Source organism: Nocardia albiluteola, from assembly GCF_018860155.1.
Taxonomy (GTDB): domain Bacteria; phylum Actinomycetota; class Actinomycetes; order Mycobacteriales; family Mycobacteriaceae; genus Nocardia; species Nocardia albiluteola.
In genome coordinates this window covers 229,881-286,283 of record NZ_JAHKNI010000012.1, presented here as the reverse complement: position 1 = coordinate 286,283, position 56,403 = coordinate 229,881, and the positions used below count along the sequence as shown (strand labels likewise).

The 56,403-nt window shown below is 69.5% G+C and carries 57 protein-coding genes (2 of these 57 running past the window's edge); 29 read left to right on the top strand and 28 right to left on the bottom strand.

What is annotated here, in order from left to right; all coding sequences use genetic code 11:
- The 4 genes from KO481_RS31275 to KO481_RS31260 form a co-directional block, all read right to left on the bottom strand.
- Positions 1–1,321 carry the 5' portion of a hypothetical protein gene (locus KO481_RS31275; RefSeq protein WP_215922048.1) on the bottom strand. Its footprint begins 341 nt before the window's first position, so the window shows 1,321 of its 1,662 coding nt (coding positions 1–1,321); the start codon lies at positions 1,319–1,321; the stop codon falls past the left edge of the window.
- Positions 1,322–1,325: 4 nt separating this feature from the next.
- Positions 1,326–1,619: a WXG100 family type VII secretion target gene (locus KO481_RS31270; RefSeq protein ID WP_215922047.1), complete on the bottom strand. Its 294-nt coding sequence runs from the start codon at positions 1,617–1,619 to the stop codon at positions 1,326–1,328.
- Positions 1,616–1,951 carry a WXG100 family type VII secretion target gene (locus KO481_RS31265; protein ID WP_215922046.1) on the bottom strand — a complete coding sequence of 112 codons (336 nt, stop codon included), beginning with the start codon at positions 1,949–1,951 and terminating at the stop codon, positions 1,616–1,618. The genes KO481_RS31270 and KO481_RS31265 overlap by 4 nt, the downstream gene beginning before the upstream one ends.
- Positions 1,952–2,130: 179 nt before the next feature.
- Entirely contained in the window at positions 2,131–3,018 is an 888-nt protein-coding gene (locus tag KO481_RS31260; RefSeq protein WP_215922045.1) for a LysR family transcriptional regulator, read from the bottom strand.
- A gap of 152 nt (positions 3,019–3,170) precedes the next feature.
- On the opposite strand from KO481_RS31260, the gene KO481_RS31255 reads away from it, so the two are divergent.
- Positions 3,171–4,085 carry an MBL fold metallo-hydrolase gene (locus tag KO481_RS31255; protein ID WP_215922044.1) on the top strand — a complete coding sequence of 305 codons (915 nt, stop codon included), beginning with the start codon at positions 3,171–3,173 and terminating at the stop codon, positions 4,083–4,085.
- Entirely contained in the window at positions 4,082–4,573 is a 492-nt protein-coding gene (locus tag KO481_RS31250; RefSeq protein WP_215922043.1) for a carboxymuconolactone decarboxylase family protein, read from the top strand. The genes KO481_RS31255 and KO481_RS31250 overlap by 4 nt, the downstream gene beginning before the upstream one ends.
- Here the strand turns inward: KO481_RS31250 and KO481_RS31245 are convergent.
- Positions 4,515–5,282 carry an ArsR/SmtB family transcription factor gene (locus KO481_RS31245; RefSeq protein ID WP_215922042.1) on the bottom strand — a complete coding sequence of 256 codons (768 nt, stop codon included), beginning with the start codon at positions 5,280–5,282 and terminating at the stop codon, positions 4,515–4,517. The two genes, KO481_RS31250 and KO481_RS31245, sit on opposite strands and share 59 nt — an antisense overlap.
- A 361-nt stretch (positions 5,283–5,643) precedes the next feature.
- Here KO481_RS31245 and KO481_RS31240 point away from each other — a divergent pair, with 361 nt between their 5' ends.
- Together KO481_RS31240 and KO481_RS31235 are read left to right on the top strand one after the other, a co-directional pair.
- A complete protein-coding gene (locus tag KO481_RS31240) occupies positions 5,644–7,041 on the top strand; it encodes an MFS transporter (RefSeq protein ID WP_215922041.1) in 1,398 nt (465 codons plus the stop codon).
- 207 nt (positions 7,042–7,248) lie between these two features.
- Positions 7,249–8,448, top strand: a complete 1,200-nt coding sequence (locus KO481_RS31235) for a sigma-70 family RNA polymerase sigma factor (RefSeq protein WP_308166830.1) — start codon at positions 7,249–7,251, stop codon at positions 8,446–8,448.
- An 81-nt stretch (positions 8,449–8,529) separates the two neighbouring features.
- Here the strand turns inward: KO481_RS31235 and KO481_RS31230 are convergent, their stop codons facing one another.
- A complete protein-coding gene (locus KO481_RS31230) occupies positions 8,530–9,468 on the bottom strand; it encodes a hypothetical protein (protein ID WP_308166829.1) in 939 nt (312 codons plus the stop codon).
- 246 nt (positions 9,469–9,714) lie between these two features.
- On the opposite strand from KO481_RS31230, the gene KO481_RS31225 reads away from it, so the two are divergent.
- Both KO481_RS31225 and KO481_RS31220 read left to right on the top strand, forming a co-directional pair.
- Positions 9,715–10,920, top strand: coding sequence for an MFS transporter (locus KO481_RS31225; RefSeq protein WP_215922040.1), 1,206 nt, complete (start codon positions 9,715–9,717; stop codon positions 10,918–10,920).
- Positions 10,921–10,929: 9 nt separating this feature from the next.
- Complete coding sequence (locus KO481_RS31220; RefSeq protein ID WP_215922039.1) at positions 10,930–11,490, top strand: GNAT family N-acetyltransferase; 561 nt, start codon at positions 10,930–10,932, stop codon at positions 11,488–11,490.
- Positions 11,491–11,653: 163 nt separating this feature from the next.
- Here the strand turns inward: KO481_RS31220 and KO481_RS31215 are convergent, their stop codons facing one another.
- Together KO481_RS31215 and zapE are read right to left on the bottom strand one after the other, a co-directional pair.
- On the bottom strand, positions 11,654–12,472 hold the full coding sequence (locus KO481_RS31215; RefSeq protein ID WP_215922038.1) for a tyrosine-protein phosphatase: 819 nt from the start codon (positions 12,470–12,472) through the stop codon (positions 11,654–11,656).
- 143 nt (positions 12,473–12,615) lie between these two features.
- The gene (gene zapE, locus KO481_RS31210; RefSeq protein WP_215922037.1) at positions 12,616–13,635 is read right to left on the bottom strand and encodes a cell division protein ZapE; all 1,020 of its coding nucleotides are present in this window, start codon (positions 13,633–13,635) and stop codon (positions 12,616–12,618) included.
- Between the two features lie 35 nt (positions 13,636–13,670).
- Here zapE and KO481_RS31205 point away from each other — a divergent pair, with 35 nt between their 5' ends.
- The 5 genes from KO481_RS31205 (at position 13,671) to msrB (ending at position 18,598) form a co-directional block, all read left to right on the top strand.
- Entirely contained in the window at positions 13,671–14,444 is a 774-nt protein-coding gene (locus KO481_RS31205) for a pyrimidine reductase family protein (RefSeq protein WP_215922036.1), read from the top strand.
- 348 nt (positions 14,445–14,792) lie between these two features.
- Complete coding sequence (locus tag KO481_RS31200; protein WP_308166828.1) at positions 14,793–16,331, top strand: alpha/beta fold hydrolase; 1,539 nt, start codon at positions 14,793–14,795, stop codon at positions 16,329–16,331.
- An 81-nt stretch (positions 16,332–16,412) separates the two neighbouring features.
- Positions 16,413–17,738, top strand: a complete 1,326-nt coding sequence (locus KO481_RS31195; RefSeq protein WP_215922034.1) for a glycosyltransferase family 87 protein — start codon at positions 16,413–16,415, stop codon at positions 17,736–17,738.
- A 117-nt stretch (positions 17,739–17,855) separates the two neighbouring features.
- Positions 17,856–18,080: a hypothetical protein gene (locus KO481_RS31190; RefSeq protein WP_215922033.1), complete on the top strand. Its 225-nt coding sequence runs from the start codon at positions 17,856–17,858 to the stop codon at positions 18,078–18,080.
- Between the two features lie 80 nt (positions 18,081–18,160).
- The gene (gene msrB, locus KO481_RS31185; protein ID WP_215922032.1) at positions 18,161–18,598 is read left to right on the top strand and encodes a peptide-methionine (R)-S-oxide reductase MsrB; all 438 of its coding nucleotides are present in this window, start codon (positions 18,161–18,163) and stop codon (positions 18,596–18,598) included.
- A 96-nt stretch (positions 18,599–18,694) separates the two neighbouring features.
- Here msrB and hemQ read toward each other — a convergent pair whose 3' ends face one another.
- On the bottom strand, positions 18,695–19,390 hold the full coding sequence (hemQ, locus tag KO481_RS31180) for a hydrogen peroxide-dependent heme synthase (RefSeq protein ID WP_215922031.1): 696 nt from the start codon (positions 19,388–19,390) through the stop codon (positions 18,695–18,697).
- Positions 19,391–19,541: 151 nt separating this feature from the next.
- On the opposite strand from hemQ, the gene KO481_RS31175 reads away from it, so the two are divergent.
- Both KO481_RS31175 and KO481_RS31170 read left to right on the top strand, forming a co-directional pair.
- Entirely contained in the window at positions 19,542–20,405 is an 864-nt protein-coding gene (locus KO481_RS31175; RefSeq protein ID WP_215922030.1) for a hypothetical protein, read from the top strand.
- 30 nt (positions 20,406–20,435) lie between these two features.
- Positions 20,436–20,660, top strand: coding sequence for a DUF4351 domain-containing protein (locus KO481_RS31170; protein ID WP_215922029.1), 225 nt, complete (start codon positions 20,436–20,438; stop codon positions 20,658–20,660).
- Between the two features lie 150 nt (positions 20,661–20,810).
- Here the strand turns inward: KO481_RS31170 and KO481_RS31165 are convergent, their stop codons facing one another.
- Positions 20,811–22,160 (bottom strand): protoporphyrinogen oxidase, encoded by a 1,350-nt coding sequence (locus KO481_RS31165; protein ID WP_215922028.1) that lies wholly within the window; start codon positions 22,158–22,160, stop codon positions 20,811–20,813.
- Between the two features lie 286 nt (positions 22,161–22,446).
- Entirely contained in the window at positions 22,447–23,523 is a 1,077-nt protein-coding gene (hemE, locus tag KO481_RS31160; RefSeq protein ID WP_215922027.1) for a uroporphyrinogen decarboxylase, read from the bottom strand.
- 64 nt (positions 23,524–23,587) lie between these two features.
- Between hemE and KO481_RS31155 the strand changes: the two genes are divergently transcribed.
- Together KO481_RS31155 and KO481_RS31150 are read left to right on the top strand one after the other, a co-directional pair.
- Positions 23,588–24,226: a DUF3000 domain-containing protein gene (locus tag KO481_RS31155; protein ID WP_215922026.1), complete on the top strand. Its 639-nt coding sequence runs from the start codon at positions 23,588–23,590 to the stop codon at positions 24,224–24,226.
- Positions 24,227–24,248: 22 nt separating this feature from the next.
- Entirely contained in the window at positions 24,249–25,568 is a 1,320-nt protein-coding gene (locus KO481_RS31150) for an HRDC domain-containing protein (protein ID WP_215922025.1), read from the top strand.
- Between the two features lie 201 nt (positions 25,569–25,769).
- Here KO481_RS31150 and KO481_RS31145 read toward each other — a convergent pair whose 3' ends face one another.
- From KO481_RS31145 to KO481_RS43495, 3 genes are all read right to left on the bottom strand, one after another.
- Positions 25,770–26,573 (bottom strand): enoyl-CoA hydratase, encoded by an 804-nt coding sequence (locus tag KO481_RS31145; protein ID WP_215922024.1) that lies wholly within the window; start codon positions 26,571–26,573, stop codon positions 25,770–25,772.
- Positions 26,574–26,754: 181 nt separating this feature from the next.
- On the bottom strand, positions 26,755–28,644 hold the full coding sequence (gene dxs, locus KO481_RS31140; protein ID WP_215922023.1) for a 1-deoxy-D-xylulose-5-phosphate synthase: 1,890 nt from the start codon (positions 28,642–28,644) through the stop codon (positions 26,755–26,757).
- Between the two features lie 352 nt (positions 28,645–28,996).
- Positions 28,997–30,469, bottom strand: coding sequence for a class I SAM-dependent RNA methyltransferase (locus tag KO481_RS43495; RefSeq protein ID WP_308166827.1), 1,473 nt, complete (start codon positions 30,467–30,469; stop codon positions 28,997–28,999).
- Positions 30,470–31,042: 573 nt separating this feature from the next.
- Here KO481_RS43495 and KO481_RS31130 point away from each other — a divergent pair.
- Both KO481_RS31130 and KO481_RS31125 read left to right on the top strand, forming a co-directional pair.
- The gene (locus KO481_RS31130) at positions 31,043–31,714 is read left to right on the top strand and encodes a potassium channel family protein (protein WP_215922022.1); all 672 of its coding nucleotides are present in this window, start codon (positions 31,043–31,045) and stop codon (positions 31,712–31,714) included.
- Entirely contained in the window at positions 31,711–32,370 is a 660-nt protein-coding gene (locus KO481_RS31125) for a potassium channel family protein (protein WP_215922021.1), read from the top strand. The genes KO481_RS31130 and KO481_RS31125 overlap by 4 nt, the downstream gene beginning before the upstream one ends.
- Before the next feature lie 62 nt (positions 32,371–32,432).
- Here KO481_RS31125 and shbA read toward each other — a convergent pair whose 3' ends face one another.
- From shbA to KO481_RS31110, 3 genes are all read right to left on the bottom strand, one after another.
- Positions 32,433–33,086: an RNA polymerase sigma factor ShbA gene (shbA, locus tag KO481_RS31120; RefSeq protein ID WP_215922020.1), complete on the bottom strand. Its 654-nt coding sequence runs from the start codon at positions 33,084–33,086 to the stop codon at positions 32,433–32,435.
- A gap of 136 nt (positions 33,087–33,222) precedes the next feature.
- Entirely contained in the window at positions 33,223–33,810 is a 588-nt protein-coding gene (locus KO481_RS31115; protein ID WP_245401765.1) for a DUF3159 domain-containing protein, read from the bottom strand.
- 264 nt (positions 33,811–34,074) lie between these two features.
- A complete protein-coding gene (locus tag KO481_RS31110; protein ID WP_245401710.1) occupies positions 34,075–34,500 on the bottom strand; it encodes an OB-fold nucleic acid binding domain-containing protein in 426 nt (141 codons plus the stop codon).
- A 281-nt stretch (positions 34,501–34,781) separates the two neighbouring features.
- Between KO481_RS31110 and KO481_RS31105 the strand changes: the two genes are divergently transcribed.
- Positions 34,782–35,507: an alpha/beta fold hydrolase gene (locus KO481_RS31105; protein WP_215922019.1), complete on the top strand. Its 726-nt coding sequence runs from the start codon at positions 34,782–34,784 to the stop codon at positions 35,505–35,507.
- A 52-nt stretch (positions 35,508–35,559) separates the two neighbouring features.
- Here KO481_RS31105 and KO481_RS31100 read toward each other — a convergent pair whose 3' ends face one another.
- Positions 35,560–36,447, bottom strand: a complete 888-nt coding sequence (locus KO481_RS31100) for a DUF3710 domain-containing protein (protein WP_372452152.1) — start codon at positions 36,445–36,447, stop codon at positions 35,560–35,562.
- 2 nt (positions 36,448–36,449) lie between these two features.
- Positions 36,450–36,956 carry a dUTP diphosphatase gene (gene dut / locus KO481_RS31095; protein ID WP_215922017.1) on the bottom strand — a complete coding sequence of 169 codons (507 nt, stop codon included), beginning with the start codon at positions 36,954–36,956 and terminating at the stop codon, positions 36,450–36,452.
- Positions 36,957–37,035: 79 nt separating this feature from the next.
- Here dut and KO481_RS31090 point away from each other — a divergent pair, with 79 nt between their 5' ends.
- On the top strand, positions 37,036–37,524 hold the full coding sequence (locus KO481_RS31090) for a DUF3093 domain-containing protein (protein WP_215922096.1): 489 nt from the start codon (positions 37,036–37,038) through the stop codon (positions 37,522–37,524).
- Positions 37,525–37,735: 211 nt separating this feature from the next.
- Here the strand turns inward: KO481_RS31090 and KO481_RS31085 are convergent, their stop codons facing one another.
- Positions 37,736–38,038: a DUF4193 domain-containing protein gene (locus KO481_RS31085; RefSeq protein ID WP_033087954.1), complete on the bottom strand. Its 303-nt coding sequence runs from the start codon at positions 38,036–38,038 to the stop codon at positions 37,736–37,738.
- 465 nt (positions 38,039–38,503) lie between these two features.
- Between KO481_RS31085 and cei the strand changes: the two genes are divergently transcribed.
- Positions 38,504–39,181 carry an envelope integrity protein Cei gene (cei, locus tag KO481_RS31080; RefSeq protein WP_215922016.1) on the top strand — a complete coding sequence of 226 codons (678 nt, stop codon included), beginning with the start codon at positions 38,504–38,506 and terminating at the stop codon, positions 39,179–39,181.
- Positions 39,182–39,208: 27 nt separating this feature from the next.
- On the opposite strand, the gene KO481_RS31075 is transcribed toward cei, so the two are convergent.
- Positions 39,209–40,111 carry an inositol monophosphatase family protein gene (locus KO481_RS31075; RefSeq protein ID WP_215922015.1) on the bottom strand — a complete coding sequence of 301 codons (903 nt, stop codon included), beginning with the start codon at positions 40,109–40,111 and terminating at the stop codon, positions 39,209–39,211.
- A gap of 140 nt (positions 40,112–40,251) precedes the next feature.
- Here KO481_RS31075 and ppgK point away from each other — a divergent pair, with 140 nt between their 5' ends.
- On the top strand, positions 40,252–41,010 hold the full coding sequence (gene ppgK, locus KO481_RS31070; RefSeq protein ID WP_215922014.1) for a polyphosphate--glucose phosphotransferase: 759 nt from the start codon (positions 40,252–40,254) through the stop codon (positions 41,008–41,010).
- A gap of 151 nt (positions 41,011–41,161) precedes the next feature.
- Positions 41,162–42,613, top strand: coding sequence for an RNA polymerase sigma factor (locus KO481_RS31065; RefSeq protein WP_215922095.1), 1,452 nt, complete (start codon positions 41,162–41,164; stop codon positions 42,611–42,613).
- A gap of 56 nt (positions 42,614–42,669) precedes the next feature.
- On the opposite strand, the gene KO481_RS31060 is transcribed toward KO481_RS31065, so the two are convergent.
- Positions 42,670–42,831, bottom strand: a complete 162-nt coding sequence (locus tag KO481_RS31060) for a hypothetical protein (protein WP_215922013.1) — start codon at positions 42,829–42,831, stop codon at positions 42,670–42,672.
- Positions 42,832–42,979: 148 nt separating this feature from the next.
- Here KO481_RS31060 and KO481_RS31055 point away from each other — a divergent pair, with 148 nt between their 5' ends.
- The 3 genes from KO481_RS31055 (at position 42,980) to KO481_RS31045 (ending at position 46,589) form a co-directional block, all read left to right on the top strand.
- The gene (locus KO481_RS31055; protein ID WP_215922012.1) at positions 42,980–44,560 is read left to right on the top strand and encodes a Na+/H+ antiporter; all 1,581 of its coding nucleotides are present in this window, start codon (positions 42,980–42,982) and stop codon (positions 44,558–44,560) included.
- Positions 44,561–44,925: 365 nt separating this feature from the next.
- On the top strand, positions 44,926–45,699 hold the full coding sequence (locus KO481_RS31050; RefSeq protein ID WP_215922011.1) for an MHYT domain-containing protein: 774 nt from the start codon (positions 44,926–44,928) through the stop codon (positions 45,697–45,699).
- A gap of 62 nt (positions 45,700–45,761) precedes the next feature.
- Positions 45,762–46,589, top strand: coding sequence for a rhomboid-like protein (locus tag KO481_RS31045; protein ID WP_215922010.1), 828 nt, complete (start codon positions 45,762–45,764; stop codon positions 46,587–46,589).
- Here KO481_RS31045 and KO481_RS31040 read toward each other — a convergent pair.
- The gene (locus KO481_RS31040) at positions 46,528–46,923 is read right to left on the bottom strand and encodes a DUF952 domain-containing protein (RefSeq protein WP_215922009.1); all 396 of its coding nucleotides are present in this window, start codon (positions 46,921–46,923) and stop codon (positions 46,528–46,530) included. The genes KO481_RS31045 and KO481_RS31040 overlap by 62 nt on opposite strands.
- A 377-nt stretch (positions 46,924–47,300) precedes the next feature.
- On the opposite strand from KO481_RS31040, the gene KO481_RS43490 reads away from it, so the two are divergent.
- On the top strand, positions 47,301–47,495 hold the full coding sequence (locus tag KO481_RS43490; RefSeq protein ID WP_245401709.1) for a DUF7455 domain-containing protein: 195 nt from the start codon (positions 47,301–47,303) through the stop codon (positions 47,493–47,495).
- Between the two features lie 140 nt (positions 47,496–47,635).
- Here the strand turns inward: KO481_RS43490 and KO481_RS31035 are convergent, their stop codons facing one another.
- Both KO481_RS31035 and KO481_RS31030 read right to left on the bottom strand, forming a co-directional pair.
- Entirely contained in the window at positions 47,636–48,700 is a 1,065-nt protein-coding gene (locus tag KO481_RS31035) for an alpha/beta hydrolase (RefSeq protein ID WP_372452151.1), read from the bottom strand.
- A 272-nt stretch (positions 48,701–48,972) separates the two neighbouring features.
- Positions 48,973–49,683: a TetR/AcrR family transcriptional regulator C-terminal domain-containing protein gene (locus KO481_RS31030; RefSeq protein ID WP_215922093.1), complete on the bottom strand. Its 711-nt coding sequence runs from the start codon at positions 49,681–49,683 to the stop codon at positions 48,973–48,975.
- A 241-nt stretch (positions 49,684–49,924) separates the two neighbouring features.
- Here KO481_RS31030 and KO481_RS31025 point away from each other — a divergent pair, with 241 nt between their 5' ends.
- On the top strand, positions 49,925–51,766 hold the full coding sequence (locus KO481_RS31025; RefSeq protein ID WP_215922092.1) for a DEAD/DEAH box helicase: 1,842 nt from the start codon (positions 49,925–49,927) through the stop codon (positions 51,764–51,766).
- Between the two features lies 1 nt (position 51,767).
- Positions 51,768–52,325 (top strand): hypothetical protein, encoded by a 558-nt coding sequence (locus KO481_RS31020; protein ID WP_215922008.1) that lies wholly within the window; start codon positions 51,768–51,770, stop codon positions 52,323–52,325.
- A gap of 156 nt (positions 52,326–52,481) precedes the next feature.
- Here KO481_RS31020 and KO481_RS31015 read toward each other — a convergent pair whose 3' ends face one another.
- The gene (locus KO481_RS31015) at positions 52,482–53,222 is read right to left on the bottom strand and encodes an SDR family NAD(P)-dependent oxidoreductase (protein ID WP_215922007.1); all 741 of its coding nucleotides are present in this window, start codon (positions 53,220–53,222) and stop codon (positions 52,482–52,484) included.
- 105 nt (positions 53,223–53,327) lie between these two features.
- Between KO481_RS31015 and KO481_RS31010 the strand changes: the two genes are divergently transcribed.
- Complete coding sequence (locus tag KO481_RS31010) at positions 53,328–53,936, top strand: TetR/AcrR family transcriptional regulator (protein ID WP_215922006.1); 609 nt, start codon at positions 53,328–53,330, stop codon at positions 53,934–53,936.
- A gap of 4 nt (positions 53,937–53,940) precedes the next feature.
- Here the strand turns inward: KO481_RS31010 and KO481_RS44130 are convergent, their stop codons facing one another.
- Together KO481_RS44130 and KO481_RS31000 are read right to left on the bottom strand one after the other, a co-directional pair.
- Positions 53,941–55,689, bottom strand: coding sequence for a vWA domain-containing protein (locus KO481_RS44130; protein ID WP_215922005.1), 1,749 nt, complete (start codon positions 55,687–55,689; stop codon positions 53,941–53,943).
- A gap of 78 nt (positions 55,690–55,767) precedes the next feature.
- On the bottom strand, positions 55,768–56,403 hold the 3' portion of the coding sequence (locus KO481_RS31000; RefSeq protein ID WP_215922004.1) for an ATP-binding protein. Its footprint extends 423 nt past the window's final position; 636 of the gene's 1,059 nt are visible here — the last part of the coding sequence; its start codon lies off the right edge, out of view — the gene reads right to left on this strand; it ends in the stop codon at positions 55,768–55,770.

The following is a 56,403-nucleotide window of genomic DNA, read 5'->3' as shown; positions in this document are numbered from 1 at the left end:
TCACCCTGTTGAAGGTTGCCTCCTTCATATTGGTGAGCCCCAGCGAGTTGTTCCGGAGACCACTGGTGAGCCACCGGAAGTCGTCGTAGATTTCACCCGCGCCGGCCAGCGTGCGCGTGGCTCCCTCATTCAATACGATCGCCATCACCAGCCGCGGATCGATGCCCGCCGCATCTCCGTATTTGACCGCGGCCGCGATCCATGCCTTCAGGTGTGGGTCCGTACTGCCGAGCACGGCCAGATCGTCCGCGGTCAGTGTGGACGCGGGAGAATCCCAGGCGGCGAGCTTGTCGAGTTCACCGTCGAGGGTCTTGTTGTCGGCCGGGTTTCCGGACTCAGGCAGTATCGGCAACTGTGACAATGCCTTCAATTTCGGGAGGCTGTCGAACGTGTATGTAGCGAAGTCGGGATTGCTCAGCACGCTCGCCAGCGCACTGGCGTTGAAAGTGCTGTCGAAAGCTGTTGCCGCATTGCCGACATCACTGGCACTCAACGTACTACCCACCGAAACATCGACCGCGCCGTCGCCGATCGCGGTCGTAATGTTGTGCGCCTTGGGAAAGGCCGTGGATGCGGCGGAGGCGAGTTTCGTCCGGAGATCGACGAGATCGTCATGGTACGACTGCACCGCCGTGCCGAGTTGGCTGGCGGCACTGAAGATATCGGTGATTCCGTTCTGCAGAGCCCCCAGCGCCTCGGTGATATCGGGCACCTCCGGCGCCTGCACGGAGCCGAACGAATCGCTGAGCTGTTGCAGGGTGACGGGCGCCATCGAGACGGCTTCGTTGTTGATGAAGGAATTCCAGGCCGTGACGGCGTCGCCGAGCAGGTCTGTTCGCCCGTCGGGCGCCGTGGTCACGAGGTTCGACAGGGTGGGCGCCAGCAGCACGATTCCGGGACTGGTGCCCGAGGCCGAGCCGGGGGTCTGGGGAAGATCGAGTATGTACGACGATGCCCCCGCGTTCGGATCCGGTTTGACCGGCGGCGGACCCTTGCGGTGCTTCGGATCGACGCCGTTGTATTCGGCCATGTCCCAGTTGTATCCGGCGGCAGCGAGTACCCCACCGAAGTTGAGCAGCGCATCGCCGTAGAAAATGATTGCGGTCTGGATATTCGAGCTGAGCTCGTCGTACGCGGTGGCCCAACCGGCCGCCGCCGCGCATCCACCGGCCATGCCACCGGTCTTGCTCAGGCCGGGCGCCAGTATGTTGTCGACCGCGGACTGCAACTGTGTACGCAGGGTGGTCAACGACGTGGCGGCGTTGTGATACACCGAGGTATCGACGACCACTGCGGATTGTGATCCGTTCGAATTGCTCATCGGATCATCCCCGCAGCATTCGGCCGTTGACATCGATCACCCGGGTATACCGGCCGTGGGCCGATTGCGCGGCATCGCTCATGGCGGCCACACCCTCGGCGAATTCCCGGGCGTTGGGCTCCCATCGGCGATGCGCGTCGGTATAAGCCTGCGCCCCCGCGCTTTTCCAGATGCCCGGCAGGGATGCCACGCCGTCGTCGAGACCGTCCAGGTGCTCATGAATATATCCGGCGAGACCCTCGAGCCTGGTCACGATGTCATCGAGTCGATCGAGATCGACGGTCAACTCCGTACTCATCGCTCGATCCCCCGGATCCGATCACCGCTGCCGGCGTCATCGGTTCGATAGAAGTCCACGCTGACCCCGAGTTTCGCGGCCATATCGCACAGCGCGCTCAAAATCTGCTGCCCGCTCTCGTGGGTTTCGTTCCAGCCCGACGTGAATTCGGTCGCGGTGGGCCCCTTCCACCCGTTCTCCAGCAGATCGTCGACCTCGGTATGGACCGAATGCAATGCGGATTGCAATGTTTGGGCGATATCGGCAACCCTGTGGCCGTAAGCAAGGACTTTATCGGGAACGATATGAACTCCGAGATCCGATCCCGCAGTGTTCCCCCCTGTGGTATTCATTCACCGAGGATACGCCCCGGTGCATCACGCCGGAAGCGAATTTTTCGCGGTCTTGCGGGCCCGATCATGCTGCGCCACAGCATGACCCACACATCGGCCCGGGTTGATCATGACGGGATCGGGCCCAGCGACCGTACCGGGCCGGAAGATACGGCGAAAGGTTTTGCCGCGCACCGCGATCAAACGCGGCGGGAGGCCCGCCCCGCTGGGCGGTAGATCGCATCGGCGACGCGGATGAACGACCGGATCAGCGGATCGCTGTTGGCATCGCTCCAGGCGACGACCAGCGGGCTGCGTGGCATATCGGCCACCGGCACGGTGATCAGGCCCTCGGGGAGCGCGTGACCGAGGGGAGTCAGGCCGATTGTGCCGTTCCACAGGACGGCCTGCAAGCACTCCTGGACGGTGCGGACCTCGGGTCCGTCGCGGTACGGGCCCTCCGGCGTGGTCGCGTTCCAGAACGCCCGCCAGACAGGGTCGGTACCCTCCGGCAGCCGGAACCACGGCCGATCCGCGAGGTCGGCCACGCGCAGGACCTCCCGCCCGGCCAGCGGGTCGTCCACGCGCAACACCACACCGACCGAATCGTGGCGCAGCACATGGGTTCTGATACCGGAGTCCTCGAACGGCCCGCGAGTGAGCGCGACATCCACGCGCCCCGTTCGCAATCCGCAGGTCGGGTCGCCGAGATCGGCCTCCCGCACGCGGACCCGGACCATGGGGTGGTGTGCACGGAAGGCGGCCACCAGGCGCGGCCCGGCCTCTTCGGCGCTGTCGCCCAACGTCCCGACGGTCAGGGTGACGGTGCCCGCGACCGCCGCGACCCGGGCGGGGATCCGATCGGCGTGCTCCAGAATCGAGCGCGCCTCAGCGTAGAGGACCTCACCGGCGGCCGTGAGCGAGACGCCGCCGGGAGCCCGGCGCAATAGGACCGCACCGAGGTCCGCCTCCAGCGTCTTGATCGCGCGACTGAGCGGTGGCTGGCTCATGTGCAGTCGATCCGCGGCACGCCGGAAGTGGAGTTCCTCGGCGACGGCGACGAAGTAGCGGAGCAAACGCAGGTCCATTACGGGCGACGATACCCGTGCGGTATCGCCCGCACGCAACGGGTCTTGGACCGGGGCGAGGGACCGGTGCTGGACTGGAATCGACCGGTCCCGCCGCGGAGGTAAGCCCGCCGGGCACCGTCAACCCATACCTCTCCCGAAGGGATCGACCCATGCCCGAATACCCGTACCCGGACCCAGTCGTCGAGATCGAGGACGTGCGGGAGCTGGGCCACGACCTCGTCGTGGTGCCGAACCGCGGCGTCGATCTGGTGCCCAATATCGGGGTGATCGGCGGGATGCACTCCATACTGGTCGTGGACACCGGCATGGGGCCACGCAATGCCGAGAGGGTCCTGGCCTTCGCCGCCGAGCAGGCCAGGGGGCGGCGAATCTACCTGACCACCACGCACTTCCATCCCGAGCACGCGTTCGGCGCCCAGGTGTTCGCCGGCGAGGCGACCTATCTGATCAACCGGGCCCAAGCCGACGACCTCGCGCACAAGGGCGAGAGTTATCTGGCGATGTTCTCCCAGCTCGGCGAGCCGATCGCCCGGCAGCTCGAGGACGTCACGCTGACCACGCCGGACCAGGTGTACGAGGGCGCCTACGAGCTGGATCTGGGTGGACGGACCGTCGAGCTGCGCCCGACCGGCCGCGCGCACAGCAGGGGCGACCAGGTCGTCGCCGTCCCCGACGCCGGCGTGCTGTTCACCGGCGACCTCGCCGAGGCCGGGCAGTTCGCGATCTTTCCGTGGTTCCCGCCGTACGACACCGACGTCTCGGGGCTGCGCTGGATCTCGGTGATGGAACGGCTGGCCGCGGAGCCCGCGCGGGTGGTCGTGCCGGGGCACGGTGCGATCGGCGATGGCCGGCTGCTCGCGGATGTGCGCGACTACCTGTGCGAACTGCGCGACGAGACATGGCGGCGACGGGATTCGGCCATGAGCGAGGACGACATCGCCGAGGAGGTTCGTGCCCTGATGATCCAGCGGCACCCGGACTGGACGATGCGGGAATGGATCGAGCGCGGCGTCGGCTGCCTATGCGCCGAACACGCGGAACATGCCGCCGGAGGAGTGCGATGACCACCGCCGATGCGGACCTGACCGCCGAGAATTCCGCCGCGGCCAGGCGGGCGCGCGGCATCGCGGCGTACGCACGAATATTCGATGTCCCCGAGCAGGACGTCGAGGCGGCCATGACGGCGCGGGTCGGACCGGTATTCGCAGCGGAGGCTTTCGCTTCCGCAGGCGGTCCAGCCTGGTCGCACGGCGCGCTGACCGCCCGGGACCGGAGCGTCGCCATCATCACCGCGCTGACCGCCCAGGGCGTCACCGGCGACCGCCTCGACACCCACCTGCGATTGGCGAGCGCGAACGGGATCGGCCACGAGGGCCTCACCGCGCTGATGACGTTGCTGGCCAACTACATCGGTTACCCTCACGCGTCTGCCGCCATGGAGTCCGTCGAGCGCGCGGCCCGCTCCGGTCTGCTCGCCGCGGACGGCAACCCCGCTACGCCGCCAGCTCCACGCCCAGAATCCGATCCAGCGCCCGGGCGCCCGGGTCGGTGAGTTTCAGGGCACGCCGCGAGCTGTGGCGCTCCACCCAGCCCGCGGATTCCATGCGGGTCAGGACGGCCGCGCCCAGGGCGCCGCTGAGGTGGTGGCGTTGTTCGCTCCAGTCGACGCAGAAACGCAGGAGCGGGCGGCGTTCCAGGCGGACCGCGGGCAGGTCGACGCCCAGGGCGGCGAATACCGGTTCGGCGGCGGGGCCCAGCTCGTAGGGGTGGTCGTGCACGCGGGCCGAGAGGCGGTCGCCCTCGGCGCGGCAGAGTCCGGACAGGCCGTCGGTGCGGGTCAAGGCACCGTGGTCCAGCAGCGCCTCGGTGACGGCGACGCCGAGACGGCCGGCGAGATGGTCGTAGCAGCTGCGGGCGCGGCGCAGGGCCGCCGCGCGCGTGGACTCCCGCAGCGACCGCACCGGGCGGGTCGGCGCGAGCGCGGCCAGGGCCTCGAGCGCCGTCGCCACCTGCGGGTTCGCGATCGAGTAGTAGCGGTGGCGGCCCGAACGCTCGACCGTCAGCAGCCCACCCTCGACAAGGCGGGCAAGATGTTCGCTGGCGGTCGAGGCGGCGACCCCGGCCTCGGACGCCAACACCGAGGCGGGCAGCGCGCGACCGTCGGCCAGACAGATCATGATCCTGGCCCGCGTCGCATCGGCCAGCAGCGAGCCGATCTCCGCGACATCGGAATATCCATACAGGGGCCGCACATCCGTCATGCCCCCAGTCTGCCGCGTGAACACTTCGGCCGACGCCGAAATATGCACACCGAGTCCCCGCGGGCAGTCGTATCGGCATCGGTCCTCATCGCCCGGGCAGGACGGACACCGATCAGCGCGTTGTGCAGCTGGCCGGCCGGTTCCTTTGCCGCCGCTTCCGCAGTCCGCTTCAGCTGCCGCAGTCCAGTTCAACGGCGGAGCCCCGGGACCGGACACCTCCCTGACTCCGCTCCGCCCATTCTTCGGCCCACACCGAACTTTTCCCGGGAAACACTGTCCGTGTGAACGGAGCGAAGCGGAGTGAACCAACAGGCCAGCGCGCGATGCGCACGACGGAGCCGAGCGCCAGCGAGGTGGAGTCGTGAGCATTTCGAGTCTCACCATCCGAAACGAGGAAATACGCGAGATACAGCCCGGACGTGTGCTCGGCGTGATGTGCGCCGGCATGTTCCTGGTGCTGCTGGATGTCACGATCGTCAACGTCGCCCTGCCCGATATCGGGCACGGCCTGCGGTCGGACGTGTCGATGCTGCAGTGGGTGGTCGACGGATACGTGGTGGCGATCGCCGGCCTGCTGCTGGCGGGCGGAACCATCGGCGACCGGATCGGTCATCGCCGGGTGCTGATCGCCGGGTTCGCGATATTCGGGGTGGCATCGCTGATCTGCGCGACGGCGCCGGACGTCGGGGTGCTGATCGGGGCGCGGGTGGTGCAGGGCGTGGGCGGTGCACTGCTGCTGCCCAGCACGATGGCGGTCATCGTCGAGGCGTTCCCGGACCGTGCCGACCAGGCCCGGGCGCTGGGCACGTGGGCGGCAATCTCGTCGCTGGCGCTTCCGGCCGGGCCGCTGCTGGGCGGGATTCTGGTGGGCTGGCTCGGCTGGCGGCCGGTGTTCTGGATCAATGTGCCGCTGACCGCGCTGACCATCGCGGCCACGCTGTGGACGGTTCCGGCCCGGCCCGGGAACCGGAGCGGGCGGCTGGACGTGCGCGGGCTGGCCGGGTTCGTCATCGGCCTGGGCGGGCTGGTGTTCACCATCATCTCGATCGGACACCATGCCGCGCCCGTGTTGATCGCCGCGTCGGCGGTGGCGGCGGTGGCGGCGCTGGCCACCGCGCTGACCTCGGCCGCACGCAGCACCCATCCGGTGCTGCCGCTGGATCTGTTGCGCCGCAAGGAATTCCTGAGCCCCAACGTGGTCGCGCTGACCATGAATCTGATCTTCAACGGCCTGCTGTTCGTCACCACGCTGTATCTGCAGGACGTGCTGGGCTATTCGCCGCTCGCCTCCGGATTGTCCGTGCTGCCCCTGGCGGTTCCGCTGGTGGTGCTCGCGCCCGTCGCGGGCCGGATCACGGCAGCACGCGGGCCTCGCACCTCGGTCACTCTCGGCTGTGCGATCGCCATCGTGGGATCGCTGGCGCTGACCCAACTGCACGGCGCGGGCGGAATCGGCTGGCTCCTTGTCGGATTCGGCTTGCTCGGCTGCGGATCCGGATTGATCACGGCGTCGGTGGTGGCCGCCGTCGTGCGGGCGACGCCGGCCGACCGCGCCGGGCTGGCGACGGGCACCTCCAACACGGCCCGCCAGATCGGAACCGCCAGCGGCGTCGCGATATTCGGCGCCGTCGCAGGCTCCCCCTCCGGCACGCATTTCGTCAGCTCCCTGCACTGGCTCGCCCTGGGGACCGCTGTCGCTTGGGCGGGCGCGCTGGTCATAACACGCTACGGCGTCGCCGGACGTCCCGTCGCCGAGTAGAGGTCCCGGCCCACGCGAGTTCACTCCCTAGCGGCGGCCCGGAATCGGCATGGCGGGAACTCCCCGCGGTCCCCGGGAGATGGAACCCACGGTGGCACAACGCCACCGAGCGTGGCACGCTCGACCCGACACAGCTCTCGCCTACCGCCCACACGCCGCCCGCCGGGATACCCTATTCGAACGAACAGGCGAAAGCGGGCGAGACTGGTGACGACAGACGAGATCACGGACGGGCACACCGCCCTGCCCGACGACCTCGAGGACACGGTCACCGTCGATCTCGAGCACTCCGACGAGACGCTCGCCGCGATGGTCGCCGAGCAGGCGCAGGAGCGGCCGCGCGACGGCGAGCTGATGACCCTGCGCCTGGGCCTGGACGGCGAACGACCGGAGACGCTGACCCTGCTCGGGGCCCGCTACGAGCTCTCCCGGGATCGTGTGCGACAGGTCTACACCCGGGCCGCCGGGCAGCTGGTGCGGCGCGTGCAGGCCACCGGACATCCCAGCACCGAGGTCTTCGCCGCCCGCTATCCGGTCGGCTGGGGCGACCAGCGGCTGATCAGAACGCTGCTGGCCGAGATCTACGCCACCGACGCCGATATCGCCGCGCAGGATCTGGCGTATCTGCGGCTGCGGCTGGCCGGGCACGCCCTGCTCGATGCCAAGCGCTTGGCGGGCTTCGTCTTCCAGCGGATCGCGGGCTGGCAGCAGCGCGGCCGCTGGCATCCGGGCACTCCGCGCGCCGCGGAATCGGTGACCGGGCAGCTGAATCCGCTGTTGCGGCGCGTCGAATGGGCCACCGGCAGCCCGGCCCCGCTGCCGGAGCTGCCGCTCACCACGATCGACTCCGCCGACGATGCCCGCGGTTCGATCTTCTCCGACACCCTGGGCCGGGAAACCAGTTTCGATACCGCGCTGGAGGCGCGCCTGCTGCGCATGCTGGACGAGAGCGATCAGGTCGCCGCATACACCGAACGGCCCGCGGCCGTGGAGTACTGCCTGGATGGCGTGGAGCGTGTGCACTGCCCCACGGTCGCGGCCCGGCTCACCGACGGGCGCGCGGTGCTGATCGATGCGGTTCCGCTGGCGCGGATCGCGGTGCACGGCAACCGAATCAAACTCGCCGCGACGCGTGCCACCGCCCACGAGCACGGCTGGGGCCACCTGGTGTTCACCGGCAGCCGAATCGGCGAACCCGATCTACGCGCCCACACCGTGCCCGCCCAGCACGAGAACATCCTGCGCAACCGGCTCGCCCAAGGACCGCTCGCATGGGACGAATTCCAAGGCTACGCACAGGAATTCGGCGTCGGCATCACCGATCTGGCCGCCATGGCGCTACGTCACGACTGGCGCTGGGAGCGCGGGCCGTTCCGGCTGAGCGCACCCGCCCCGTCGGCCCCGTAAGCTCCACCGCACGCCACCCGGTGCTCCCCCGTCGACTCCGAAAGCTCCGTCGCGGGGCCATCCGGCGGCGCGAGCGCCTGCTCAGTGCAGGATCACCGCGGACCCGATGAAGGCCACGATGATCAACATGGCGAAGCAGGTGATCAGCTGCCAATGCGTCAGCGCCGCGCGCTGACGGGCGAGCGTAAGGCGATAGGTCGCATCGATGCGGTTGTGATCGGAGATCTTGCGACGCGCCGCGTCGAGCTCGTCGGCGATCTGCTCGGACCGTTCGAGCCGATGCATCAGCTTGTGCACCTGTTTGGCCTTCTCCCGGGTCGCCTTGCGGGCCAGCGCCAGCGCCGTGCGCTGATTCATCAGTTCCTGGCGCTGCTGCGCGATCCTCGCCGCCTGCGCCCGCGTGTGCTGCTCCCACGTGCTCACCGCCGCCCAACCTCCCGTGATCTCGTCGCGCCAGCCGAAGGCCAGCGCACCGGTAACCCATTCCCGCATGACGTCCCGCACCGGCCGGGGCTCCTCGCACGGCGCCGCGGTCCCGGTCGGCCCGACCCCGAGCAGCCCCGAGACGACCTGGTACTCGCAACCCGCGGCCGCGAAATCGTCGATGGCCACGGCGGGCAGGTGCCCCACCCAGAATCCGGGCGGGCACATCCACAGCACCTCGTCCACGCCCACCGCCCGCAGCCGCGCGGTCCGCTCCGCGGCGTGCCCGATATCGACCGGAGCGCTGTGCACCTCGACGGCGAACAGGCGAGATCCGTTGCGCCACAACAGACCTGGTGTCTGTGCGCCGAGCGGCCGATCCACCTCGACGTCGTCGGCGCCGTCGGCCAGCAACCGGCCGCGTAACCAGTATTTGAACCGCTGCACATCCCAGTGGCAGTTCCCGCAGCCGGGCTCCCGGCACCGCTCACCCGGCTGATGCCCGCGCGGATTCGGTTCCACCACAGGAAGATTCACCGAGTCGGGCGGATCGAGCACCGTCGCATGCCGCTGCTTCAGATCGACCTGCTTACTCACGCGACTCACCACCCAAACACCGTGCACCGCGGACCATGCGGCCCGTCCCCCTCCAGGGTGCCCCAAATCCCGGGTGCCTTCACGCCAATGTGCCTACTTTTGTTACGCAACCGGGAGCCGCGCGTGATCATCACCGCGGCCAGAGCGCCGAGCGGTCTCGGCGCGGCGACCGGAATGGACAGCGGCGCAATGGAGACGCTCGGCTCTCCCCTATCGGATCGATGGCCCTGCCGCTACGCTTCGCAGATGGTTCCCATCGGATACACTCCTGTATCGACCTCGCTCCGCGCGGCTCGCGTGGCGAATTCGGTCGCCTTCGGGCTACAGGGATTCTTCCTGTCGGTGGTGCTCACCGAGCTGCCGCAGATACAGACCCGGTATCGCCTCGGCGACACCCTGATCCTGGTCGCCGTCGTGGGAATCACGCTGCTCGCCGCGGTGGGCAGCCTCATCGCCGAACAGCTGGCCGTGCGCTGGTCGAGCCGGGTGTCGCTACGGATCGGGCTCGGGCTGATCGCGATTGCGGGCACGGTCACGGCGCTGGCACCCACTGCGGCGGTGCTGTTTCCCGCGCTCGCTATCTATGGCATCGCGGTCGGCATCGTCGATGCGAGCACCAATATGCAGGCGGTGTTCATTCAACACGGGTACGGACGCTTCGTGCTGTCCTCGTTCTATGCGGCCTGGAGTGCGGGCTCGATCCTGGGCGCGCTGCTCGTTTCGGCTTGCGAGGCAACACATGTCACGCTCGCCGAGGCCGTGTTCGCCGCGGCGATGGTGGTGCTGGCCGGTGGGCTGGCCCTGGGCCCGCGACTGCTGGGCACCCGGCAGGCCGAGGCCGAGCCCGCCGAGGTGCAGGCCGCGGCGGGCGAGTCGGCGGAGTCGGTGCACATCGTTCCGCTGAAGATGTACCTGGCCTTCGGCATCGCGATGGCGCTGATGTTCGCGATCGATCAAGCGAACAACAACTGGTCGACATTGTACATGAAGAACTCGCTGCTGGCCTCCTCGGCGACCGCCGCGCTGTCGCTGGCCACCTATCAGGGCGCCGCGCTGCTCACCCGGCTGACGGGCGACTGGTGGGTGCGGCGATTCGGACCGCGCGCGGTGGTGCGCACCGCGGCGCTGATCGGCGTGATCGGCCTGGTGATCGTGGTGAGCGCGCCCGGCCCGATCCCGGCGCTGGCCGGATTCCTCATCATCGGTCTCGGAGTGCCGGTGGTGGCGCCGCTGTGCTTCAGCGAGGTGGGCCGGCTCACCGGCGGGCGCGGCCTTGATGCCGTCATCGCGCGGCTCAACCTGTTCAACTACGCCGGGGCGCTCGTCGGCGGCGCGGTGGTGGGCGCGGTGTCGGACGCCTCGACCATGCGGATCGGATTCGTGCTGCCGCTGATCTTCGCGGCGTCGCTGATCCTGCTGGCACGGTATTTTCACGCGGGAATCCGTGATTGACTTCATTTCATGACCGAAACCCCAGTCATCACCGTCGACCGGGCCGGACTGTGGGACGCGGAAACCCTCAGTGATGTGGCGGCCGCGACCTTTCCGCTGGCCTGCCCGCCCAATCTCGCCGCCCGGGATGTCGAGATGTTCATCGACGAGGTGCTCTCGGACGAGCGGTTCGGCGAGTACCTCAGCGATCCGGACCGCACGGTGCTCAAGGCCGTCGCCGACGGCCAGATCGTCGGATACGCCATGCTGGTGGCGGGCGATCCCGGCGATCCGGTCGTCGCGGAGGCAGTGGATCTGCGGCCGGTGCTGGAGATCAGCAAGATGTACGTGCTGTCCGGCCATCACGGCGCCGGCGTGTCGACCGCGCTGATGCTCGCCGCGCTGGACCACGCGCGCATCGGCGGGTATGCCGGAGCCTGGCTGGCGGTGAATCAGGACAACGTGCGCGCCCAGCGGTTCTACGCCAAGCGCGGCTTCCGCACCGTCGGCACCCGCACCTTCATGGTGGGCACGACGCTGTGCCACGACTACCTCATGCAGCACGCGCTCGAACCGGACGAGGCACCCTGAAACACGTTGCCGGACCGACGATGTCCGCGCCGAACAGCGATGGGTACAGCGATCCAGCCCTGGTCGTCGCACTCCAGCTCGATGAACACGGTGTCGACGCAGGTCGAGCCCGGGCCGTCGCGACCCGGGCTCGACGAAGAACGTTGCCGTCCAGCGGCATTCGTCAGGACAGCATCTTGGCCTGCAGCGCCGCGACGTCGCTGTTGCTCAGCCCCAGACCTTTGTGCACGTAGTTGTCGAAGCTCCCGTACGACCTGTTGACCTGGTCGAACGCGGCGTCCAGATCGGCCTGGGCGACGCCGTTGGCCATATCGCCGCTCTGGGCGTTGCGATAGTAGTTGGACAGCAGGTAGTCGTAGTTCACCGTGTTGCGGTCCACGCCCAGGATGGTCAGCAGCACCGCGGACGTCCAGCCGGTGCGGTCCTTTCCGGCCGTGCAGTGGTACAGCACCGCACCGTCTCCGGTGTCGATGATGTCGCGCAGCACGCCCGCGAATGCCTGGTTCGCGCCGGGGGTGGTGATCATCCCGCGGTACATCGCGGTCATGTCGCCGCCGCCGAGCGCGCTGGACAGCATCACCTGTGGCGACGCCTGGGCCATGACATCGTCGACGCGTGCGGTCGCACCGGCGGGCACCCGGTCCGGGGACAGCGCCCGCTCGTACACGGTCCGCAGGTCGTCGACGTACTTCACAGTGTGCTGAGTGAGTGCGGCCAGGTCGGCGTCGGTGGCCTTGTTCAGCCCACCGGTGCGGTACACCAGGCCCATGTGCACCACGCGGCCGTCGGTGGTGCGGTACCCGCCGATGTCGCGGGCGTTCAGCACGCCCTGCAGCGGAATCGCGCGCTGGTGCACATTGTCGACGACCGCGCTGGTCGCCGCGGTCGGATCGGCGGCCAGCGCGGTGCCCACGGCGGGGCCGAGCGCGAGGGCGGCGGTGGCGGCGACCGCCGCGATGACACGAATCGAGCGATGGACCATTTCCAGCTCCGATCTCCGGGTCGATGACCCACGCGACTAGCGGCCGTCCACAACCGGAACAGCCGTTCCCATTTCGGTATCGGAGGTCACGGTACACCGAGTGGTCACTCGGTTAGTCGAATGGTGTCTCGCCCCACACGGAATCAGGCCGCGGGCACCTCGTACCGCGACAGGGCCAGCAGCCGGGAGATCGCACGCAGGTACTTCTTGCGGTAGCCGCCGTCGAGCATCTCCTGGGAGAAGATCGCGTCCAGCTTCGCACCGGACACCGTCACCGGAATGCCCGCGTCGTACAGCCGGTCGGCCAGCACCACCACGCGCAGCGCGACGGCCTGATCGGTGACCTCGTGCACGCCGGAGATGAACACCGCGCTCACCCCGGCGATCAGCGCGCCGAACCGCGAGGGATGCAGGGTGCTCAGATGCTGTAGCAGCGCGTCGAAATCATCGAGGGTGGAATTCGGGGTGGCCGCGGCCTTCTCGGCCAGCAGCTCGGGTGCGGTCGGCTCCGGGGCGGGCGGCAGATCGCGGTGGCGGTAGTCCGGGCCGTCGACGCGCACGGTCTCGAACAGCGAGCCCAGCTTCTTGATCTCGCGCAGGAAGTCCTGCGCGGCGAAGCGTCCCTCACCCAACTGGCTGGGCAGCGTGTTGGAGGTCGCCGCGACCGACACCCCGCGCGCGGTCAGCTCGGTCAGCAGCCGCGACACCAGCGTCGTATCGCCCGGATCGTCCAGCTCGAATTCGTCGATGCACAGCACGCTGTTGCCCGCCAGCCGCTCCACCGCATTGGTGAAGCCCAGCGCGCCCACCAGATTGGTCAGCTCGCCGAACGTGCCGAACGATTCGGGTCCCGGGGATGCGTGATAGATCGAGGCCAGCAGGTGGGTCTTGCCGACGCCGAAGCCGCCGTCCAGGTACAGACCCGCGCCCTGCACGGGCTTCTTCTTGCCGAACAGGCTCTTCTTGCCGGCCGCGGCATGGATCTTGACGACCTGCGCGGCGAAATCCTCCGCTTTGCGCACGGCCGCGGCCTGGGACGGCTCGTTCGGGTCCGGAATGTACGAGCCGAAGCTCACCTCGTCGAACGTGGGCGGGGGCACCATCTGGGCGATGAGTTGATCGGCCGGAACTTCCGGATGACGATCGACGAGGCGTTGTTGCACGCACGTAGCGTACTGACGTGGTGTGATCGGTACTTATGCAGCGTGTGCCCAATGCGATCCAATTCACAACTCTGGATCCGGACGAGCTGGTGCGGCTCTACACCTACCCGGCCGCACTCGAATCGCCCTGGTTCCGAGTCAACTTCGTCACCAGTATCGATGGCGCCGCGACCGTGGACGGACGGTCCGGCGCCCTCGGCAGTCCGGCGGACCACAGGGTCTTTCCGCTGCTGCGCGATCTGGCCGATGTGATCCTGGTCGGCGCGGGGACCGCCCGGGCCGAGAACTACGGCGGCGCCCGCACCGACGCGCATCGCCGGCTGCGGCTGCATCATCACGGCCTGGGCGGCAGCCCGGACGGCACGCCGCCGCCGATCGCCGTCGTCACCGCGAGCGCGGCGCTGGACCCGGCGAGCCGGCTGTTCACCGACACCACCCGCCCGCCGCTGATCCTGACCACCGCCGCCGCACCCGCGGACCGCAAGCGCGCTCTCACCGACGCCGGGGCGGAGGTACTCGAGATCGGGGACGACACCGTGACCGCGGCGCAGATCCGGACCGCGCTCGCGGCGCGCGGGCTGCTGCGGGTGCTGTGCGAGGGCGGGCCCTCGCTACTGGGCAGCCTCATCGCCGCCGAGACCGTGGACGAGTTGTGCCTGACGGTGTCGCCGCTGCTCATCGGCGGTACCGCGGGCCGAATCGCGGTGTCGCCCAACGCATTGCCGACCCCGATGACGCTGCGCCACGCGCTGCTCGACGACGACGGGACGATCTTGACCCGCTGGGAGCGCAGCCACACAGCCTGCTGACCCGCCCGTCCGGCTCACCGTCCCGCTGCGACGTATCACCTCGGCCGACCTACCGTCCCGATGCGTCACGCCGACCTCGCCGACTCTGTTGGCGTACGCTCCGGCTGCGTCCGATCCACCCCGCCGGTTCCGTCGGCCTACCGTCCCGATGCGCCATACCCACTCCCGCCAGCTCCGTCGGCCTACCGTCCCCCGAGGCTGAAACGGCCCGCCGAACCTGGCAGGCTGTATCGCATGCGCTGGACACGACGGCGGTGCCGCCCAACGACTCCGGGGCTGCGCGGCCCATCGACACGGGGGCTGTGCGGCCCATCGACACCACGGGGCCCGCGCCCGACGACGCTGGCCGTGGTCGCGTCGTCCTCGGTGATCGTGCTGCTCGCGGCCGCCTGTGGTGCGGGTCCGTCGGATCGTCCGGGCATCGCCGAGGCCCGACCGCACGCCGGCGGCGCGGCGCCCACCTCCGCGACCGGACCGGCCGCCCCGCCCGCCGCCGAGGTGCCCAAGGCGGACCTGGGCTGGCACGACTGCGCGGGCGCCACCTTCGGCCAGCTCGGCCTGGGCGCTCCGCCCGCCGGCCTGATCTTCGAATGCGCCACCTATTCGACGCCGATCGACGTCGGCGGCACGGTGCTGGGCACCTTCCAGAACTCCGCGGTGCGCGCGCGGCTGCCACAGACCCCCGCCAACGCCGTGCCCGTGGTGCTCACCTCCGGCGACGACCGCTCCTCGACCTCCGCACTCGCGGGCCTGGCCGCCGGACCTGCCGCGGCCGTGCTGGCCGCACATCCGATCGTGGCGGTCGACCGCCGCGGCCTCGGCAGCTCGCAGCCGATCAACTGCATGCCCGTAGACACCCGGCGCGGCCTGGCCGATGCCGGCCAGAATACCGGCGGAAACCCCGTCGACGTGATGGCCAAGCTGAGCCAGGACGCCACCATCGCCTGCTCGGATTTTCTGCAGCCCTACCAGAACACGTTCGACGCCGGGCACGCCGCCGACGACATCGACCAGCTGCGCAAGCAGTGGCAGGTTGACCACATCGCGATAATCGGCACCGGCGACGGCACCCGCGTGGCACTCACCTACGCCGCCCGGTACGGCGAGCATCTGGCCCGGCTGGTCCTGGACTCGCCGATCGCGGCCAAGGCCGATTCACTGACCCGCACCGAACAGCGCGTCAAGGGCTCCGAGGCCGCGCTCACCGCCTTCACGCAGCAGTGCGCCGCGGTCGGATGCTCGCTGGGCGCCGATCCCCGCGGTGCGATCGTCGTGCTGGTCAACCGGGCGGCGTCCGGCCAGCTCGGCGACGTCAGCACGGGCGGGCTGCTCACCGCCGTCGCCGGATTCCTCGGCGAGCCGCGCGCCGACCAGTCCTCCCACATCACCGAGCTCGCCGACGCGCTCTCGGCCGCCGGGCGCGGCGACAATGGCGCCCTGGACCAACTGGTGCTTCGCGAACAGACCGCCCTCGGCTCCGATGGGCAGTTCGTCTCCAGCTGCAGCGACAACCAGCAGCCGGCTACACCCGATCGGGCCAAACAGCTCGAGTCCACCTGGGGCAACCAGTATCCGGTCTTCGGCAAGGTCGCGGCCGCGGAACTCATGGCCTGCACCGCCTGGCCGGCGCCCGATCCACAGCAGTTGCCCACCACCCTGCCGCTGCGCGTGCTGGTGCTGGGCAACGATGCCAACCCGGTCGTCGGCGCCGACGCCCGCCCCTCGGTCACCGGTGCGCTCGGCACCGCCGGAGCCAACACCTCGACGGTGACCTGGCAAGGCTGGGGCTATCCGGTCTTCACGCACTCCAGCTGCATCCAGCAGAACCTGGTCACGTACCTGAAGGACGCCACCCTTCCCGCCGACGCGACCGTCTGCCCGGCCTGACGGACGGGCCGCCCAGCAATCGCAGGTCATTTCGGCGGGTCCGGGCAACAGGCGGAGCGGTTTCCGGTGTACCGTGCCCCAGTGTTCCTTCGTCACCTCGAGCCTCGCACCGCTCGCACGACCTCCGAGGTCCTGAACTTCGCGCTGTGGCCTTTCGCGGTCATGACCGTGATCCATCAGGCCTTCGTCATGGGGACGAATTTCAACGTCACCGACGACTTCGCACCCGTCTACAAGGCGTCGCTGGCGTTCCTGCACGGGCGGCCGATCTACAGCGACAACTTCGATCTGGTCGATCCGCACTACCTGTATCCACCGGGCGGCACGCTGCTCATCGCGCCGCTGGCGTGGATCGACCCGATGCACTCGAAGTGGTGCTTCGTCGCGCTCAACGTGGTGGCGCTGCTGCTCGCGTGGTATCTGCTGCTGAAGCTGTTCGGGTTCAGCATCAAGTCCTTTGCCGCGCCGCTCACGCTGCTGCTGATGTTCGCCTCCGAAACGGTCATCAACACACTGGCTTTCGGCAACGTGAACGGGTGCGTGCTGCTGGCGGAGGTCGCGTTCATCATGCTGCTGCTCAAGCGGCGTGATCTGTGGGCGGGTGTGGTGATCGGGCTAACGATCGTCGTGAAGCCGACCCTGGCCCCGATGCTGCTGATTCCGCTGATGCGGCGGCAGTGGAAGGTGTTCATCACCGCCGTGGGCGTGTTCGTCGCGTTCACGGCCATCGCGTTGCCGCTGATCAAGGATCCGATGGACTACGTCCGCAAGACCCTGCCGTACTCGCTTCAGGCGCGCGACTACTTCAACAGCTCCATTCCGGGATCGGCGGCCTACTGGGGGCTGCCCTCGCCGCTGGTGTGGTCCATGCGGATCGGCATGGGTGTGCTGGTGCTGATCTCGCTGTGGCTGCTGTACCGCTACTGCCGCAACAACGAACTGTTCTTCATCTGCACCAGCGCGGGCATCCTGCTCACCGCCGAGTTCCTGATCAGCGGCCTGGGGCAGATGTACTACTCGATGATGCTGTTCCCGTTCCTGATGACGGTGGTGCTGCCCAATTCGGTGCTGCGCAACTGGCCCGCGTGGCTGGCGATCTTCGGGTTCACCACGTACGACAAGTGGCTGCTCGATCACTGGCAGAGCCTGGGCCGGGATCTCGAATACCTGCGGGTCACCTTCGGCTGGGGGCTGCTGCTCGTAGTGACGTTCTGTGTGCTCGTCGATCGGTATCTGGCGGCGCGGCGCGAGGGGCGCCTGGACTCCGGGATCGATCCGGCCTATCTGCTGCCCGAACCCGAGACGGCGACGCCGGAGGACACGGCTGTCGGGGCTGCGGTCCCCGCCGATGAACCGGACATCGCAGCCCCGGAAGCCAGCGCATCGGAAGCCACCGCGCTGCGGTAGCCGCGAATAACCTTCATTACAACCCGCGGCCCCGGATTGTCCGATTCGCACTATGGTGACCCGGACATTCACACCGGATCAGCATGGGAGCGGGCAGTGTTTTCGAAAATCGTTGCGGTGGGCGCAATCTCCGTGGGCTTGACGATCGGCCTCGGCGGCATCGCGGCGGCCGATGGGCCCGTCCCCGGGCCCAACTCGGTCGGCCCGTTCACCCAGGGGTCGAACGAGCCGACAGGCAAGGCCGCCTGCATGGCAGCGTCGACCAAGACCGGCAGCTACCAGCAGTGCTACGAGTACCCGAGCGGCAGCCTGAAGTACTACTACGACAAGCCCGCCGGCTGAGCAGAACCGGCGGCGCCGTCAGACTTCCGTCATACCTGCGGGGCGGCGCCACCGGGGCACGCAAAACTACACTCGGAGCCATGAGTTCCGAGACCTCGCTTCCCGCGCCCAAGATCGTGCTGACGCCGCAGCAGTGGCGGGCCAAGCTCAACCCGCAGGAGTATGCGGTGCTGCGCGAGGCGGGCACCGAGCGCGCCTTCACGGGTGAGTACACCGATACCGAGACCGCCGGTGTCTACGAATGCCGCGCGTGTGGTGCCGAGCTGTTCCGGAGCACCGAGAAATTCCATTCGCACTGCGGCTGGCCGTCGTTCTTCGATCCGGCCGACTCCGACGCGGTGGTGCTGCGCTCCGATGTTTCGCTGGGTATGCGCCGTGTCGAGGTGCTGTGTGCGAACTGCCACAGCCACCTCGGCCACGTCTTCGAGGGTGAGGGTTATCAGACCCCGACCGACAAGCGGTACTGCATCAACTCGATCTCGCTGCGCCTGCACCCCTCGGACGACGCAACACACTGAAGCGACCGGGGAGAACCCTACGGGCGCGGGGTTGCTGAGCGCATGCCCCGAGTTTTCGGGGCAGCCGCCGAAGCCCTCCGCGCCCAGCGGGTTCACTCAGGGCAGGGCGGCGACCAGCTGCTCGACCTCGACACGCGGGCCCGTGAAGAACGGCACCTCCTCGCGCACGTGCCTGCGGGCCTCGGTGGCCCGCAGATCGCGCATCAGGTCGACGATGCGGTGCAGCTCGGGGGCCTCGAAAGCCAAGATCCACTCGTAGTCGCCCAGGGCGAACGACGCGACGGTATTGGCGCGCACGTCCGGATAGCCGCGCGCCTCCTTGCCGTGGTCGGCGAGCATCTTGCGACGCTCCTCGTCGGGCAGCAGGTACCAATCGTAGGAGCGCACGAACGGGTACACGCAGATGTAGTTGCCCGGCTCCTCGCCGGCCAGGAACGCCGGAATGTGGCTCTTGTTGAATTCGGCGGGCCGGTGGATCGCGGCGTTGCTCCACACCGGCGCGATGGCCCGGCCCAGCTCGGTGGTGCGGCGCAGATCGGCGTAGGCAGCCTGCAGCTCCTCGATCCGCTCGGCGTGCCACCAGATCATGAATTCGGCGTCGGCGCGCATCCCCGAGACGTCGTACAGCCCGCGCACGACCACACCCTTGTCCGCGAGGCCGTCGAAGAAGCTCCGCGCCTCTTTGATCGCCGCCTCACGATCGTCCCCCAGTACCCCCGGTTGCACCTGGAACACCGAGAACATCAGATACCGGATGGTCGAGTTGAGGGCCTGATAGTCGAGTCGCGCCATACCCCCATCGTGCCACCGCCCGCCCAGCCCCCGCACAGCCGCACCCTCTCCGCATATCCGCACCCGAGACACGCCGCCGAAACGCCGCGAAAACGTTTGTCTCACAAGATAATTGATGCATCCGCTGGCACCTTGTGACAGTCTCCATGGCGTGCCGTCCATCTCCCACGAGGCGCCCCTCGAACTTTTGCGCCACAACCCCTATCTCGCAGCGGTGCTACTAGCGGGCACCGGCGTCGACATTCCCGCCGACGCTGTCGCGACCCCCGCCGACGGCGACCTCACCGCCTGCGAACCCACCGAGCTCCGTGCCGACGCGATGGTCATCCTCCACAACGAACACCGCAAGCTGGCCGTGATCGTCGAATCGCAAACGGCCCCACCCAACCGCAAGAAGCGCCGAGCCATGGCGGCCTACGTCGCGCTCGCCCAGTCCGAGCACGATTGCGATGCCGTGCTGATCGTCGTCACCAGCAGTCGCAAGACAGCCCATGCATGCAGCAAGATAATCCACACCGGGCATCCCGGATACAACCTCCGCCCCTTCGTGATCGGCCCCGACACGACCCCCGATCCTGCCGACCCAGCCAACGCGCTGGCCAACGTCGAACTCACCGTGCTTGCTGCCCTCAACCACGCGCTCGACCTCCACAACGAGACCACCCTCCGCACCGTGGGGCATACCCTCGCCACACTCGATGCGGACCAACGCGAGACCTACACTCGATTCATCAACCTCACCGCCTCCCCCGAGGCCCAGGCCGCTTTGGAGGAATTCATGAAGATCACTTGGCCACACGACCCTTTCATCGACGGTCTCAAAGACGAAGGCCGCGCTGAAGGCCTCGCCAAAGGCGAAGCTCGTATCCTGCTGCAGTTCCTCGCCGCTCGAGGCATCGCCATCACGACCGATATTCGCGACCGCATCGAATCCTGCGCCGACACCGATCAGCTCGAAACCTGGGCCGTCCGCGCGGCCACCTCGAACTCCATCGACGAGGTCTTCACCGACTGACCACCAGTACTCGACCCGCTGAAGGACCTCATGACGATCAGCTGGCCCCGTGACCCCTTCCTCGACGGCGTCAAAGACGAAGGCCGCGCTGAAGGTGAGGCACGGGCACTGCTGCGAATGCTGACCAATCGCGGCTTGGCGATCCCGGCGGCGATTCGGGAGCGGATCATGTCCACGACCGACATCGGTCAACTCGATACTTGGTTCGATCGGGCGTGCACCGCAGCCAACTTGGATGAGGTCTTTGCCGACTGACGATTCGGCGGACGCCGGTCCGTTGGACAACTGCGGCAGCCGAGGATCGGTTGCCGCCACGCGGGACATCCGCTCTCGCGCCTAGGACCGCAGGTCGGTTGGGAAACAAGGGCCAGCGCCTAGCGTCTCAGTAATCCCCTTTTCGAGGTATCAGCCGAGGTGCGCGAGGATTCGGGTGGCAGCAGCGGCGCCGGAGGCGGTGCAGGCGGGGACGCCGACGCCGTGGAGGTAGGCGCCCGCGACCGCGAGGCCGGGAACGTCGGCGACGGCCGATTCGATTTCTACAACGCGGTCGTCGTGTCCGGGGGCATATTGGGGGAGGCCGCCGGGCCAGCGCTGGACCAGGGCGGAGACGGGGCGGATTTCGAGGCCGGTGACGGTGGTCAGGTCCGCTGCGGCGGCGGCGATCAGGTCAGGGTCGGGCCAGGACAGGAGGGTGTCGTCGCCGAAGCGGCCGAAGGAGACGCGGACGAGCGCGACGTTGCGGGCGGCGAGGTGCGGCCATTTGCGGCTGGACAGGGTGAAGGCCTTGGCGCGCAGCGGTTCTCCGGTGGCGACCAGGATGCCGGAGTTGTCGGGCAGCGGAGTGTCCGCGGGCAGTGCCAGCGCAACGAGCGCGGAGGAGGACAGTTCGATCGTGGCCGCCGCGCGGGCCGCCTCCGGCGACGCGGAGCGAAGCAGCGCGGCGGTGACGGGTGCGGGCGTGGCGAGGACCACCGCGTCGACGGCGCCGATCGGATCCACGCGCCAGCCCTCGGGCGTGCGAATCAGATCCGTTACCGCGGTGCCGGTTTCGACCTTCGGCGCAGCGGCAGCCAGCAGGGCGTCCAGCAGCACCCGGTAGCCGTCGCGGATGCCGCCGAATACCGGCGCGGTGGAGGAGGACGGCGGCAGCGCGCGGGCCACCGCCTGCGTGAGGCTCGGCGCACCGGCGTCGAGGGCGGCGGCCAGCGTCGGCAGCGCCGAGCGCACGCCGATCGAGTTGGCCAGTCCCGCGTACACCCCGCCCAGCAGCGGATCGACGCTCCGGCGCACCACCTGTTCGCCGAACCGCTCCCCCACCAGTTCCGCGACAGCGACGTCGCCGCCGGACGTCCACCGCAGCGGCCGGTTCGGCTCGTCCGCGATCCGCGCCAGCGTCGCGTCGTCCACCAGCCCCGCGACCGAATCCGGCCCCGCGGGAATTCCCATGAGCGTGCCCTCGGGCAACGGATGCGCCGTCCCGCCGGACCAGATCAGCGGCCGCCGGCCGGCCGGATACACCAGCTGGTCCTCGAGCCCCAATTCCCGCAGCAGCGCCGGGATTTCGGGACGCCGCGCGATGAAGGCCTCCGCCCCCAGATCCATCGGATCCCCCGCGAGCTCCGCCGTGTACAGCACGCCGCCGATCCGCTCGCGCTGCTCGACCAGCACCAGCTCGAGTTCGTCGCCGAGCGCAACCCGCAGCCGATAGGCCGCAACGAGCCCGCTGATCCCCCCACCGACGACCGCGACCCGCATACCCGCTCCGTTCCTGCTCCTGCCGCGCCGGGACCGCTGCCCACATCCGCCACGGTTGGCGCGCCGCTCTGTTGGCAAGCTACTCGCGCCCCGACGCAGCGAATGCGACGGATGCGCACCGCTCATCATTCCCCGCCGGTTGGATTGCCCGTCTCGCCGGTTCGATCTCGCTGTTCGAGGACACCGCGTGCCTTCACCGGAGAGCCGGGCCGATCAGACCGCCGGCCGGCCCGCGTCGCGACGGCTGCGCAGTTCTGTTGGCCAGGACTCGTGTCGTCGCCGATTCCTACAGCGGCTGGGGCAGGCTGTGGATCAGCTCGACGGTGGCGGTGAGTGCGCCCGGGTCGGTGTCGGGCAGGACGCCGTGGCCGAGGTTGAAGATGTGACCCGCCGCGCCGAGGGCGATCGCCTCGTCGGCCTCGTGGGCGATGCGGCGCACCTCGCGCTCGATCGCCTGCGGTCCGGCGAAGAGCGTGGCCGGATCGAGGTTGCCCTGCAACGCCTTTCCTGGACCGACCCGCCGCACCGCCTCGGTCAATGGCACCCGCCAGTCCACGCCGACCACGTCGGCGCCGGCCTCCCCCATCACGCTCAGCAGCTCACCCGTGCCGACGCCGAAATGGATGCGCGGCACACCCGCATCGCCCACCTCGGCGAAAACCCGCTCCGAATGCGGCAGCACGAACTCCCGGTACTGCGCCAGCGACAGCGCACCCGCCCACGAGTCGAACAGCTGCACCGCGTCCACCCCGGCGGCCAGCTGGGCGCGCAGGAATTCGATGGTGATGTCTGTGAGCACGCCCAGCAGCGCATGCCAGGTCTCCGGATCGGCGAGCATCATCGCCTTGGTGCGTTCGTGGTTCTTGCTGGGTCCACCCTCGACCAGATACGAGGCGAGTGTGAAAGGCGCACCGGCGAATCCGATCAGCGGGGTGTCCCCCAGCTCGTCCACCAGCAGCCGCGCCCCCTCGACGATGGCGCCGACCTCCTCGCGCCGCAGCCGGGGGAGCGCCCGCACATCGGCGACGGTGCGCACCGGATTCGCCACCACGGGCCCGACGCCCGGCACGATATCGAGATCGATCCCCGCCGCCTTGAGCGGAACAACGATGTCGGAGAACAGGATCGCCGCATCCACCCCGTGGCGGCGGACCGGCTGCATGGTGATCTCGCACACCAACTCCGGATCGAAACAGGATGCGAGCATGCTGATCCTGGCGCGCACCTCCCGATACTCGGGCAGCGACCGCCCGGCCTGTCGCATGAACCAGACGGGGCGCCGACTCGGGCTCGCACCGGTGGCGGCGGCCAGGAACGGCGCATTGGACAACCGGCGGCGTGTTGGTGTGCTCATCACGGCCATCGTAGGCTGCGCCGCACGGCGCGCCTCCGGCCCCCTCGAGCCATTGAGGGCTAAGTTCACATACGTGACACCGCTCGACTTCCGCGACGGCGCCGCACCGACCCCGGAACCCGCCGGCGAACCGGCCCAGTTTCGCGCCGCGGTCGATGCGATGGGTACCGCATCCGTGCATCCCCGGATCGAGCTTGCACCGATCCGACCGCCGCAACGGCTGGCGCCGTACTCCTACGCCATCGGCGCGGAGGTCAAGCACCCCGAGACCAATGTGATTCCGGTCGATTCGATCGACGACGCATTCGGACGACTGATCCTGCTGCACGATCCGAACGGCCAGGAGGCCTGGCACGGGGTCTTCCGGCTCGTGGCCTACATCCAGGCCGATATCGATGCCGCGCTCGCCGGGGACCCGCTGCTGCCGGAGGTGGCGTGGAGCTGGCTGGTCGACGCCCTCGAATCGCGGGGCGAAGCATTTACCGCGCTGGGCGGCACCGTCACGTCCACGAGCTCGGTCCGGTACGGCGACATTGCCGGACCGCCGCGCGCCCACCAGCTGGAGCTGCGTGCATCCTGGACCGTGGAGTCGACCGAACTCGGACCGCACGTCGAGGCATTCTGCGAGGTACTGGCCTACGCGGCCGGTTTGCCCCCCGCCGGCATCACTCATTTGCAGCCACGTCCGCAGATTGCCGACGACCAGTTCTGACCGCAACGTAAAGTTCAGTCCTATGCCCGATGCCGACGAGTCCGCACAACCGCTGGGTGAAAGCGGGGATAATGCCGCCGTTCCCCTGCTAGAGCCCGCCGAGGGCGTGCCCCCGGTCTCGGACACCGCCGCGGCCGTCGCCGAGGCGGCCGCCCGCCTGGCCGCCGGAACCGGTCCACTGGCCGTCGATGCCGAACGAGCCTCGGGCTTCCGCTATTCCAATCGCGCCTATCTGATCCAGTTGCGCCGCAAGGGATCCGGAACCTTCCTCATCGACCCCATCCCGGTCGCCGACGCCCTCGAGCCTCTCGCCGCGGCGATCAACGGGCTCGAGTGGGTGCTGCATTCGGCCGATCAGGATCTGCCGGGCCTGGCCGAGCTGGGTTTGACGCCCGCGCGCCTGTTCGACACCGAACTGGGTGGGCGGCTGGCTGGTTTCGAGCGGGTCGGCCTGGCCGCGATGGTGGAGAAGCTGCTCGGGCGCGAACTTCGCAAGGGCCACGGCGCGGCCGACTGGTCCACCCGCCCGCTGCCCGCCGAGTGGCTCAACTATGCCGCCCTGGATGTCGAGCTGTTGCTGGAGTTGCGCGAGGCGGTTGCGGCCGCGCTCGACGAACAGGGCAAGACCGAGTGGGCCACACAGGAATTCGAACACGTCCGCACCGCGGAGCCGTCCACGCCGAAGCCGGACCGGTGGCGGCGCACCTCGGGCATTCACACCCTGCGCCGCACCCGCCAGCTCGCGGTGGTGCGCGAGTTGTGGGCCACCCGCGACAATTTGGCCCGCACGCGGGATGTCGCCCCGGCGCGGATCCTGCCCGATTCGGCGATCGTGGCGGCCGCGACCGCAGACCCGAAATCCATCGCGGCGCTGCGGGCCCTGCCGGTCTTCGGCGGACCGCGCCAGCGCCGGTATTCGCGGGATTGGCTCGGTGCGGTGGAACGCGCACGCGCCCTTGCGGATTCGGACCTGCCCGCGCTGACCGCGCCCTTCGACGGCCCGCCGCCCGTGAACCGCTGGGAGCGCCGCGACCCGGAGGCGTCGGCCCGGCTCAACGCCGCGCGCGCCGCGATGGGTGAACTCTGCGCCCGCCACGCGATCCCCGTGGAGAACCTGCTGACCCCGGATCTGCTGCGCCGATTATGTTGGGACGGCCTGCCCGAGTTCCGTTCCGGCGGGATGCCGGAGGATCCGGCGGGAGCCATCGACGCATTCCTGGCCGCCGGCGGCGCCCGCCCCTGGCAACGCGAACTCGCCGTCGAGCAACTGGTAACGGCGCTGTTCGGCGGCCGATCCGACGGCGAGGCCAACCCGCCGCCCCGCGTCTCGGCTCACCAATAGGATCGGCACGCCCGGCAGGACCGACCCGCTCGGCAGGACCGCCCCGCCCGGCGCCTGCCCTCGGATCCGTGCCTCCAGGCACCTCCGATCGGCCACCAGCAGGCGGCACGTCGAAGTTACCGGGACCCGAGCCTCAGGCGACGCACCCAAGTCGCCGGGCCCGCCCCTCAGACGGACACGCCCAAGTCGCCGGGCCGCCCCTCAGTCCTCGAACGCGGGGGCGCGGCGGTCCCGGCGGGCGCGGATCGCCTCGTCGAAGTTCTCCGTCGTGAGCCGCACGTAGAGCTGCGCGGTCCCCTCGTGCTGCATGTGCGACTCGAAGCTGCCCGCCTCCAGGCCGCTCCACAGCATGCGCTTGGTGAGCTCGGCGCCCACCCGGCTCCACCGGATGATCTGTTCGGCGGTGTCGTACGCGGTCTCCAGCAGCTTGTCACCTGGCACGACGCGGGACACGATGCCGATGCGCTCGGCCTCGGCGGCATCGACGTCCCGGCCGGTCAGCATGATCTCGTAGGCCCGCGTGGTGCCGATGGCGCGCGGCAGCAGATAGCTGATGCCGAGCTCGGCGGAGGTCAGGCCGTTGTTGATTCCCGCGGCCCGGAAGTAGGCGTCCTGCGAGGCGATGCGGATATCGGTGCCGATGGCCAGGCAGAATCCGCCGCCGATGGCCGCGCCGTTGATCGCGGAAATCACCGGCTGGTGCATGCGCCGGATCGTCAGCATCACGTTGTTGAGCAGTTCCATCGAACGCCGCGCGATGCTGGTCTTGGTCAACCCCTCCACCCCGGGCACCTTCCCGGCGTGCTGCAGGTCCGCACCCGAGCAGAAGCCGTGCCCGGCGCCGGTCAGCACGACCACGCGCACCTCGTTGTCGGCGGACACGGCCTCGAGCGTCTCCCGCAGCGGAATCATCACGTCGAAGGCCATGGCGTTCATTCGTTCGGGCCGGTTCAGGGTGACCAGCGCGATCTGCGGACGTGGCTTCTCGACCAGAACAAACGACATGCGGGCTCCCTACCTGCTGCGGACTTCCAAAACTGTAACCAGTTCTAGAAGTTACGCGACAGCCCCCGACATCCGACGATGATCCGCCGATTCCGGCCATCCCAGCCTGTCAGCCCCCGCCCACTCGTCGGTCCGGCGTGCTTGTACGACGAATGGCGGGAGCTCGGGCAGGGCCGCCGGCTCAGATCCCGCCGAGCCAACCGGTGATCCGCTGCGCGATGTCGGCGGCGGTCAGGCCCAGCGTCTCGTGGATCTGCGCGCGCGAGGCATGATCCAGGAAGCTTTGCGGCACACCGATATCCCGCGTCGGCACATCCACACCGGCCGCGCGCAGCCGCGACGACACCGTGGAGCCGATCCCGCCGTGCAGCCCGCCGTCCTCGAGGGTGACCACCAGCCGGTAGTTCTCGGCCAGCTTGACCACGGTGTCCGAGACCGGCAGCACCCAGCGCGGATCGACGACCGTCACCGAAATCCCCTCCGGCGCCAGCAGATCCGCCACCGCCACCGCGGCCTGCGCGAATGGGCCGACCGCGACCAGCAGCACATCGCCGCGCACGGCGCGGGCCGAGGCGCCCTCGGGCATGCGCAGCACGTCCACGCCGTCGAGTCGCTCCACGGCCGCGATGTCCTCCGCGACCGGGCCCTTCGGGAAGCGCAGGGCGGTCGGGCCGTCGGCCGTGGCCAGCGCCTCGGCCAGTTCCTCGCGCAGTGTCGCACCGTCGCGCGGCGCCGCGACGCGGATGCCCGGCACGATGCCCAACACCGACAGATCCCACATGCCGTTGTGGCTGGCGCCGTCCTCGCCGGTGATCCCGGCCCGGTCCAGCACCAGGGTCACCGGCAGCTTCAGCAGCGCCACGTCCATGACCAACTGGTCGAACGCGCGGTTGAGGAAGGTCGAGTAGATCGCCACGACCGGATGCAGCCCGCCCAGGGCCAGGCCCGCGGCCGAGGTGACCGCGTGCTGCTCGGCGATGCCGACGTCGAACATGCGCTCGGGGAACCGCTCACCGAACGGGGTCAGCCCGGTCGGGCCCGGCATGGCCGCGGTGATGGCGACCACGTCGTCGCGCTGTTCAGCCTGACGGATCAGCTCCTCGGAGAACACCGAGGTCCAGCCGACCGTCTTGCCGCCGGTCGGCTGCCCGGTCTCGGGATCGATGACGCCGATCGAATGCATCTGATCGGCCTCGTGGTCCTCGGCGGGCTGATAGCCGCGCCCCTTCTGCGTGACGACGTGCACGACGACGGCACCGCCGAAATCCTTGGCTCGGCGCAGTGCGGCCTCCAGCGCGACGGTGTCGTGGCCGTCCACCGGGCCCAGGTATTTCAGGCCCAGATCGCTGAACAGCTCCTGCGGGGCCACCGCGTCCTTGATCCCGGCCTTGAGCGCGTGCAGCATCGAGTACGCCGAGCCCCCCACGCGCGGAATCCCTTGTACAAAGCGCCTTGTCGCATCGAGGGCCTGCTCGTAGGCGGGTTGCATGCGCAGCGCGCCGAGCCGGTCGGCCAGGCCGCCGATGGTGGGCGAATACGACCTGCCGTTGTCGTTGACGACGATGACCACCGAGCGGTCCGGCGCGGCGGCGATGTTGTTCAGCGCCTCCCAGCACATGCCGCCGGTGAGCGCGCCGTCACCGACCACCGCGACCACATGGCGGCGCTGCTTGGTCAGCGCGAACGCTTTGGCCAGGCCGTCGGCGTAGGAGAGCGCCGCCGAGGCGTGCGAGGACTCCACCCAGTCGTGGGCGCTCTCGGCGCGGCTCGGATAGCCCGACAGGCCACCCTCCTTGCGCAGCCGATCGAAAGAGTCCTTCCGGCCGGTGAGCATCTTGTGCACGTAGGCCTGGTGGCCCGTGTCGAAGATGATCGGATCGGCCGGGGAGTCGAAGATCCGGTGCAGCGCGATCGTCAATTCGACGACGCCCAGATTCGGCCCGAGATGTCCGCCGGTGACGGCCACCTTCCGCACCAGGAACTCGCGAATCTCCCCCGCCAGTTCGCTCAGCTCCGATACCGTCAGCCGACGCAGGTCCTCGGGCGTCTCGACCCGGGCAAGCACACTCACCGCTATCGCTCCCTACTCCGGTGGCTCGTCTGTTTCGGAACAGTCTACGGAGCGTCGGCACCGAGCCACGCCGGGAACCGCGAGCCGCCCACGACACACCGAAATACTGTGAGCCGACACACACCCGAGAACACCGTGTCCCGCACACCCGGGAACACCACGGCTCGCATAACCGGGAGCGCGGCAGCCCGCACACCCCAGAACACCGCAACCACACAAACCCGGTAGCTGCACAACCGCAACCGCGGCTGCCGCACAACCGGGAGCACGGCAGCCCACACCCGGAACACGTCGCCCGCGCACGCGGAACGACAGTGTGGTCCGCACGCTCGGAACATTGTGGCCCGCAGGCTCAGGAACGGACCGGTTCGAGGAGGGTCAGGCATTCGACATGGTGGGTGCCGGGGAAGGCGTCGAAGGCACGCAGGCGGATCGGCGCGTAACCGGCGGCCCGGTAGAGGGAGATGTCGCGAGCGAATGCGGCCGGATCGCAGCCGATATGGACGATGCGTGCCGGGGCGGCTGCGGTCAGCGCCGCGACGACGGCCTTACCGGCGCCGGCGCGCGGCGGGTCCAGGACCACGACATCCGGTGCGGCGCCGCCGGATTCACCGGCAATCCAGCGTTCGACGCGGTCCGCGCGCAGGCTCGCCCAGGGCAGGTCGCGCAGCGCCGCCACGCCGTCGGCCACCGCCGGCCGCGCCGATTCCACGCCGAGCACCGCACCCGCCGGACCGACCGCCTCGGCCAGCCGCGCGGCGAAAACGCCCGCACCGCAATACAGATCCCAGGCCCGGCCGCCCGGCGAAGGGTCGGCCCATTCGGCGACCACATCCGAATAGCACTGCGCCGCACCACGATGCGCCTGCCAGAAGCCGGTCGCGGACACCTCCCAGCGCCGCCCCGCGACGAATTGCACCGCGCGCCCGCTGCCCTCGATCACCCGCTCATCTCGGTCGGCGTGTGCGGCGGCCCGGCGCGCGGCCGTACTCCCCCGATCACCGGCCCGGTCGGCCCCGGCCCGATGCAATGCTTCCCGCCGACCGGCACCGCTGTACCTCGCACCGCCACGCCCATATTCGCCACGACGCCCGCGTTCGGCACCACGCCCGCGTTCACCACCGCGGCCATATTCGCCGCTACGCCGCGCGCGACGATCATTGCTGGCCCGCGAATTTCCTTGCCTACGTTCATGTTCCACAAGTGCAGGGGCCACCTCGACGACGTGCCGCATCCCGGCACCGTCCACCGCGACCACAAGATCCACACCGGGAGTCCAGATCCGGTCGGCGATCCCCTCGAGCGCCCCCGAAACCGGTTGCGGGCAGCGCAGATCCGCGATGATATCGGTGCTCCGGAACCGGTGGACCCCCGCCCGTCCCCGCTCATCGACCACGAGCCGGATGCGAGTCCGCCACCCGACGTCCTGCTCTCCGCCCGGAATCGGCTCCACCACCACGTCGGTCTCCCACGCCGCCACCCGCCGCAGCTGCTCGCTCACCACGGTCGCCTTCAGCGCTCGCTGCGCCGCCGGAGTCGCGAACGAAAAATCACAACACCCCGCACCGCCGGGCCCGGACACCGGGCAGATCGCGGGCACCCGATCTGGCGACGCCTCCAGAATCTCCACCGCCTCCGCGCGGCAGAAGGACCCACCGCGGTCCTCGCTCACCCGCGCCCGCACCAACTCCCCCGGCAGCCCGTGCCGCACGAACAACACCCGCCCCTCGTGCCGCGCCACACAGAACCCCCCGTGCCCGGGTGACCCGAGCCGCACCTCGAAGACCGAACCCTCCCAGTTGGATTCGCCGTCACGACCGCTCACAACCACTCCTCATCACCGATGGTCCACACGATCGGACCCGTACACCGTGGCGCGAAGGATCCACCGCGATGCGCCTGGACGGCACAACATATCCCGGCCACCCCGCATCGCACTGCCGCACCGTCACGTGCCGGCAGCCCCGAGTCCCACACCGCCGGCACGCGGATCCATTTCCGGTCTGTCCCGCCAATGCGCCGATCCACCGCCCGACCGCGCACGGCGGCGCCGCCGGTTCGCCCGGGAACCTGTGTCCGCGGATCCGGCGACTGTGCAGGCCGCCGGATCCATCGCCGCCACCTCGTGCCGAGACGGAACACGATTCGGCCCCCTGCGCGGGGAGAACTCCGCTACGGCCCGGACTGCTCGAGCCGGACAGGGTGGATACCGCGGCGCGCGTCGACAACGGGAACACTCCGGTCAGCATAGAGCCGCCGGCGGCGGCGTCCGTGCGGTGTACCTGGTGTTTCGATCCCGCGACACGAAGAACACCGCTGCCGGGGCTCCGTAACGGGTACGGTTCCCTGCGGGTAGTGGAGCAGACCGCGCAGGCGGTTTCCAGAACGGGGTCGGCAGGTGTACGTAGTGATAATGGGGTGCGGCCGGGTCGGCTCCTCCCTGGCCCGCGCGCTGGTCCGGGTCGGACACGAGGTCGCCGTCATCGACCGCGATCCCAGCGCATTCCTCCGCCTGGGCCGGGACTTCACCGGTGAGCGGGTCATCGGCGTCGGCTTCGACCGGGACGTGCTGCGGCGGGCCGGAATCGAACGGGCCGGTGCGCTCGCGGCGGTGTCCTCGGGCGACAACTCGAACATCATCGCCGCGCGGGTGGCACGCGAGACGTTCGGGGTGAACCGTGTGGTGGCGCGCATCTACGACGCCAAACGCGCCGCGGTGTACGAACGCCTCGGCATTCCCACCATCGCGACCGTGCCGTGGACAACGGACCGCTTCCTGCGCACCCTCATCGGCGAGGACGACATCGCGCCGTGGCGCGATCCCAGCGGCAGCGTCGCGATCACCGAGCTCAGGCTGCACGAGGCCTGGTTCGGCCATCCGGTGCGCGATCTGGAGAGCGCGACCGGCGCCCGGGTGGCCTTCATCATCCGATTCGGGCAGGGCCTGCTGCCCACCGAAAGGACGCTGCTGCAGGCCGAGGACACCGTCTACGTGGCCGCTACCGAGGGCCGGGTCGCCGAGGCCGTCGCCCTGGCGGCCGCCGCACCGTCGAGTGGGGAGCACTGGTGAAGGTCGCCATCGCGGGAGCCGGGGCCGTCGGCCGCTCCATCGCCCAGGAACTGCTGCGCGGCGGGCACGAGGTGATGCTGCTCGAACGCCGCATCGACCACATCGATCCCGGCGCCGCCCCCGCCGCGGCCTGGGTGCACGGCGACGCCTGCGAGCTGGAACTGCTCGAGGAGGCCGCGCTGCAGGAGTACGAGGTGGCCATCGCGGCCACCGGCGACGACAAGGCGAACGTGGTGTTCAGCCTGCTCGCCAAGACCGAATTCGGGGTGCGCCGGGTGGTCGCGCGGGTCAACGATCCCCGCAACGAATGGCTCTTCGACGCCTCCTGGGGCGTGGACGTCGCGGTGTCGACGCCGCGGCTGCTGGCCTCGCTGGCGGAGGAGGCCGTGGCGGTGGGCGATATCGTGCGCCTGATGACGCTGCACCAGGGACAGGCCAACCTGGTCGAGATCACCCTGCCCGCGGACACCCCGCTGGCAGGCCGCGCGGTACAGACGCTCGAGCTGCCCCGCGACGCAGCGCTGGTGACCATTCTGCGCGGCGGGCGAGTGATCGTCCCGCAGCCCGACGACCCGCTCGAGGGCGAGGACGAACTGCTGTTCGTGGCCACGGTCGAGGCCGAGGACGAGCTGCGCCGGGCTATGGGAGAGGGCTAGGCGTACCTCCGCATTCGCTCCGGCCGTGCGCGGTGTACGGACGGCTGCGCCGACAGCGCCCCTTATGCGGCCTCCCGCAGCCGCGCCCGCAGCTTGTTCAGCGCCCGGTGCTGCATGACCCGCACCACGCCCGGGCTGGTGCCGATCGCCTCCGCGGTCTGCGCGGCGCTCCAGCCCAGCACGATACGCATCACCAGCACCTCGCGATGCGCGGGCGCGAGCACCTGCATCAGCTGGTGCGCGACCCGGGCCCGCTCCGAGGCGATGGCCAGCTCCTCCGGCCCGGCGGCGAGCGAGGGTTGCTCCGGGAACTCGGACACCGGATAGTCCGGGCGCTGGCACGCGTGCCGGAACGCGTCGGCAACCTTGTTGGAAGAGATGCCGAATACGAAGGCCAGGAACGACTTTCCCTGATCGCGATACCGGGGAATGGCCTGCACCACGGCGAGGCAGATCTCCTGCGCCACATCCTCGGCGGTGACGTGCACATATCCACCGGCGGTCAACCGGCCGGCGCAATACCGGCGAACCAGGGGGTAGATGATCTTCACGATCTCGCTGACCGCCGCGGAGTCCCCCGCGACGGCAGGCCCGATCAGGCGGTCCAGCTCGGCGGCGACCCGCTGGCTCTCGGAGCGAGCGGACTGCTGCCGAGCCGTCGCCGGACGCGAGCCACGCTGCCGCGCCGCCCGCGTTCCCGACCCCTTCGACGCCACTGGTCTGTCCTCGGTAGCCAACACCACGGTTCCTTCCGCCGACCCCTGTAGTTCTTACAGACGATCGTGCTGTGAACCGGGCCACCGAACCAGGCACCCCAGGGTGGACTGATCCCCACCCCCCGGCCGGAAAGGGTCAGTCCGCGGCGGCCGGGGCATGCCCGGCCCGGCGCACCGCCCACACGGTGACCAGCAGGGCCACCGCGGTCAGCGGCCAGCCCATCGCGATGCGGGTGACCGCGAGCAGACCGGTGCTGTTGGTCGCGTAGAAGTGCGACTGCACCAGGTACCGGGCGCCGAACACCAGCACCCACACCAGCGTCGCGAGGTCGTAGAGCCGCACCACGCGACGATCCGAACGCCATTGTGTGCCATGGCCGTTCAGCACGCCCCAGATCACCCCGGCCAGCGGCCAGCGCACCACCAGCGAGGCCAGGAACACCCCCGCGTACAGCAGGCTGGCCCAGATCCCGAACAGGAAGAACCCCTTGGCCGCACCCATCCGGTAGGCGATGAACGCGCAGACGCCCACGCCGAGGAAGCCGGAGATGGCGGGCTGGATCGGATTGCGGCGCGCGAGCCGCCAGACCAGGATGGCCGCCGCCACGCCGAGCGCGGTCCAGATGGCCGCACCCAGGCCCCACAGCGCGTTGGCGGGGACGAACACCACGACCGGCAGCGTCGAGTAGATCAGGCCGCTGATGCCGCCCAACTGCTCGAGCAACGTCTCCTCGGCCTCGCGATCGGCGGCATCGTCCGCGTCGTCGGTCTCCGCGGCGGCCGGCGCGCCGGCCGCCGACTTCCCCCGTGATTTCCGCAGCCGCCCGAGGTCTAGCCCGTTCGGGTCGGTGTCCGCGTCGGTGAGATCCGGCTCCCACGAATCATGGTCGTCAGGCTGATGGGCGGGCGCGAACCGATCGTCGGATGCGGCGCGGCGCTCGTTGTTGGCGACGAGGGCGCCCTCGTCGTTGCTGGGTGTCGGCATGCGTCAGGAATTCTCACGGAGTTCGTAGTAGGGATTGAAGATGACCTTGGCGCCATCGCGATCGCCGATGCGGCCGCGAACCAGGATACGGCGTCCGGGCTCGATACCGGGGATCCGGCGCCGCCCGATCCACACCAGCGTGACCGCGTCGGTGCCGTCGAAGAACTCGGCCTCGAGGCACCCCGTCGCCGCCTGCGGGCACTCCTCCACGCTGCGTAAGCGGCCCAGCATGGTGACCTCCTCGCCGCGCCGGCACTTCGCGGCCTGACAGGCCCCGGAGGCCTGCGAGGTCTGTGCCAGCTCCTGAGCGTCGAGCCGGTCGAGATCGGCCGTCAGCCGAAAGCCCAGGCGGCGGAAATACCCACTGTCGGGTCCGGCCTCGGGCACAGCGGCCCCGGAGACCGCCCTGTTCCTGCCGGAGAATGGCATGGCGTACACACTTCCTGCACTGCTCTGCGGCGGCGTCACGCGCCGTCGGTCCTCGTGACGACCGGCCACCTCGGCCGTACACCGCCACTGTAGATCGGGCCCGCCGGGCCCGCCACGCGCGCCGCCCGCCCTGTGACGCGGGAGGCACCGGCAGTGTCGTCATCCCTGTGATACCCCGGTCCGGGACCTTCAACCCTTGTGCGTGCGATCGCGGCGACCTGCGGCAACCGCCGCGGCCCCGCCACACTCGGCACGGCGGGACCACCGCGTACGCTCGAGCCGTGCCAGATCTACCCCGCCCGGCGCTCGTTGTCGGTCTGCCCGGAACCGGCTCCGATGCCGACTTCGCCCGCCGCGCCTTCGGACCCGCCTGTGCCGCATGGGATCTGCCGTTCCTGGCGGTGGAACCCGACCCGCGCCGGGTGGTGGCCAGCTGCAGAGCCGCGCTGGACACCGCCGCCCGCTCGGGCCCGGTGCTGGCGGCCGGAATCTCACTGGGCGCGGCCATCGCGGTCGAATGGGCCTGCGCGCGAGCCGAATCCGCCTTCGGCGTCATCGCCGCGCTGCCCGCTTGGACCGGCGCGGACACCTCGGGATGCCCGGCCTCGCTCAGCGCCGCGGTCACCGCCGAGCAGCTGCGCGCGGACGGTCTCGAGGCGGTCGTCGAGCGGATGCGTGAGGGGAGCCCGGACTGGCTGGCCGCGGCCCTGACCCAGTCCTGGCGCGCCCAGTGGCCGGATCTGCCCCAGGCCCTGGAGGAGGCAGCCGACTACGCCTGGCCCACGCCGGAAACCCTTGCGGCGCTGTCGGTTCCGGCCGTCGTCGTCACCGCGGTGGACGATCCGGTGCACCCGCTGGCCGTCGCGGAGGACTGGGCCGAACTCATCCCCCGCGCCGAATTGCAGCGCATCACCCTGAACGAACTGGGCGCGGATCCGGCCGTCCTCGGCGCCCGCGGCCTGGCGTCCCTGTTCGGCCGCCAGACCACGTCCGGGCGCGCGCGCTGACCGGGAGGCGGCGCTGCCTGCCGGCCGAACGCCGCCTCCTGCGAACCGACTACTAGTTCCGACCCAACTGCTGCATGGCCGAACCCTCCGCGCCCCGGCGCGGCCCCTCGGGCTGCGGCGCTACGGCGGGGAAACTACCTGTCGCGTGGGCTTGCGCCGCGGCCGCCTGCGCCGACAACGCGTCCTGCTGGGCCTGCACCTGCTGCTGATGCGCGGCCTGCAGCTGATCGGCCAGATCCTGCGGCAGCACCACCGGCAGCGGATCACGCACCGGCAGCGGATCGTCACCGCGGCGCACCACGGTCTCGCCGAGAATGGCCCGGGCCGCGGCGACCAGCGGCCGGCCCTCGTCGACCGCGCCCGCCGGGCCCGCCGCCACCAGCCGCACCATCCACCGGTATCCGTCGACGCCGATGAATCGCAGATCGGCGCCCTCGGTCACCGCGTGCAGCTCGCGCCCCCACGGGCCGGACTGCACCGACACCTGGGCGCCCTCGGCGCGCAGCGAATCGGCCAGGTCCGCGGCCACCGCGCGCCACTGTCCCGGCGACTTCGGCGCGGCATAGGCGGCCACGGTCAGCCGGCCGTGCTCGGTCGCCAGGTGGACCGCCTGGGGGGTGCCGTCGGGGGTCATCTCGACCTGCAGCTGCCCGCCCGGCGGCACCGGGACGATCACCGAGCCGAGATCCAGGCGCTGCTCGGTCACGTTCTCGAGCAGATCGGCCACGTCGTCGAAGTCGTAGGGCCCGGTGCGGGGAGCCGAATCCCCGGGGCCCTCGTCGTACTCCGCGGCCGCGTAAGCGGGTTCGTCGTATTCGTCGTCGTACCCGGGCTCGTCGTAGCCCCCGTCATCCTCGTCGTATTCGTCGTCGTACCCGTAGTCGTCGTACGCACCGGCCCCGGCGCCATCCTCCGGGGAGCTCTTCTTCCGTCCGAACATCCTCATGCCTCCTTGCCGGCCGAGACGTCTCCACCAGCCCTCACCCCACCATTATCGAGGCTGGCGTGACCGCCGCTGGACCCGTATCCGCCCGCGCCGCGGGCAGTCTCGTCCAGGCTCTCGACCTCCGCGAATTCGACCAGCTCGACGCGCTGGACCAGCAGCTGCGCGATGCGGTCGCCGCGGCGCAGGGTGATCGCGGCACGGGGATCGTGGTTGATCAGGCAGACCTTGATCTCGCCGCGATATCCGGCGTCCACGGTGCCGGGGGTGTTGACGATCGACAGACCCGTCTTGGCGGCCAGGCCGGAGCGCGGGTGGATGAGGCCGACGGTGCCCGTCGGGAGCGCGACGGCGATGCCGGTGCCGACCAGCACCCGCTCCCCCGGCTCCAGGATGACGTCCTCGGTCGTGCACAGGTCCACGCCCGCATCCCCCGGGTGCGCACGGGTGGGAACGGGGATGCCGGGATCGAGCCGCAGCAGGGGTATGGATGGAATGCCGGTCACGTCGAGGGAGCCTACGCGGTCACCACGACGGGGACTGACCTAGTCTGATGTGGTGTCCGACCAGCCCCCACAGGTAGCCATGCCGCGCAACGAAACCACCTCCCCCGTGTACTCCGAACGCCAATGGGCGCCGCTGTGGTGGTGGCCGGTGGGGCTGGGCATCATCGGCCTGCTGGCCGCGACCCTGCACATGGGCGCGCCGGGGATCCAGGCCTGGCTGCCGTACGTGCTGCTGCTTCCGATCCCGGTGTGGGTGCTGCTGTGGTTCGGCCGGCATCGTGTCGAGGTGGCGCCGGATGCCGCCGGAACTCTCGAATTGCGCACGGACAAGGCACATCTGCCGGTAACGTATGTTGCGCGGGCGGCGGTCGTACCCGCCAGCGCCAAGAGCGCAGCGATGGGCCGTCAGCTCGACCCCGCCGCCTTCGTGCAGCATCGACCCTGGATCGGGCCCATGGTGCTGCTCGTCCTCGACGATCCGGACGATCCGACGCCGTACTGGCTGATCAGCGCCCGCCACCCGGACAAGGTCCTGGCCGCGCTGGGCATCACGCCACGCACGGCCTGAGGGCTTCCCGGCAGGGGTGACACGCCGTGGGCGGCTCGTCTGCGGCGGTATAGGCCGCGCACGAGCCCGGCGGCGCCGCACCGATCGCCGACGCGCGGCTATTTCGGCGCGGGCCACACAGGTATTGGCCGCGCTCGGCCTAGCCGAGCGCGGAGTGGGCGGATGTGTGTTCCAGGGGCAGTGCGTGCGAACGCGATGATTCGCCTCGGGCTCAGGCCGCGCAGTCCATGCAGATCAGCTGCCCGCCGGCCTCGCTGGCCAGGCGGCTCCGGTGGTGCACCAGGAAGCAGCTGGAACAGGTGAACTCGTCGGCCTGCTTCGGGATCACCCGGACCGAGAGCACCTCCTCGGACAGATCCGCGCCGGGAAGCTCGAACGACTCCGCGGTATCGGATTCGTCGATATCCACGACGGCGGACGCGGCCTCGTTGCGACGAGCCTTCAGCTCCTCGAGCGAGTCCTCCGAAACCTCGTCGGATTCACTGCGCCTAGGTGCGTCATAGTCGGTTGCCATGTCGTATCCCCTCGTCCTTACTTCGTATATCCCGGACCGGTCTCCTCCGCACCGCTCCCGGCCGAAAACGGCCGGATTCGGCTCGGCGAGTACCGCTCCGCCGGTGGTGTACGTCACGTGTACACCGGTCGCACACCGGTCCGGATCTGCGGAATCCGTTCCGGATCGCGCTCGGTTAACGCAGGACATGCCCTCGTTGTTCCCGATAACGCACCCCTGATTCACCTCGGTCGATTCGAATCAGGCCGCCAGACAATAGCGGACGCGGAGGCAAAAGTCGCAATCAAAACACTCGCGAGTCGAAACTGAGGGTCAATCGTCATCGCAGGGCCGGGCCGAGGCGATTCCGTGGTCACCGCTCATGCAAACCGTTATCGACGCGACACGAGACGGATACCGAAGGGGCGCCACGCGCTCGGCGGCACGCATGCGAGGAACCGCCGCCCCAACTCGTAAGGTGTGCGTGTGGTTTCACTGATCACCGAAGGCAGCACGACCGACAAGAAGGGGCGCCCCTTCACCCGGCGCCGCTATCAGCCCTGGGTCGCCATGGTGGCGATCCTGACGCTGATCTGCGCAATCGTCTGGATCAAGGCGCTGACGACCCAGGACCACTCGCACACGGCGATGGCCTGCAACTCCCCCAGCCCCGCCTCGGGACCCGACGCGCCGAAGCCCGCACCGCTGGGCGAGCGCGTCTCGCCCTCGCGCCTGCACGACGTGGAACCGGCAGCCCTCGCCCAGGCGAAGGTCCGCGTATACAACGCCTCTGGCGAGCGCGGCCTGGCCGAGCACATCGCCACGGGCCTGAGCGACTACGGATTCGCCAGCCCGCCCCCGCCGGTGTACGCCAATGATCCGGTCTACACGAACGGCGACCTGAACTGCACCGGCCAGATCCGCTTCGGCGTCAACGGCCGTCCCGCGGCCGCCGCGGTGCAGCTGGTCGCGCCGTGTGCCGAGCTGATCGAGGACCAGCGCACCGACAACACCGTCGACCTGGCGCTGGGAACGCTGTTCGGCAACGACATCCAGCCCAGCGACAACGCCGAGGAGGTGCTCAAGTCGCTGAAGAGCCCGGCGCCGGGCAACCCCTCGATAGATTCGGGGCTCCTCTCGGCCGCCCGCGCCGCCAGCTGCTGACCCGGGCCGGGGCGTCGGCGACCCTCGTCACGGCTCCGGAATCGCCTCCGACACGCCCAAGCGGTCGAACAATTCGATCAATTCGGCGGCTATGCCCGGCGCCGCGGCGACCACGAGTTCACCGGTCTTGGCGACCGTCCCGGCCGCGGGCAGCGTGAGCCGGGCGCCGGCCTCGGCGGCGATCAGCGCGCCCGCGGCCCAGTCCCAGGTGTTGAGGCCGTGCTCGTAGTGGGCGTCCACCAGACCGGAGGCGACCATGCACAGATCCAGCGCGGCCGAACCGACCCGCCGGATGTCACGCACCCGCGGCAGCACCTGCGCGATCAGCTCACCTTGCCGCGTCCGGCGGTGCACGCCGTAGCCGAATCCCGTGGCCAGCAGCGCCATTTCGACCGAGCCGACCTCCGCGCAGCGCAGCGCGCTCGTCGTGCCGTCCGCATCGGTCCGCTCGGCGCCCGCGCCCAGGCCCGCGCTGTAGACCCGCCCGCGGACGACGTCGGCGACCGCGCCGGCCAGCGACCGCCCGTCCCGCATGGCGGCCACCGACACCGAATACGCCGGGATGCCGTACAGGAAGTTCACCGTGCCGTCGATCGGGTCCACGACCCAGACGATGTCCGCGGCGCCCTCCTCGATGCTGCCGCCGCCCTCCTCGCCGAGGACGCGCTCCCCGGGCCGCAGCCGCGCGAGCAGGCTGCGGATCAGCTCCTCGGTCTCGGTGTCCACGACGGTGACCGGATCGGTCGGGGTGCTCTTGGACTGCACGGCGTCGGCGTGCAACGCGCCCGCCGCACTGCTGACCTGAGTCCGGCGCAGCCGCACGTGCGCGGCCGCCGTCCGTGCGAGATGTATTGCGACACGCCGCAATTCGGCGATTTCGTCGACGTCGGGGTTCGGAACCGCAGGGTTGATATCGTGCACGACCCCCATCGGACCACAGAATGCCCATTGCTCGCATTAGGCTTGTCGTGCACGACACAGTCCGTCCGTCGCGCACTCCACCGCACATCGGCGTGTATTGTGCCGCGCGCAGTCGTTTGCGCCGACCTCACAGGAACGAGGAGTCGTCAATGTCCACTCGGGGCCAAGCCTTCGGTATCGACATCGGAGGGAGTGGCGTCAAGGGCGCCGTGGTCGATCTGGCCACCGGCGACCTCGCCCACGAGCGCATCAAAATGGCCACGCCGCAGCCGGCGACCCCGAACGCCGTCGCCGAGACGGTGGCCAAGCTGGTCGCCCAGGCCGACTGGGACGGGCCGGTCGGTATCACGCTGCCCAGCGTCGTGGTCAACGGCATCGCCCGCACCGCGGCCAACATCGACAAGAGCTGGGTGGACACCGATGCACACCAGCTGTTCTCGCTGGCCCTGGGCGGGCGCGAGGTAGTGGTGCTCAACGATGCCGATGCCGCCGGCATGGCCGAGGACCAGTACGGCGCGGCCAAGAACATCAAGGGCCTGGTCATGCTCCTGACCTTCGGCACGGGCATCGGCTCGGCGCTGATGTACCACGGCACGCTGATGCCGAACACCGAATTCGGGCACATGGAGATCCACGGCAAGGAGGCCGAGCACCGGGCCGCCTCCTCGGTCAAGGAACGAAAGAATCTGTCCTACAAGGAGTGGGCCGCGGAGGTTACCAAGGTGCTGGTGACCTTGGAAAACCTGCTGTGGCCGGATGTCTTCGTGGCCGGTGGCGGCATCAGCCGCGACGCCGAGCACTGGATCCCCTTGCTGGGCAATCGAACCCCCGTGGTGGCCGCGCATCTGCGCAATACCGCGGGTATCGTCGGGGCCGCGATGGCAGTCGATGCCGGTATCGCGCCATAGGCGAGCGCAGCGAGCGACAATAGGCACAGCCATCTGGAATGGTCGCCGGAGCCGAGCGCCAGCGAGGCGAAGGCGGGCATTCCGTTTAGATAGTTACAATGGAACGCATGCCCGGCGGTGAGCCGGAACCGACCCCGGCACGAGAGCCGGGATACCCCCGACAGAACCGCTCCGCCGGAATGACTCACTCTGGCGTGACGCCGCACGAGACCGTCACGAAAGGGCGTACGTGGTAGCCACGAATACCCGAGAGACCGCCGATTCGGCCCCCGAGGCCGACTCCGCAGACAACACTGCCGCACGGCCGGTCCGCAAGGCCCCGGCCAAGAAGGCCCCAGCCAAGAAGGCCGCCGCCGCGAAGAAGGCGCCGGCCAAGAAGGTCGGCGCCAAGGCCGCGGCCAAGAAGGCTCCGGCCAAGAAGGCGACGACCAAGAAGGCCGGCCCCGAGACCGAGGGCGAAGAGAACCTCGACGAAGAGGCCATCGACCTCGAGGATCTCGGTGACATCGACGTGTCCGAGGACGACCTCGTCGAGGAGGAGGTCGTCGAGGACGCCGTCGAGGAGGAGGCCGAAGAGGAGGCCGAGGAGCCCTCGGCCGCCGACAAGGCCTCGGGCGACTTCGTCTGGGACGAGGAGGAGTCCGAGGCGCTGCGCCAGGCCCGCAAGGACGCCGAACTCACCGCCTCGGCCGACTCGGTGCGCGCCTACCTCAAGCAGATCGGTAAGGTCGCCCTGCTCAACGCGGAGGAGGAGGTGGAGCTCGCCAAGCGCATCGAGGCGGGGCTCTATGCCACCGAGAAGTTCCGCGAGCTGAGCGAGAAGACCGAGAAGCTGCCCGTCACCACGCGCCGCGATCTGAACTGGATCATGCGCGACGGCAACCGCGCCAAGAACCATCTGCTCGAGGCCAACCTGCGTCTGGTCGTCTCGCTGGCCAAGCGCTACACCGGCCGCGGCATGGCGTTCCTGGATCTGATCCAGGAGGGCAACCTGGGCCTGATCCGCGCGGTCGAGAAGTTCGACTACACCAAGGGCTACAAGTTCTCCACGTACGCCACCTGGTGGATCCGTCAGGCGATCACCCGCGCGATGGCCGACCAGGCCCGCACCATCCGCATCCCGGTGCACATGGTCGAGGTCATCAACAAGCTGGGCCGTATCCAGCGCGAGCTGCTGCAGGACCTGGGCCGCGAGCCCACGCCCGAGGAGCTGGCCAAGGAAATGGACATCACCCCGGAGAAGGTCCTCGAGATCCAGCAGTACGCCCGCGAGCCCATCTCGCTGGATCAGACCATCGGCGACGAGGGCGACAGCCAGCTCGGCGATTTCATCGAGGACTCCGAGGCCGTGGTCGCGGTCGATGCGGTGAGCTTCACGCTGCTGCAGGATCAGCTGCAGTCGGTGCTGGAGACGCTGTCCGAGCGCGAGGCGGGCGTGGTCCGGCTGCGCTTCGGCCTCACCGACGGCCAGCCCCGCACCCTGGACGAGATCGGCCAGGTCTACGGCGTCACCCGCGAGCGCATCCGTCAGATCGAGTCCAAGACGATGAGCAAGCTGCGCCACCCCAGCCGCTCCCAGGTCCTGCGGGACTACCTGGACTGAGCTCCGCACCGGATCGAGCCGCACGAGCCTTGTTCGTGCGGCTCGATCCGTTTCCGCTACCGCTCGCCCAGCGCATCACACCGTTCCTGCAGGAGATCCAGGCACTCGTGGATTCCGGGAACCGGGTCCGACAGATGTTCTCGCACGGCGTGAATCGCCCAGATCTTGCGTCCGTTGAGGATCTCCTCATCGAAGCGGGCGCGAAGCTCGGATGGCATGCGATCCCACAGACCGGGTTCCACTGGACTTCTCCCTCGTCCGTCTGGCGTTGACGATGCCGGACGATGGTAGTGCGGCCCAGGGCAGACGGCACGCCGATTATGAACGAGCCCGATAACCGATCGGCTGCTGGCAGACTGATCGGTCGTGGATCAGTTGGTTTTGGTGTTCATTCTGGCGTTCGCGACGATCCTGGCGCAGCCGCTGGCGCGGTGGACCGGGCTGGCCCCGGCGGTGCTGATGACCGTGTTCGGACTGATTCTCGCGGTGATTCCGGCGGTGCCGAACATCAATCTGGAACCCGAGCTGATCCTGCCGCTGGTGCTGCCGCCGCTGCTGTACGCGGCCGCGCGGCGCACGTCGTGGCAGCAGTTCGCGAGCAGTGCGGGGCCGATCCTGTTGCGCGCGGTGGGCCTGGTCGTCGCGACGGCCGTGGCGGTGGCCGTGATCTTCCACCTCTGGTATCCGGCGGTTCCGGTGGCCGCGGCGCTGGTCCTGGGCGCGGTGGTGGCGCCGCCGGATCCGGTGGCCGTCAGCGCGCTGGCCGAGCGGCTGGGGCTGCCGCGGCGCCTGATGAGCGTGCTCGAGGGTGAGGGCCTGTTCAACGACGTGACGGCGATCGTGCTCTATAACGTCGCGGTGCAGGCGGTGGTCACCGGCAGCTTCTCCGCGTGGCACACCGCCCTGGAGTTCGTGCTGTCGGCCGTCGTCGCGATCGTGGCCGGACTGGTGCTGGGCTGGGTAGGCAGCCGCATCATGCGCCGCCTCGAGGAGGCGCCGTGGCAGGTTGCGCTGGGCTTGCTGCTGCCCTTCGCCGCCTACGGTATCGCCGAGTCCGCGCACGGGTCCGGGGTGCTCGCGGTACTGGTGTGCGCGCTGTATCTGACCGATGCCGCAACCGATTTCAGCGACAGCGACTACCGGATCGTCGGCGATTCGTTCTGGGATGTCATCGACATGCTCGTGACCGGATTCGCCTTCGGCCTCATCGGCCTGGAGCTGTCCTCGGTGCTCGCGGCCACCGGGCCGGACTGGCCGCGCCTGCTCAGCGGCGCGGGGATCGTGATCGCGCTGGTGGTGGGGCTGCGGCTGGTATGGCTGATGGTCAGCACCGCCGCGGTCCGCGGCTGGTGGTACAGCCGCACCGCGGACGAGCCGTATACCTGGCGCGAGACGCTGGTGACCTGGTGGGCCGGCATGCGCGGGGTGGCCACGGTCGCGCTCGCGCTGGCCGTGCCGCTGACCACCGATGACGGTGCGCAGTTTCCGGGCCGCCCCGAGATCCTGTTCACCGCGTTCGCGGTCGTGCTGTTCACGCTGCTGCTGCAGGGCACCACGCTCCCCGCGGTGGTGCGGCTGAGCCGCGTGCAGGCCGACACCGAGGCCGAGCGCGCCCTCGAGCGCGACCTGTGGATCCGCATCCTGCGCGCCGAACTGGCCCGCCTGGACAAGCTCGCCGTCACCGACCAGCTGCCGCCCGCGGTCCACCAGCGCCTGCGTGACGGATTCGAACGCCGCCTGGCCCATGCGGACCCGGCAACCGCGGACAACGTCAAGGATGCCGACAAGCCGCTGCGATACTCCCGGAAAATCCGTGCGATCAGCAACGAGGTGCTCGAGGCCGGGCGCGCCGAGGCCCTGGCCGCTCGCCGCGAACCCGGAATGCCCCCGGATCTGGTCGACCGGCTCATGCGCCGCCTGGATCTGCGCCCGGCGCCCTTCGTCTAACCGTGGCCCCGGCACGGCCCCGTCGATCCGGGCGCGGCACGCATCCGCCCGGCGCTCGCAAATCCGCTGTGCGCCGATGCCTTTCGGCTATGAGCTCGCCGCGCGGCGGGTGCACCCGGGCGTGCTGCCGGACATTCGCCCGATTCCGAAGCATCGGCGCTCCAGTGCCATTGACGTACTCGCGACACGCCGATCCAACATGCTCGGGGCCGTGACAGAGTCGTTACCTGCGGACATGCCGCCAGCAAACTCAGCTATTTACAGGAACTAAGTACTTCAAATTTACTACCTGTGAGTATCCGGCTAATGTGCGGGAGTGTCGTCGCCCGTTGGGTCCTGCGGCGACTCGCTAGCAAGGAGTTGGCATGTCGGAGATCAACCAATTCACCTACGGGTGGCTCACCCCCGCCCTCGCATACCTCATGTCGGTCATCGGGTCGTTGCTCGCACTGCGCTGCATGACCCGCGCCCGCACCAGCCCCAAGCCCCGCGGCTGGATCATCACCGCGGCCCTCGCACTGGGCGGCACGGGCATCTGGGTCATGCATTTCATTGCGATGCTGGGCTTTTCGGTGCACGGCGCGACCATTCGCTACAACATTCCGATCACGATCCTGAGCGCGCTGGTCGCGATCGCCGTGGTGTGGATCGGACTCTCACTGGTGGTCCGCAGGCAGGGCGATCCCACCGCGCTGCTGATCGGCGGCACCATCACCGGCCTGGGCGTGGGCGCGATGCACTACGCGGGCATGTTCGCGATGAAGTCCAACGCCCAGATCAGCTACGACCCGTGGATCGTGCTGCTGTCGCTGGGCATCGCGATCGCCGCCGCCACGGCCGCGCTGTGGTTCGCCATGCACGTGCACGGCATCCTGTCCTCCATCGGCACAGCCCTGGTCATGGGCGTCGCGGTCACCGGCATGCACTACACGGGCATGTACGGGATGCACACCCAGGGCTCGGACGGTATGGCCATGCCCTCGGGTGCGCAGGCGCACGAGCTGCTGACCCCGCTCATCATCGGGGTGAGCATGCTGACGATCCTGCTGTTCCTCCAGGTCGGCATCACCGACCCCGACGAGCCGGACCTCACCCGCATCCAGGGCCAGCGCGCGAGCAGGTACTGGCCCAGCCGCTGACCGATTCCCGACACACCTCGCCGTTGTTGCTCCAGCCACGGCCGACCCGCCAGACTGATCGCGTGCCCGCCTCGGTGCTGACCCGCTACCGATCCCCGTGGACCCGGACCGTCGACGCCGGGACGGCCCTGCATGGACTGCGCGAGTGGTGGCGCGGACCCGAACGGCTGACCCGCGCGCTGCGGGCCCTGCGGGACCTGCTCGGCGACGCACCCGCCAGCTGCGCCTACGCGTTCACGCTGTTCGTCACGTGGTGGACGCTGCGCGGAATCAGCGATTTCGCCGGGCACCGGCTGATCCTGTCGCAGTCGACGAATCTGCACAACATGCGTCGCGAGCCGGTGCAGGTGCTGGTGGCCTCCGCGTTCTGGACCGAGGGCGGGTTCCCGTGGGGCACGATCATCGGATTCCTGATCGTCATGGCCTTCGCCGAACGCTGGCTCGGCACGCTGCGCTGGATCTTCGTGTTCGCGGTCGGGCATGTCGGCGCGACGCTCATCGTGGTCACCGGGATCTCCTACGCGGTGCACCACCACCTGATCCCGCTGAAGGTCGTCCTGGCCACGGATGTCGGTTCGTCGTACGGCTTTTCGGCGGTGCTGGCGGTGCTGGCGTTTCATCTGCGTGGCGCCACCCGGGTCGCCTGGATGCTCGCGCTGGTGGTCTGGTACGGCCTGGGTGTGTGGCGCGGGCACACGTTCACCGACTACGGCCACCTGACGGCGGTGCTGCTCGGCTTCGTGCTGGGCGCGGCCTCGCTGCTGATCTCGCTGCGGCTCGAACGGTGGCGCGACGGTCAGGCCCGCGCCACCACGACCGATCCCCTCGCTACTGCGCCGAGCCTGCCAGCTCCGGATACGTCCCGTCCGGACCCGGCCGGTAGTCGGTGACCGAGACCACCGCCGCGGCCGGGAGCGGCCCGTACAGGTGCGGGAACAGCATCGAGTCCGGATCGGACGGAACTCCCGGCTCCCATTTCACCGGCGAACCGAGCCGGTCCGGATCGAGCCATAGCAGAACGACATCATTGCGCCCGGCGAACAGCCGATTGGCGGGAAGGTGAACCTGACGCGGGGCAGAGAGGTGCACGAATCCCTCGGAACCCAGTGCGGGCGTGCGGCGCACGCCCTCGGCCCGCGCCCGATCCCATTCCTCCCGGGTGCACAGGTGAACCAGGCTGCGCGCGTTGGCAATTGGGGCACTCGCGGCGGAAACGGCGTCCATGAAACGACTTTAGCTCATAACGACAAGGCCTGGCCTGCGAGTTTGCCGGATCTCGGGTGTGAGCGCCCACGCCCCGGGGTAATCTCCGAACAGACAACTGGATCGGCGTGGCAGCGGAGGTGGGAACACTGAACGAGCAGGTGTTTCGCGGGCGTCGAACCAGCCCTGGGAGGTTTGTTCGCGCACAGCGAAACTCCTGGTCATGTTAGGGAAAACACAGTGAAACATCCTCGGGAACAAACACCCCGTCTCAAACGTCTGACAAAGTAGTCACGTAGCCCCTGCTGGGAAGTAGCGGAAGCGAGCTCGCGGAGTAGACCGACGAGCCCCACACCAGGCGAACGGTCTTCTGCACCGGGAGCCAGGACGGAGGAGTCATGCCAGGAACCCTGACTAGCACCCCACTGACCGCGGTCGACCGATGCGACCGCTGCGGTGCGGCCGCGCGTGTACGCGCAGTCCTTCCCGCAGGTGGTGAGTTGCTCTTCTGCCAGCATCACGCCAACGAGCACGTGGATCGTCTCCGCGAGCTCGAGGCCGTGATCGACACGGAGTCGGCACCGGCGCTGTAATCAGCTCCTTACGTCCGATCAACCTGAGACAACTGAATCGTCCAAATGAAACCCCGTGAACGGGCGGCCCCTTGCGGGCCGCCCGTTCCGCTGTCCCCGAAACGCCGTCCCGAGCCGTGGGCACACCATGGGCCATGGCATCACACTCCGAGGCCCTTCGCCAGCACGGGCCAGGAGCGCATGAAATTGTCCCGCCAGTACCCCCACGAGTGGGTGCCCGAGGGCTGGAAGTTGAAGGTCGCCGGAATCCCAAGGTGACCGAGCCTGGCCGCGAGGTTGTGGGTGCAATAGTTGACCCCTGCCTCGATAACGCCGCCGATGATCATCTGATCCGCGAGCCCGCCGACGCCGGGCAAGGCGTACGGGCCGTCGAGGGTGTCGTGTGGCCCCGGCAGGCCGTTGCCGGAGGACACGTACAGTGCCAGGCCGCGCAGCCGGTCGGCATGCAGGTACGGGTCGTTGGCGGCCCACTCCGGCGCGCCGACGGGACCCCACATGTTGTCGGTGTTGCCGCCGCCCCAGACGTCGACGGTCATCTGGATGTATTTCGAGCCGATCGGATCGCTGGTCTGGGCGCAGCCGCTGTAGGCCGCCGCGGCCCGGTACAGGCCCGGTTTCGCGATCGGCAGCGCCAGCACCGTGGTGCCCGAGGTCGACAGTCCCGCAATGGCATTGACGCCGTTGGTGCCCAGTGCGGCGTTGACGACCGGCGGCAGTTCCTCGGTGAGGTAGGTCTTCCACTTGTTGCGACCCAGGTGCGGATCGTCCTTGATCCAGTCGGTGTAGTAGCTCCACGCGCCGCCGATCGGCTGGACCACGTTGACGTTCTTGTCGGCCATGAACGTGCTGACGATGTCGGTGTTGTAATCCCAGGTGGCGGTGTCCTCCCCGCCGCCGGCGCCGTTGAGCAGGTACAGGGTCGGGCGCGGCACCGAGGCGTCGGCCGGCCGGTGCACATCGACGGGGAAGCTCTGGCCCATCGCCGCCGAATACACCGTCAGGCGGATGTCGCGGTTGTTCAGGAGCCTGGTGGATTCGATCCGGGAGCCGTCCGGTGCGGACACATAACCCAGCAGGGAGCCCGACGCCACGATCGGATCGCCGCCCCGCGCGGTTCCGGTCCCGATATCGATCGCCGTGAGCAGCACCGCGGCCGCTGTGACCGCCGCGGTCCTGACCGCGAGGCGTGCCCAACGAAAGTTCAACTGCGAGCCCTTCCGATCGTCACCGGCGGTCCGCCGCACCGATCCCGCGGTCCGCCCTGGGAACTCACCGATACCGTTCCCACAAGACAGCAATTACTCAGCAAGCTACGTTCGATACAGTAGTCGACGCGGCGATCCGGATCGACGCGGCTCGCTGGCCGCCGCCGAACGACATCGCGGACTACCGAGTCGGTTGAAGGTGCGCGCGCGACCGGAGGGAAAACGATGCAGGACGCGTGCCGCGCGGCCGACGGTGCACCGAATGCCGACGGCTATCGGCGGCCGATCTGGATACCGTCCAGCAATCGGTCGAGTCCGTAGGCGAAGGCGATGTCGGGGTTGCCGGGAGCCTGGTATGCCTCGCCGGCGGCGGCACCGACGCGCATCGCGAGCGGAAACTCCTCCGCGGGAACGACTTCCGTCAGCACCGGGCCGTACACCTCCCACCATTGCGCGTCGCTCATCTCCTCGGCGCTGCGGGCGGCGGCGACCGCCATGCGGGCATTGCCGGTGGCGAACTCGGACAGCACCGCGATGATGCGATCCATCTCCAGATCCGTCAGGCCCAGGCCCTCCAGCGCGGCGAGCTGGCGTTCGTAGCGGCGCATCAGGCCCGGGCCCAGCACCTGCCGCCAGGGCGGCACCTCCAGCAGCCAGGGGCGGGCGAGCAGTTCGGCGCGGACGCCGTGCGCGATCGCGGCCATCCGCTCGCGCGCCGGGAGTGCCGGATCGATGGGCGCGTCCCACATCGCGACCGCATCGACCATGAGCACGATCAGCGCCTCCTTGCTCGGCACGTAGGTGTACAGGCTCATCGGGCGCAGGCCCAGGTCGGCCGCGACGGCGCGGATGGAGACGCGGTCGTAGCCGTCGCGGTCGGCGATGGCGATCCCGGTCCGGACCACCTCGTCGACGGTGACGGCCTGCCGCGGCCCCCGCAGTCCCTGCCGCGGCGGCAGGGACTCGCGCCACAGCAGACCCATCAGGCGGGCGGCCTGGTCAACGGCCGATTCGTCGGGCACGGCACTCCTCGCGGAATTTCGGTACGATGTACGGAGTTACAATACACCGTACTCCGTACGTTGATAAGAGAGGCTCATTCTGCCCGCCACTGCCCCGCCCAGCCAAGACTCGCGCACGCCCCAGCGGCCTCTCAGGCCCGCCGACCGGGAAGGAGCCTCCGTGCCCGCCGCCCTGCACGCCACCTACCTGCCCGACCGTCACATGTTCGCCCTGTGGACATGGACCGGACGGCACCCGGGCCCGGCGCCCGCGGGAGGTGAGCACGCGACCATCGCCCTGGCAACCCCCTCGTCCGACGGTGCTTTCGCCATCACGGACGTCGAATGCGTTCTAGTGGAACCGGATCGCTACGCCGAACAGCTCGATATCGAATCGCCCCTCGCGGCCGACCGGCCGTCGGACGATCCCCTCACGGCGACCAGAGCGGGACGCACGCCAGCCGATCCACACGGAGACGCTGCCCCGTTCCCCAGCCCGTCGTTGCATGCGTGGCGCGACGCGCTCCAGGGGCGCGACGATACCCGCGCGCTGCCGCCGGCGGCGCATGCGGTGCCCAATGCCGCAGGGACCGAGATCGTTTCGGCGGAGCGGGCGATGCGGGCGCTGACCGGAACGCTGGCGGTGAGCGCCGAGCTCGGCACCACGCTGAACGCACGGCTGCGGCCGTATCAGGCCCGCGGAGTCGCCTGGCTGCGCGAAAGCACAGCCCTGCACGGCGGTGCCGTGCTGGCCGACGAGATGGGGCTGGGAAAGACCCTGCAGGCCATCGGATTTCTGCTCGGCCGGGCTGCGGAACCACAGCTGGTGGTCTGCCCGACGTCGCTGGTCGGGAACTGGACGCACGAGATCGAGCGGTTCGCGCCGGGACTGCGGCCCCTCCCGTGGCGCGGCGGCACGCTGGCCGGCCTCGCCGCGGGTTCGGTTGTGATCACCGGTTATCCGACGCTGCGCGGCCACGCCGCGGCATTGACCGAACAGCCCTGGGCCACGGTGATATTCGACGAGGCCCAGGTGTTGAAGAATCCGCGGACACAGGTGTCCCGGGCCGCGCGGGCGCTGTCCGCACGGGCGCGTGTCGCGCTCACCGGCACTCCGATGGAGAACCACCTGGACGAGCTGTGGGCGCTGCTCAATCTGATCGCGCCGCAGGCATTCACGCATCGAGCGCAGTTCCGGCGGCGCTTCGTGCGGCCGATCCACGAGGGGTCGGCCGCCGCTGCGATCCGGCTGCGGGACACGCTGGAACCGATCGTCCTGACCCGCACCAAGTCTCAGGTCGCCGCCACCCTGCCGGCGAAGATTCACTGCGATCTGACCTGTGATCCGACCGCCGAGCAGGGGCGGCTCTACGACGAGGTGCTCGAGCGCGCCGAGGCCGAGGGTTTCGGCTCCGGCGCGCAACGGCATTCGAGGGTGCTGGCCGCGTTGACCGCGCTGAAACAGGTGTGCAACCATCCGGGGCTGATCTCGGGGGATCTCGACGAATTGTCCGGCCGCTCCGGCAAATTCGATGTCTGCGCCGACATCCTCGCCAACAATGTCGAACTCGGCGCCCCGACCCTGGTGTTCACCCAGTACCGCCGCACCGGCGAACTCCTGGTGCGGTACTGCGCCGAGGCGCTCGGCGTGCGGGCGCCGTTCTTCCACGGCGGGCTGAACCAGGCCGAACGCGCCGAGATGGTGGCCGAGTTCCAGGCGCCGGACGGTCCGCCGGTGCTGATCCTGAGCCTGCGCGCCGCGGGCACCGGACTGACCCTCACCCGCGCCGCGGACGTCATCCACTTCGACAGGTGGTGGAATCCAGCGGTCGAGGCGCAGGCCTCGGATCGCGTGCACCGCATCGGTCAGACCCGCACGGTCACCGTCACCACCCTGACCACGGACACGACCGTCGAGGAACACATCGCGGGCATGCACGCCCGCAAGTCCGCGCTCGCCGACCTCGCCGGTGGCGCCGGGACCGAGACCGGCACCGTCGCGGCGCTGGCCCGCCTCGACGACGACCGCCTGCTCGACCTCCTGCGCCGAAAGCGAAGCAATTGATATGACCGACAACGAATTCGGCTACACCGCCTGGGGCATGGACTGGGTCCGCCTGGCCGAACCCCTGCGCACGACCCACCCCGAGCCGCTGCTCCCCCGCGCCCGCAGCATCGCGCGCAACGCGGGGGTGCACACCGAGATCGAGGGCACCGCGGTGCGCGCATCGATCCACCGCGGCGCCCAGGCCTCGGTCACCTACCTGGAACTGACGCCGCTGTCCGGCAGGGCGATCACCGCCATCGCGGCGCTGATCCCCACGGACACGGTCGAACTGGGCGACGCCGCACACGCCGCGATCACCGCCTCGGGCATCACCGTGGCCCCGCAGCCGCGCAGCACCGACTGCTCCTGTTCGGCCCGCACGCCCCGCTGCCTGCACGTCCTGGCGACCTACTATGCCCTCGCCCGCCGAATCGACGAAACCCCCTGGCTGGCATTGGATCTCCAGGGCTACCGCGCCGCCGCACCACCCACCGGCAATGACCCGGCCACCCCGCCACCCCGCTGGACACCCCTCGACACCCTGGACCCGGCAACATATTTCGGAACCCTGACCTGAACCACTGTCGCCGCGAACTCGGATGACACCCGGGACAGCCCGATCCGGCCGCTTCGGTGATTCAGCGTCAAGGGCGGAGGTCCCGGCGACTCCGATGACGCCGCGCGCAGCGCCCCCGGCGGACGACGAACGCCGGGCCGACACCAATGACGATGCTCAGGCGTTGGTGCCGCTGTCGACGGTAAGGGTGGCGCCGGTGATGCTGCGGGCGCCGGGGCCCGCGAGGAATTCGACGGTGGCGGCGACGTCGTCGGGGACGGCGAAGCGGCCCAGCGGGTTGAAGGACAGCTGACCGGCGGCGTGGTCACCCGTCGCCGGATTCATGTCGGTGTCGGTCGAGCCGGGCTGGACCAGGTTCACCGTGATGCCGCGCGGACCCAGTTCGCGCGCAAGGGCTCTGGTGAATCCGTTCAACGCGGACTTGCTCAGGTTGTACAGCGACACACCACCGAAGAGGGCGCGTTCGGACAGGTTCGAGCCGATGCTGATGATCCTGCCGCCCTCGGTCATGTGCGCGACGGCGGCCTGCGCGGCGACGAACGCGGCGCGCGCGTGGATGGCCAGCGCCTCGTCGATCTCGGCGAGGGTGAATTCCTCGAACGGCTTGGCCGGGAAGATGCCCGCGTTGTTGACCAGGATGTCGATGCGCCCGAGTTCGTCCGCGGTCCGGCGCACGGCCTCGACCACCTGTGCCGCATCGGCGCTGTCGGCCCGGATGGCCAGCGCGCACGGCCCGAGCGCCCTGATCTCGGCCACCACCTTGTCGGCGGCGGCCTGGTCGCCGCGATAGGTCAGCGCCACGTCCGCACCGGACGCGGCCAGGCGCCGGGCGATCGCCGCGCCGATCCCCCGGCTGCCGCCGGTCACCAGGGCCGCCATGCCGGACAGGTCACTCATCTGCACTCCCAATTCTGTGTCGATCCATACATAAATAACCCAAGCAGACGCCGGGCGACCACGTCAAGGGGTATATTTAGCGATCGACACAGAAAGGATCCGGCCATGGCGGAACGCGGACGCCCCCGCGCCTTCGACCGCGAGCTGGCGCTGCGACGCGCCATGGAGGTGTTCTGGGAGCACGGCTACGAGGGCGCCTCGATGGCCGACCTCACCGCCGCCATGGGCATCGGCTCGCCCAGTCTGTATGCGGCGTTCGGCTGCAAGGAGGCCCTGTTCCGGGAGGCCGTGGGGCTGTATTCGCGCACCGACGGCTCGCACACCGCGCGCGCGTTGCGCGAGGAACCGACCGCGCGCGCGAGCATCGAGGCGATGCTGCGCGACAACGCCGTCGTCTATACCGCCCCCGACAAGCCACACGGCTGCATGGTCGTGCTGGCCGGATCCACCTACACCACCCGCAACACCGAGATCCGCGACTTTCTCATCGAAAAGCGCACGCGCACAACCGAAGCCATCCGCGTCCGCCTGGACCGCGGCATCGCCGAGGGCGACCTGGACCCGGCCACCGACACCGCCGACCTGGCCGACTTCTACGCGACGGTCCTGTTCGGCCTCTCCATCCGCGCCCGCGACGGCAGCCCCCTACCCGACCTCGAGCGCACCATCGACCGCGCCCTGGCCGCGTGGCCCGAGGTGCGGGTTCCGAGGTGATTCGTCAGCGCATGCGGAAGACCGGCCCGCGCGGACGAAACGGCAGGCCCGAGCCCGCCGGCATCAGGTAGGCGTGTTCACGGCGGATGCGCAGCACGTCGCATTCGCCGTCGGTAATGATCAGGATCGGGCCATCGGGCGGAAAGTCCTCGGCCCGTTCGAGCAGCCGGATGCCGGGCTGCAATTGGGTGCCGCCGCGGCCGCGCACCCGGACGCGGCCGGCTATGTCGTCGACCGGCAGATATCCGGCGTCGTGCGCGGCGGCATCGCAGAACACCACCCGCGCGGACGGGACGTCGCGGGCGCGGGCATAGGCGGCGATCGCGCCCAGCCCCTTGCCCATCAGGGCCGCCGACATCGAGCCGGACGTATCCAGGACGACGCCGAAGGTGGGCAGGCGGACCGACTCGTCGGGCCGCGTCCACGCCGGACGGGGGATGTCCGGGGTCGAGGACTGCCGGCGGGAGGCCCGGGCATAGCTGCGCCGCTTCTCCACGACCGGAACGAATTCGTCGAACCAGCGCGCCAATTGGGCATCCCACGGCAGCGGCGGCTGGTCCAGGGCGCGGATCGCCTGCTCCAGCCCGGCGGGCAGCAGGCCGCGCCCACCGGCCAGGTGGTAGGCCAGCCCGGTGGACAGCGCGCCGCGGTAGTAGTCGTCGAGATCGATGTACCGGCCGGGAGATCCGCCGTGCGGCAACGGTTCCCCGACGATGTCACCGCGCCCGCGCCCGCGCAGCGTGGCCAGCTTGCGCATGCGGCGCAGATCGCCCGCGATGCGATCGTAGATGTGTTCGGCCGAAAGCCCTTTCAGCTCCGGATCGTAGAGCAGGCCCTCGGGCAGCTCACCGACGCCCATCTCCACCAGCCACCCGTTCACCACGTAGTCGCAGGCCACATTGAACAGGTAGGGGTCACGCCACTGGTTGCGCTCCCCGTGACGCAGTGCGGCATGCAGCATTTCGTGGGCGAGCACGAAGCGCCACTCCTCCGTGGAGAGTCCGGCATACGGGTTGATGTAGATCTCGGCCGCCTCGGCATTGACCGCCGCGATCGAAATGTCCCACCCGCGCGCCACATCCGGATCGGCGACGATCGTCATCCCGGCCGCCAGCGCCCCCAGCAGCGGATACGAGGAGACGAACCAGTTCAGCGCCTTGTCCCACGGCCGCAACACCTTTCGCAGCCCGGCCGCGACATCGCGCCCCGCCGCCTCCAGCGCGTCCCGGGCGGCTTCGGCGATACCTGCGGCGAAATGCGCGCGGTGGTCTGCGTTCTTGGCGATCGCCTCGGTGCCGAGGAGAAAGTCCGGAAAGTCCTGCCGCCGATACGGTTCCGGCACACCGTCTCCGCGCCACCGTTCGGCCAGCGCCTGCTCGTCGGCCCCGCCGGGCGGCGGCGGCAGGTCCACCGGCTCGCTGCCGATCTTCACCGTGCGCAGGTACTGATCGACGATCGCGCAGCAGGCCGCCCGGTGCACGGGATCCGGCTGGTGCTGCGCGGGCAGCCAGTCGCCGGTCACGCGATTCGGCTCGAGCGCGTGCCCGGGCACGCCGCGCGGATCGAGATGCCCGAAACCCGCGTGCAGCAACAGATGTGCGAAGACCCAGGCCCACTCGCCGGCCTCGGCCCGCCGCCTCGGATTGCACACGACGCCGCCGTGCGGCCCGATCACGGCCCAGACATCGGCGGGCAGCACCTCGGCCTCCCGCATGCCGCACGGGAGGCGCCGGAAGATGGGATGCTCCCGCACCGCCCGCCAGCCGGCCTGCCGCTTCTCCGCCCATGGATCGGGCGTCTTCGGCCTCCTACGCGCACCTCCCGCCACGGATCACCGCCGCGCCGCCAGCCGCGGCAGATCCCGCGTGACCTCGACCAGGAACCACGACGGCAGCACCGGCACCCCCTCGTCGTCGGAGGCGATCACCAGCTGCGCGCACTCCACGGAGATCTCCGCCAGCTCCGTCAGCATCGACTTCGCCCGCAGCACAAAGCGTTTCACCCCACCCGAGGCGTGCTCACGGGAGGCCGGGAGCTCGCGGACCAACCGCGCCCGGAACGTCTCGGACAGGAAGTACAGCAGGTCGCGGTCGCCGGGATCGCGCGGCCACGACGCGTCGCCCTTGATCACCGCCTCCAGGTCGAAGGCGTGGCGCGCGGTCTTGACGAACGCCCGGAACCCCGAGGCGTGTGCGGTGGTGAGGGTGCCCGAGGCCAGGATCCACAGCGTCTGGTCGGGGATCTCGTCGCCGTAGGAATGCAGTGCGTCCGAGAGCATGTGCCATCCGCGCGGGGTGGAGAACGGCTGCTCGGTCTTGGGCGGCGCGGACCACAGATGATCGGGCCGCTGCATGAGATATTCGACGACCCAGCGGTGAATTCCGTTGTGCGCGGCCCATTTCAGCCAGTCGTCGACATCGGCGCGCAGGTGCACGTGCACCATGCGGTTCACCAGCGCCGAGGCCAT

What these genes read in the sequence shown, in the direction of transcription:
- KO481_RS31270 (WP_215922047.1), bottom strand. Translation starts at nt 1,619, where the DNA reads ATGAGTACGGAGTTGACCGTCGATCTCGATCGACTCGATGACATCGTG.
- KO481_RS31265 (WP_215922046.1), bottom strand. Translation starts at nt 1,951, where the DNA reads ATGAATACCACAGGGGGGAACACTGCGGGATCGGATCTCGGAGTTCAT.
- KO481_RS31260 (WP_215922045.1), bottom strand. Translation starts at nt 3,018, where the DNA reads ATGGACCTGCGTTTGCTCCGCTACTTCGTCGCCGTCGCCGAGGAACTC.
- KO481_RS31255 (WP_215922044.1), top strand. Translation starts at nt 3,171, where the DNA reads ATGCCCGAATACCCGTACCCGGACCCAGTCGTCGAGATCGAGGACGTG.
- KO481_RS31250 (WP_215922043.1), top strand. Translation starts at nt 4,082, where the DNA reads ATGACCACCGCCGATGCGGACCTGACCGCCGAGAATTCCGCCGCGGCC.
- KO481_RS31245 (WP_215922042.1), bottom strand. Translation starts at nt 5,282, where the DNA reads ATGACGGATGTGCGGCCCCTGTATGGATATTCCGATGTCGCGGAGATC.
- KO481_RS31225 (WP_215922040.1), top strand. Translation starts at nt 9,715, where the DNA reads ATGGTTCCCATCGGATACACTCCTGTATCGACCTCGCTCCGCGCGGCT.
- KO481_RS31220 (WP_215922039.1), top strand. Translation starts at nt 10,930, where the DNA reads ATGACCGAAACCCCAGTCATCACCGTCGACCGGGCCGGACTGTGGGAC.
- KO481_RS31215 (WP_215922038.1), bottom strand. Translation starts at nt 12,472, where the DNA reads ATGGTCCATCGCTCGATTCGTGTCATCGCGGCGGTCGCCGCCACCGCC.
- KO481_RS31205 (WP_215922036.1), top strand. Translation starts at nt 13,671, where the DNA reads ATGCAGCGTGTGCCCAATGCGATCCAATTCACAACTCTGGATCCGGAC.
- msrB (WP_215922032.1), top strand. Translation starts at nt 18,161, where the DNA reads ATGAGTTCCGAGACCTCGCTTCCCGCGCCCAAGATCGTGCTGACGCCG.
- hemQ (WP_215922031.1), bottom strand. Translation starts at nt 19,390, where the DNA reads ATGGCGCGACTCGACTATCAGGCCCTCAACTCGACCATCCGGTATCTG.
- KO481_RS31170 (WP_215922029.1), top strand. Translation starts at nt 20,436, where the DNA reads ATGACGATCAGCTGGCCCCGTGACCCCTTCCTCGACGGCGTCAAAGAC.
- KO481_RS31165 (WP_215922028.1), bottom strand. Translation starts at nt 22,160, where the DNA reads ATGCGGGTCGCGGTCGTCGGTGGGGGGATCAGCGGGCTCGTTGCGGCC.
- hemE (WP_215922027.1), bottom strand. Translation starts at nt 23,523, where the DNA reads ATGGCCGTGATGAGCACACCAACACGCCGCCGGTTGTCCAATGCGCCG.
- KO481_RS31150 (WP_215922025.1), top strand. Translation starts at nt 24,249, where the DNA reads ATGCCCGATGCCGACGAGTCCGCACAACCGCTGGGTGAAAGCGGGGAT.
- KO481_RS31145 (WP_215922024.1), bottom strand. Translation starts at nt 26,573, where the DNA reads ATGTCGTTTGTTCTGGTCGAGAAGCCACGTCCGCAGATCGCGCTGGTC.
- KO481_RS31110 (WP_245401710.1), bottom strand. Translation starts at nt 34,500, where the DNA reads ATGCCATTCTCCGGCAGGAACAGGGCGGTCTCCGGGGCCGCTGTGCCC.
- KO481_RS31100 (WP_372452152.1), bottom strand. Translation starts at nt 36,447, where the DNA reads ATGTTCGGACGGAAGAAGAGCTCCCCGGAGGATGGCGCCGGGGCCGGT.
- KO481_RS31090 (WP_215922096.1), top strand. Translation starts at nt 37,036, where the DNA reads ATGCCGCGCAACGAAACCACCTCCCCCGTGTACTCCGAACGCCAATGG.
- KO481_RS31085 (WP_033087954.1), bottom strand. Translation starts at nt 38,038, where the DNA reads ATGGCAACCGACTATGACGCACCTAGGCGCAGTGAATCCGACGAGGTT.
- KO481_RS31075 (WP_215922015.1), bottom strand. Translation starts at nt 40,111, where the DNA reads ATGGGGGTCGTGCACGATATCAACCCTGCGGTTCCGAACCCCGACGTC.
- ppgK (WP_215922014.1), top strand. Translation starts at nt 40,252, where the DNA reads ATGTCCACTCGGGGCCAAGCCTTCGGTATCGACATCGGAGGGAGTGGC.
- KO481_RS31060 (WP_215922013.1), bottom strand. Translation starts at nt 42,831, where the DNA reads ATGCCATCCGAGCTTCGCGCCCGCTTCGATGAGGAGATCCTCAACGGA.
- KO481_RS31050 (WP_215922011.1), top strand. Translation starts at nt 44,926, where the DNA reads ATGTCGGAGATCAACCAATTCACCTACGGGTGGCTCACCCCCGCCCTC.
- KO481_RS31040 (WP_215922009.1), bottom strand. Translation starts at nt 46,923, where the DNA reads ATGGACGCCGTTTCCGCCGCGAGTGCCCCAATTGCCAACGCGCGCAGC.
- KO481_RS43490 (WP_245401709.1), top strand. Translation starts at nt 47,301, where the DNA reads ATGCCAGGAACCCTGACTAGCACCCCACTGACCGCGGTCGACCGATGC.
- KO481_RS31030 (WP_215922093.1), bottom strand. Translation starts at nt 49,683, where the DNA reads ATGGGTCTGCTGTGGCGCGAGTCCCTGCCGCCGCGGCAGGGACTGCGG.
- KO481_RS31025 (WP_215922092.1), top strand. Translation starts at nt 49,925, where the DNA reads ATGTTCGCCCTGTGGACATGGACCGGACGGCACCCGGGCCCGGCGCCC.
- KO481_RS31020 (WP_215922008.1), top strand. Translation starts at nt 51,768, where the DNA reads ATGACCGACAACGAATTCGGCTACACCGCCTGGGGCATGGACTGGGTC.
- KO481_RS31015 (WP_215922007.1), bottom strand. Translation starts at nt 53,222, where the DNA reads ATGAGTGACCTGTCCGGCATGGCGGCCCTGGTGACCGGCGGCAGCCGG.
- KO481_RS31010 (WP_215922006.1), top strand. Translation starts at nt 53,328, where the DNA reads ATGGCGGAACGCGGACGCCCCCGCGCCTTCGACCGCGAGCTGGCGCTG.